Here is a 57,224-nt window from a genome sequence, read left to right on the forward strand (position 1 = left end):
GTCGCACGCGACGGCAACCTACCGCACCACCGAATTACGCAGCCAACGCCGCCTTCACTTGTGCAGACACGGCCGTCATGTCGGCGCGCCCAGCCAACTGGCTCTTGAGCACGCCCATCACCTTGCCCATGTCCTGCGGACCCGCGGCGCCCGTTTGCGCCACGGCGGCCTTGACGGCCTGCTCGACCTCGTCGGCCGAGAGCTGCTGCGGCATGTAGACCTTGAGCACGTCGAGTTCGGCGGCCTCCTTGTCGGCCAGATCGGTGCGCCCGGCCGCCTGGAACTGGCTGATGGAATCCTTGCGTTGTTTGATCAGCTTGTCGACGACGGCAACGATCGCCGCGTCATCGAGAGTGATGCGCTCGTCGACTTCCCTTTGTTTGATTGCCGCGAGCAGCAGCCGGATAGTCCCCAGTTGTTCCGCGGCCTTCGCACGCATGGCCGTCTTCATGTCTTCGGTGATGCGTTCTTTCAGACTCATGAGCAGGGGTTCCGGAATTCGAATACGTTTCAGTGTAGTGCATGCCGCCCCAAAGGAAAGGACGACTGCCGTCAGACAACTACCGCGCGCGACTGCGGCCGATGGGTTGGCGCCGTGGCAAACGGGAGCAGAAAGCACAAAAACCCGCTTGGGGAGACGATCACACACGCGATCACAAGCGGGCCCGCCGGAGACTCGGACTCGCCCCGGCAAAGGCGCGCCTGGGCGCACTCGACCGTTGACGTGTCGGACGCATACTGCCCGGCAATGCTTCGGAAGCGTTTGAAACCGCTCCGAAAACGACCATTGGCGCGCCGTCTCCACGAAGGGGAGAGCTTATCACGGCGCAGAAGCGCCCGTCTACGACAGAGCGTCACCGCCTGCCAGTTCGACCTGGACGCTTTCGGACATTGCCCGCGCGCACGCCACGGCCGACGCCCACGCCCACTGGAAGTTGTAACCCCCGAGCCAACCGGTCACATCAACGACTTCCCCGATGAAATGCAGTCCCGGCTGCGCGCGCGCCTCCAGGGTCGCGGACGACAGCGCCTGCGTATCCACCCCGCCACGCGTGACTTCCGCCTTGCGCCAGCCTTCGGAGCCGCACGGCTTGAGCGTCCAGTTGGAGAACGCCTGCGCGAGCGAGCGCAATGCCTTGTCCGGCAGCTCCTGCACGCGCGCCTGGGGCGAAAGCCCGCTGTTCGCAACCCAGGCGTCGGCCAAGCGCGCCGGCACCCATTGCGCCAGCAAGTTCGCCAAGTGTCGCTTCGACGTCGCCTTCGCTTCGAACAATGCCGCCTCGATGTCCGACGATGGCGCCAGATCCAGCGCAATCGACTGCCCCGGTGTCCAGAAGCTGGAAATCTGCAGAATGGCGGGACCGGACAATCCACGATGGGTGAACAGCAAATCCTCGACGAAACGTCCGGCGTCCCGACCCTTGCCCGTGCTCACCTCGACTTCCAGCGACAGGCCGGATAACCCGGCAAACGGCGCCCAGGTCGATGCGTCGAACATCAGCGGCACCAGCGCCGGACGTGGCTCGACGATCGCCAGCCCGAACTGCCGGGCGATGCGATAGCCCCAGTCCGTTGCCCCGATCTTGGGAATCGACAAGCCGCCGGTGGCGATCACCAGCCGTTTGGCCGCGATATGCCCGGCATCCGTCGTCAAGTGATAGGGATGCGCGCCGCCGGCCGCCGCATGGGCAACCGTATGGACGGTGCACGGCATCCGCCAGTGCACGTGCCCCGTCGCGCACTCCTTTCGCAACATGTCGATGATGTCTTCGGCACTGTTGTCGCAGAACAGCTGTCCGCGATGCTTTTCGTGCCAGGCGATGCGGTGACGCCCCAGCAGATCGAGAAAGTCACGCGGCGTATAGCGCGCCAGCGCGGACCGGCAGAACCGCGGGTTTTCGGACAGATAGTTGGCCGGGCCCGCGTTGATATTGGTGAAGTTGCAGCGACCGCCGCCTGAAATCCGGATCTTTTCCGCCAGGCGCGCCGCATGATCGATGAGCACGACGCGCAGCCCTAGTTGCCCGGCCACCGCCGCGCACATCAGGCCGGCCGCGCCGGCCCCCACGATCGCTACATCGAACTTTTCCATGGCGCGCATTGTAACCGGCAGGGGAGAGGGCCGACTGGTATACTTCCCGGCTATCTCTTTTTATCGACGCCGCGCGCCGTCCCATCCGCCATGCTGGTCCTAGGCATTGAAAGCTCCTGCGACGAAACCGGGCTCGCCCTCTACGACACCGAGGCTGGCCTGCTTTCGCACGCGCTGCATTCGCAGATCGCCATGCATCGCGAATATGGCGGCGTAGTGCCCGAACTCGCGTCGCGCGACCACATTCGCCGTGCGCTGCCCCTGGCGGAAGCCGTGCTCGCGCAGGCCGGCAAGCCGCTCAGCGCGGTCGATGCCATCGCCTATACGCAAGGCCCCGGGCTCGCCGGGGCGCTGCTGGTGGGCGCAAGCGTCGCGAATGCCCTCGCCTTCGCACTTGGGCGTCCGGTCGTTGGCGTGCACCACCTGGAAGGGCATCTGCTCTCCCCGTTGCTCGCGCCGGACGCCCCCGATTTCCCGTTCGTTGCCCTGCTGGTGTCCGGCGGCCACACACAGTTGATGGAAGTCCGCGCCTTTGGCCAGTACGCCATGCTCGGCGAGACGCTGGACGACGCCGCCGGCGAAGCCTTCGACAAGACAGCCAAGCTATTGGGACTCGGCTACCCGGGCGGCCCGGCCGTCTCGCGCCTGGCCGAGTTCGGTACGCCGGGACGTTACGACTTGCCGCGTCCGATGAAGCACTCGGGCAACCTCGATTTCAGCTTCAGCGGGTTGAAGACCGCCGTGCTCACGCAAGTGCGCAACCTCGGCGGCAATGTCTGCGACCAGGAAAAGGCGGATCTCGCGCGAGGCTTCGTCGACGCCATCGTCGACGTGCTCGTCGCCAAGTCGATGGCCGCGCTCAAGCAAACCGGCATGAAGACGCTGGTCGTGGCAGGGGGCGTGGGCGCCAACACCCAGCTTCGCGAAGGACTCAATGAAGCCGCCCGCCGTCGCGGCTATCGCGTGCACTATCCAGACCTGGCCTTTTGCACCGATAACGGCGCCATGATCGCCTTCGCCGGCGCCATGCGACTCAAGCATTGGCCGGACGAAGCGGACAGCGAGTACGCCTACACGGTCCGCCCGCGCTGGGATCTGGCCGACATCGTGCGCAGCGCCTGACCGAACGTTCGGTAACCGCCCAAGAAAAAACCGCTCCAAGGAGCGGTTTTTCGTTTCGTGCGCCGTGCACGGCGCAGCAAGTTCATGCCGCCACGCGCTTGTCGCGTTCGATCACGGCGTAGGCGCTGTGATTGTGGATTGACTCAAAGTTCTCCGCCTGAAGCTCGTAGGCCACAATGCGCGGCTCATCGTTCAGGCGCGTTGCCACGTCGCGCACCAGATCCTCGACGAACTTCGGATTCTCGTACGCCCGTTCGGTCACGTACTTCTCGTCCGGACGCTTGAGCAGCCCCCACAACTCGCAGGACGCCTCCTCCTCAGCCATGCGCACCAGGTCCTCGACGGCGATATCACCCACGATCTCGGCGTCGATCGTGATGTGCGAGCGCTGGTTGTGCGCGCCGTACTGCGAAATCTTCTTCGAGCACGGGCAAAGACTCGTGACCGGCACCAGCACCTTGAGCCACACGCGCGCCTGGCCGTTGCGCACGTCGCCGGTCAGCGTGACCTCGTAGTCCAGCAGGCTTTGCACGCCCGAGACCGGCGCCGTCTTGTTGATGAAGTACGGGAACGTCACTTCGATTCGACCGGCTTCGGCTTCGAGCTTATCGAGCATGCTGTCGAGCATGGCGCGAAAACCCGCCAAGTCGAGCGGCGTGCGATGCGCTTCGAGCAGCGCCACGAAGCGCGACATATGCGTGCCCTTCTGATCCGCAGGCAAATGCACATCGAGATTGAACAGGCCCACGGTGGACTGCGCATCACCATCGGCCAAACGCACCGAGAGCGGATGACGCACGCCGCGCACACCCACGCGCTGAATCGGGATCTGCCGGGTATCGACGGTACTTTGCACGTCCGGCATGACGAAAGCGGGGTTCATCTGATTCATCTAATTCTTCCTTCTTGGTCGGCGAGCCGACTGGGGGGAGGCAATGGACAATCGTATCCGACGCCTGGCCCGCAAGCCGCTGACGATTGTCATCGGAATCGTGCCGGAGAACCCCGGCATGGCATCGGAAAAGGGGAATGCAAAACGAAACGATCCGGCGTACAAGCCGGATCGTTCAGCACTTCAGGACGACCGGACGCTCAGGCGACGAGCTTCGTCGTGACGTTACCAGCGGTCTGCGATGCCTCAAGCGGCCGCAGGTCGAAGCGGGCACGGATCGACTTCGCGATCCCCGCCGCATCAAGCCCCACGGCGGCCAGCAGCAGCGCCGGGTCGCCGTGATCGATGAAACGGTCGGGCAGGCCCAATTGTAGTACAGGCCGAATCTCCCCACCGGCAAGCAGGGATTCCGCCACGGCCGACCCCGCGCCGCCCATGATGCTGCCCTCTTCCACCGTTACCAGATAGTCGTGCGTCTGCGCCAGTCGTGCGATCAACGCCTCGTCGATCGGCTTGACGAAGCGCATGTCAGCCACGGTGGCGTCCAGTGGCTCGGCGGCAGCAAGTGCCGGCGCCACCATGCTGCCGAACGCGAGAATCGCCACGCGCCGCCCAGCCTCGGCCTGACCTTCGCGCCGCACGATGCCCTTGCCGATCGGCAGTGCGCTCATCGCCGACTCGATCGCCGCGCCCGTGCCCGCACCGCGCGGATAACGCACGGCCGACGGGCCGTCGATCTGAACGCCCGTATAGAGCATCTGACGGCACTCGTTCTCATCCGACGGCGCCATCACGACCATATTCGGAATGCAGCGCAAATAGGCGATATCGTAGGCGCCCGCATGCGTTGCCCCGTCGGCGCCGACCAGGCCCGACCGGTCCAGGGCGAACACCACCGGCAGGTTTTGCAGCGCAACGTCATGGATCAACTGATCGTAACCGCGCTGCAGGAACGTCGAGTAGATCGCAACCACCGGCTTGAGGCCTTCGGTCGCCATGCCGCCGGCGAACGTCACGGCATGTTGCTCGGCGATGCCGACGTCGTAATAACGTGTCGGGAAGCGCTTCTCGAACTCCACCATGCCCGAACCCTCGCGCATGGCCGGCGTGATCCCCACGACACGCTTGTCGAGTTCGGCCATGTCGCACAACCAGTCGCCGAACACTTGCGTGTACGTCTTCTTGCTGCTCGTGCTCGGCTTGATCCCCTCGGCCGGATTGAACTTGCCCGGGCCGTGATACAGCACCGGATCGGCCTCGGCCAACTTGTAGCCATACCCCTTGCGCGTGACCACGTGCAGGAATTGCGGCCCCTTCAGGTTCTTGATGTTCTCGAGCGTCGGAATCAGCGAATCGAGGTCGTGGCCGTCGATCGGGCCGATGTAGTTGAAGCCGAACTCTTCGAACATCGTCGCAGGCACGACCATGCCCTTGGCATGCTCCTCGAACTTGCGCGCCAGCTCCAGCACGGGCGGCGCCACGCTCAGCACCTTCTCCACCCCCTTCTTCGCTGCTGCGTAGAAGCGTCCCGACATCAGGCGCGCGAGATAACGATTGAGCGCGCCGACCGGCGGCGAGATCGACATGTCGTTGTCGTTCAGGATGACCAGCAGCGGCACATCGTCGTGTACCCCGGCATTGTTCATTGCCTCGAACGCCATACCGGCCGTCATGGCGCCATCGCCGATCACCGCGATGCCGAAACGATCTTCACCCTTTGTACGCGCTCCAAGCGCCATGCCCAGCGCCGCCGAGATCGACGTGCTCGAATGCGCCGTGCCGAACGTGTCATACGGCGATTCGTCGCGCTTCGGGAAGCCCGAAATGCCGCCGAGCTGGCGCAGCGAGGCCATCGCCTCGCGACGGCCCGTCAGGATCTTGTGCGGATAGCTCTGGTGGCCCACGTCCCAGACAATGCGGTCTTCCGGCGTGTTGAACACGTAGTGCAGCGCAATCGTCAGCTCGACCGTACCGAGATTGGACGACAGGTGCCCTCCCGTGCGCGACACGCTCTCGAGCACGAAGGCACGCAGCTCTTCGGCCAACGGCACAAGTTGGCGACGCTCCAAACGCCGCAACGCGGCCGGGTCATCGATGGTATTTAGCAGTTCGTACATCGTCGTTCCATATGTAGGCGTTCTGATCGGGCAGCCTTCCCTGAGGTGCTGACCCCGACCTCCTGCCGGTGCGTTCTGTGGGGAGATCCGCGCCAGCCCTCCTTGCCCCTTGCCTGTGTCTACTGCCAACCGCCCCGAAGTCCCGCACAATGCCTTGCGGCTCGGGGCCGTCTCGAAACTTGCCTGTCCGGCGACCTGCCGCTCAGTTGATGCGATCGACCACGTAATCGGCCAGGGCCCGCAGCCGCTCCGCGTTGCCAAGCGCCACACTCGCGGCGTGGGCGTCAGCGCGCAGCTTCTCCGCATATCCGCGCGCACCGTCGAGGCCCATCAGCGACACGTAGGTCGGCTTGTCGTTGGCCGCGTCCTTGCCGGCCGTCTTGCCGAGCGTGGCCGAATCGGCTGTCGTGTCGAGAATGTCATCCACGACCTGGAAGGCCAGCCCGACGGCCGCCGCGTAGGCGTCCAGCGCGACGGTTTCATCGTCTGACAACGCACGACCGCAGATGGCGCCCATGCGCAGCGATGCGCGCAACAAGGCGCCCGTCTTCAGCCGATGCATGTTTTCCAGTTGCGACTGGGTCAGCTTGACCCCGACGCTCTCCAGATCGATCGCCTGCCCTCCCGCCATTCCCAGCGCGCCCGAGGCCAGCGCCAGTTCACGCACCAGCGCGAGCGACTGTGCGGCACTCAGGTCGCCCGTGGCTTCGCCGAGCAGCACAAACGCCTGCGTTTGCAACCCGTCGCCGGCGAGCAGGCCGGTCGCTTCATCGTATTGCACATGCACCGTCGGCTTGCCGCGGCGCAGATCGTCATCGTCCATGCATGGCAGATCGTCATGCACCAGCGAATAGGCGTGAATCATCTCCACGGCGCATGCGGCACGATCCAGCGCCGTTTCGCTCGCCTGGGTCACTTCGCCAGCAGCGAAGCACAACAGCGGACGCACACGCTTGCCGCCGCCAAGCACGGCGTAACGCATCGAATCATTGAGTCGCGCCGAGCCGCCGTCGGTGGCCTTGGGCAGCGCAGCGTCGAGCGCTTTTTCCACACGGGTCTGCACTGCCTGCATCCAGGCCTTGATATTCTGATCCGCCATCGTCTTCATCCTGCACCTGCCCGTCAGGCCGTGCGTGTTATTGAGTCGCCCCGCGCCCCCCTGGGACGCGTTCGGTCATTCGTCGTGTGACGCGAGCCGCCTTGCCATATCACCCGGCGCCGCTCAGAGCTCGTCGCGTGCCGCCTCGAGCGGCTTGAGTGTCTCGCCTTCGAGCACCTTGACCTGCTGCTCCACTTTCTCGAGCAGGCCCTGGCAATACTTCACCAGTACCGCGCCACGCCGGTATGCGCCGAGCGACTCCTCGAGTCCCAGCTCACCGCCTTCCATACGCCCCACGAGCTTTTCCAGCTCGGCGAGCGCCGCCTCATAGGTCTCGGGCAGGTCCTGCGGCACATCGGGTGCCGCGTCTTGCGACTTTACAGTCTTGGCCATAAACGCAAAATTCGGGTCGAATGTTCCATTTTACGGCAAAAGCGCATCCGCTCGCAGAGCGTAAATTGCCTCAAAACCTATCACGATGACAATTTTCGGACATTATTTAACGCAAATCATGGACTTAGCGGCCCTCAAGAGCGCAGACAAGGTATAATTGTCGGTTCCCCTAAATCGATTTTTCGATGGTTGGGTTGTTCACTGCTTTCAAGCTAGTCGGGAGTGGGAATGTCCAATCTAAGCAGCGCTTTGCAACTCAAACCGGCCTCGAGCCAACTGCCGGTCTACACGTATTTCGACGAGGCGCTTCTCGCCCGCGAGCGTGAAGTCCTCTTCGAACACGGTCCTCGCTACGTAGGCCATGAGCTGATGGTGCCGGAGGCGGGCGACTATTTTGCGCTGCCCGCCGAGCAGGAAGGCCGCATGCTGGTGCGCAATGGCGCGGGCGAGCATGGCGGCGTCGAACTGCTCTCCAACGTCTGCCGCCATCGCCAGGCCATCATGCTGGGCGGCCGCGGCAATGCACGCAACATTGTATGTCCGCTCCATCGCTGGACTTACGACACGAAGGGTGAACTGCTCGGCGCGCCGCATTTTCCGGAAAAGCCCTGCCTGAACCTCGCCAAGTTCCCGCTGCAACGCTGGAACGGCCTGCTGTTCGAGGCGCAAGGCCGCAACGTACAGGCCGATCTCGCGCGCCTGGGCGTGAAGCATCATCTCGACTTCTCGAACTTCATGTTCGATCACGTCGAAGTGCATGAATGCAACTACAACTGGAAGACGTTCATCGAGGTCTATCTCGAGGACTATCACGTCGTGCCGTTCCATCCCGGGCTGGGCAGCTTCGTCTCGTGCGAAGACCTGCGTTGGGAGTTCGGCGACTGGTATAGCGTCCAGACGGTCGGCGTGCACGAGGGTCTCGCCAAGCCGGGCAGCCCGATCTATCGCCAGTGGCACGACGTGCTGCTGCGTTATCGCGAAGGCGTACCGCCGGACTTCGGTGCGATCTGGATGGTGTACTACCCGCACCTGATGATCGAGTGGTATCCGCATGTGCTGGTGGTGTCGTGGCTGATTCCGCGCGGCCCGCAGAAGACGACGAACATCGTCGAATTCTATTACCCCGAGGAAATTGCGCTGTTCGAACGCGAGTTCATCGAGGCCGAGCGTGCCGCGTATATGGAAACCGCCCGCGAAGACGACGAGATCGCCGAGCGCATGGACGCTGGCCGTCGCGCCCTGTTCGAGCGCGGCGTGTCGGAAATCGGTCCGTATCAAAGCCCGATGGAAGACGGCATGCAGCACTTTCATGAGTTCCTGCGGCGCCAACTGGGCGACTTCTGATCGCTCGCGTGTCGGCATGTCTCACCGATTGAGAAGGTGAATTTGCCGGACCGAGATGCGGCCGGGCGACCGATGTGGCGTCAGTGAGACTGAATTAAATATTTGCCGAAATTTCGGAGAGCGGCGGGCCATCGGCCCGCCGTTTTCGTTAGAATCGTCGCAACGCGCTCGGTGCGACCCTGCGGCAACACCCTAGTCCGCACGCGTCGCCCGCGCTCGGTTCAACGCGCAGTTGCCTGGCCGTTCGCCACGTCGCTCCCACTTAGCCGCCCATCGGCCCCAATCCGCCATGCAATCGCTCTGGATGTTGGTCTCCGCCTTCATGTTCACGTTGATGGGCTTATTCATCAAGCTGGCGGCAAACGAATACAACACCGGCGAAATCATTCTCTACCGCAGTCTTATCGGCGTCATCGTTTTACTGGTGTTGTCACGCGCACGAGGCCAATCGGTGCGCACGCGCCACTTTGGCGCCCATGTCAAACGCAGCACCGCCGGCGTGATCTCGCTCGGGCTTTGGTTCTATTCCCTGACACAATTGCCGCTGTCCACGGCGATGACCCTCAATTACATGTCGCCGATCTGGATCTCCTTGATCGTCATGGCGACGGCCGCCATGCGCGGCAGCCTGCGCACCGACTTCCGCCTGGTCGCCGCGATCTTCGCGGGCTTCGTCGGCGTTGCCCTGCTGCTGCAGCCGACCCTCGACAGCCAGGCGTGGACCGCCGGCGTGGCGGGCGTCATCTCAGGCGTGTTCTCGGCCATCGCGTACATGCAGGTCAAGGACCTGGGTGCGTCAGGTGAACCCGATTGGCGCATCGTCTTCTATTTCTCGCTCGGCGGCGTCTTACTGGGTCTCGGCTGGGTCGCCATCGACGGCATGCACCCGCTGACGTGGCGCAGCGCCGGCCTGATGCTCGGGATCGGCATCGCGGCACTCGTCGCCCAAACGGCCCTCACCCGGGCCTTCAGTTTGGGCAACACCCTGGTCACTGCGAATCTGCAATATTCCGGCGTAATCTTCGCTACACTGATCAGCATGCTTGTCTGGGACGATTGGCCCGCGCTGGCCGGCTGGATCGGCATGCTGCTCATTGTGGCGAGCGGCATGACCGCCCTGCGCCGACCGTCGGCCACGGCCTGATGGCGGGCGGCTCGCGCCGCCCCTTCCCCCACGCCCGTCTGCGGAGACGTCATGATTCACACGCACTTCACCACGCTCATCAGTCCGCAAAATCTTGACGCGCTGATGCAAACCGCCGCCGATGGCGGTGCCCCGGTGGTCATCTTCGATTGCCGATTCGATCTCGCAAACCCGACGGCCGGTGAGTCGGCCTATGTCGACGGCCACCTCTTCGGCGCCTTCTACACTCACCTCGAGCGCGATCTGTCAGGAACGACGACAGGCAAGAACGGTCGCCATCCGCTGCCCGAGCGCGAAACGCTTGCGCGCCAACTGGCCGCCTGCGGATTGTCGAAGGGCCAGCAAGCCGTGGCCTACGACGCGCAAGGCGGTGTGTACGCTGCCCGCCTGTGGTGGTTGCTGCGTTGGCTCGGTCACGAGTCCGTTGCCGTGCTCGACGGTGGACTGCAGGCCTGGGAAGCGGCAGGCCTCACGCTCGATGCCGCCCCACCCGAGGCGCCGCCGCCCGGCGATTTCACCGCGGGCGAGCCGCTCGCCACGACCGCCGACGCGGCAGCCATCGAGCGCAACCTGACCTCGCACGAGCGACTGGTCGTCGATGCCCGGTCACCGGATCGCTATCGCGGCGAGAACGAAACGCTCGACCCGATCGGCGGCCACATTCCCGGCGCGATCAATCGCTTCTTCAAGGACAATCTCGGCCCGGATGGCCGCTTCAAACCCGCCGCCGCGCTGCGCGAAGCATTCACGCAAGTCCTCGGCAAGGACCGCCTGCCCGAGCGTGTCATCTCGCAATGCGGCTCGGGCGTGACGGCTTGCCACAATCTGCTGGCGATGGAGGTCGCGGGGCTGCACGGGGCCAGTCTCTATGCGGGATCGTGGAGCGAATGGTGTGCGGACAAGCGTCGCCCGGTCGCCACCGGGGCGCAACCCTAAGCCACGCCGCGTCTGCGCAGGCATCTGCGTAGACGTGCGCGCCAGATAAGTGAAGAAGGGCGTCCCTTGAGACGCCCTTCTTCATGCTTCACTGCTCACCGTCAGGCGTCGCGCATGGACATCGCATCATCGCGCCAGTCACGAGCCGGTGGCCGAGACGCTCGTTCCCATACGTCCAGCCGCGCCTCCGGCACCTTCAGACGTTCCCCCGCCGCCCCCAATGACACCACCGGCCGACATGGCAAGGGCGCTGCTGGGCGCATCATGGTCATGCCCGTGCGCGTGCTCATGATCGTGGCCGTTGAGCCAAACCACCAGCGCCAATCCCACCGCGATCAGCAGGATCTGCGGCAGCGCGTCGCGCGGTGACGTCCGGCGTTGCATCTGCGGCATCAGGTCCGACACTGCGATATAGATGAAGCTGCTCGCCGCCAGCGCCAGCAAGTACGGGATCAGCCCCTGCAGACGATCGAGCATGAAGTACCCCAGCACACCACCGGCCAGCGCCGTCAGGCTAGAGGCCAGCGTCAGTACCAGCGCCTTGCGGCGCGGGAAGCCGGCATTGAGCAGCACCATGAAGTCGCCAAGTTTGTGCGCCACCTCGTGGACCGTGATCGACACCGTTGCCGCCAGTCCAAGCCGCGGATCGGTGAGGAACGCCGCCGCGATCACGACCCCATCGGCAAAGTTGTGAATCGCGCTTCCGACCAGAATCATCCAGCCGCCCTTGCCGGCTTCATGAGCATCGTGCCCGTGCTCATGGTGATGTCCGTCACCCTCGTGATGATGGCTGTGGCGCAGCAACGCCAGCTTCTCCAGCAGGAAGAAGCCGAGCAGCCCGCCCAGCAGCCAGCTCGTGATGACATGCGCATCGACATGCGACTCCAGGCTCTCCGGCAGCAAATGCAGCAGCGCCGTGCCAAGCAGCACGCCCGCCGAGAAGCTGACCATCTTGTCGATGAGTTTCGAGAGCAGGCCGAGCGACAGCGATGCCGCGCCGGCCAGGCTCAGCACGCCGGAAGCCAGCGTGGCGAGAACGATAAAAAGAAAGATGGTGTCGATGGTGATTCTCCCGCAGGCAAGGCGGCGATTTAACCAGCTTTTACCGTGACAGGCAAACCATCGGTCCGCGAGACGCAACAGCACGCCGCGCGCCCGATGGCCTCAAGGCCCCCGACGACCTGCCCGAGAGGTCTGCCACTCAAGCCACGCCATGTTTGCGCAACCAGTCCAGCGCCAGCGCCCACCCCTCCTTCGCGTCGGCCTCGACATAGCTCGACCGATAATCCGCGAAGAATGCATGCCCCGAATTCGGGAACACTTTCAGCGTTGAGCCTTTCGACGCCGCATTGCCCTGGGCGAGGGCCTCGCGCGCCCGCTCGACGCTGGCCACCGGAATGCCCGGGTCTTTGCCACCGTACAAGCCGAGCAGCGGCCCGTGCAACTTGCCGGCGATATCGATCGGCTGGCTCGGGAATTCGGGACGCCTGTCACCGACGATTCGCCCGTACCAAGCCACCGCCGCCTTCACGTTGGGGTTGTGAGCGTCGTACAGCCAGGCGACACGTCCGCCCCAGCAGAAGCCGGTAATGGCAAGACGCGTCTCGTCCCCCCCATTGGCGAGCGCCCACTTGAGCGTCGCGTCGATGTCGCTCATCACCTGCGCGTCGGGTGTCTTGGCGACGATCTGCGACTGAATCTCGGCAATCGTTCCCAACGACTGGGGATCGCCCGCACGCGCGAACAACTCCGGCGCGAGCGCCAGATACCCGAGTTTGGCGAAGCGTCGGCAGATGTCGGCGATATGCTGATGCACCCCGAAGATCTCCGAGACCACGACGATGGTCGGCAGATGCGTCTTGCCTGCGGGCTTCGCGTAGTAGGCCGGCATTTTGATGCCGGGCACGTCGAGCAGGGTTTCGCCCACGTCCAGCCCTTGCACGTCGGTGGTGATGGTTTCGGCCGCCACCGGCAGCACGGCCAGCGCGAACGCCGAACCGACGGCAGTCTTCAGGAAATTGCGCCGGTTGCGTGGCGCCACTTCGGGCACAAGACTGTCCAGATCTGCCTGCGACATATCGCACTCCAGGGGAAAGCGTCGGTAAAGGCATGCCAGGGAGAGCGCCAACCGAAACGTCGGAATGCGCCACCGCCCCGGGGCCAGACGTTTGGATCTTACTAGAGTGAGGGTGCGCTTGCACTCGGACACCGGCGCGACGGCGATCGGAACCCTCCGAAACCGATATGCACAGCGATAGCAAGCCGGACGACACCTGGTCAGGCCGCAGACTCACGCGGCCTGACCGGCGGCAAAACTTCAGTGCAGCTTCACGCGCGGCACGGTGGAGCGACGCAGGCGATTGGCGACGGTATCGAGCATCATGCGCCAGACACCATGCAGCGCCGCCACGTGCATACGATAGAGCGACGTGTACATCACCCGCGCAAAGAGGCCTTCAATGAACATGCTGCCGCCGATGAGCCCGCCCATTAGATTGCCCACGGCGCTGAACTTGCCGAGCGAGACGAGCGAACCGAAATCGCGATAGGTGAACGTCGGCAGGCTTTTCCCTTTGAGCCGGGCGTCGATCGCCTTGACCAGGAAGCTCGCCTGCTGGTGCGCCGCTTGCGCGCGTGGCGGCACAAAGCCGTGCGACGGCCATTCGCAACTCGCGCAGTCGCCGAAGGCGAAGATATCCGGATCCGATTGGCTTTGCAGCGTCGGCAACACTTCGATCTGGTTCAGACGATTGACGGCAAGCCCCAACGTTCCCAGCACGGGCGGCGCAGTGATGCCTGCGGACCAGACCGTGATATCGGCCGGCAGCACCCGACCGGCGGTGGTCGTGACTTCGTTCTTGCGCACCTCGGCAACCGAATCGCCGCACAGGATGTCGACGTCGAGCTTGCCCAGCAACCCGGCCACCGCCCCCGACACGCGCTCCGGAAGCGCCTTCAGAATGCGCGGACTCGACTCGATGATGGTGATGCGCACGTCCTTGCGCGGATCGAGCTTCAATCCGTAGGAGCGCAAGACTTCTGCCGTGTTGCGCAGCTCCGCCGACAATTCGACCCCCGTCGCGCCAGCCCCCACGATGACGAGATTGACCTTGGGACGCCCTTCGACCCTGGGTGCCGTGGCGAGCACCGCACCGGGCGGCGCGTCGTGGCTGTCCGGTGCGACAGACGCCACCGGCGCGCTCGGCAGCGGTGCTTCCGCTTCATTCTGCGCACGCACGCACGCGGCCATCAGTCGACGACGGAAACGCTCGGCCTGCTCGACGGTATCGAGTGCGATGGTATTTTCCTGAGCGCCTGCCACCCCGAAGAAGTTGGTGGTGCTGCCGATGGCGAGCACGAGCGTGTCATACGCCAGCGTGCGCTCGGGCAGCAGATCGCCCTCGCCTTCGTCGGCCGCCGCAGGCACCGCCGCCAGCCGGATCGTGCGGTTTGCCCGATCCAGGCCGATCATCTCGCCGGACGCGAACTCGAAACGATGCCAACTGGCCTGCGCGACGTAAGAGAGTTGATGCGTTGCGGTGTCCATGACACCGGCCGCGACCTCGTGCAGCAACGGTTTCCAGATGTGCGACAAGGACCGGTCGACCAACGTCACCTGGACGTCCTTGCCGCGCCCGTACTTGTCGCCCAGTCGGGTGACGAGTTCGAGACCGCCGGCGCCACCGCCGACCACAACGATACGATGCACACTCACATTCACTCCCCGAGCTTGGAAAACCGTCCGGCCGGTCGGCATTTGCCACGCCGGCAATAGCGATTACCTTACCGCAGAGTGCGGACTTCGGGTATGCCTGTCACCCTATTCCCGCTATTGAGCGACGCCGTTCCGCCCACGCGTGCCGTCGGCCACGGCGCATTGGCGACGGACTGCCGCCATGGTGCCGACGGCACGACGCACTCACTTTAGGTGCCGGCCCAACGCCGTTCAGTGGGCCTGCTCCCAATTTTCGCCCACTCCGACTTCCGCCACGAGCGGCACGCGCAGTTTCGCCACGCCGCACATCAGTTCCGGCAGACGCTTGCGCACCTCGGCCAGTTCGTGATCGGGCACTTCCAGCACCAGCTCATCGTGCACCTGCATGATCTGACGCGTCTGCATGCCGCTGTCGTCCAACCAGCGCTGCACGGCGATCATCGAGAGCTTGATGAGGTCGGCGGCCGTGCCCTGCATCGGCGCATTGATGGCGGCACGCTCGGCGGCCTGGCGACGCGGTCCGTTGCCGCCATTGATGTCCGGCAGCCACAGGCGCCGTCCGAAGACGGTCTCGACATAGCCGCGCGCCTTCGCGCTCTTGCGCGTCTCGTCCATGTAACGCGCCACGCCAGGGTAGCGCATGAAATAGCGGTCGATGTACTGCTTGGCGGCGTCGCGCTCGATCCCGAGGTTGGCGGCCAGCCCGAACGCGCTCATGCCGTAGATCAGGCCGAAGTTGATGACCTTGGCATAGCGGCGCTGCTCGGTCGACACCTCGATCGGCGTGACGCCAAAGATTTCCGCCGCCGTGGCGCGGTGAATGTCCTCGCCGTTGGCAAATGCGCGCAGCAGGCTTTCGTCGCCCGAGATATGCGCCATGATGCGCAGCTCGATCTGCGAGTAGTCTGCCGAGACCAACTGGCTGCCCTGCGGGGCGATGAACGCCTCGCGAATGCGCCGACCCTCGACCGTGCGCACGGGGATGTTCTGCAGATTCGGATCGTTCGACGCCAGGCGTCCGGTGATCGCCACGGCCTGCGCGTAGTTTGTGTGGACGCGGCCCGTCGCGGCGTTGACCATCCTCGGCAGCTTGTCGGTGTACGTCGACTTGAGCTTGGCAAGGCCACGGTAGTCGAGCAGCACCTTCGGCAACGGATAGTCTTCGGCGAGTTTCTGCAGCACTTCCTCGTCGGTCGACGGGGCGCCGCTTGCCGTCTTCTTGACGATCGGCAGTTGCAGTTGCGTGAAGAAAATGTCGCCGATCTGCTTGGGCGAATTCAGATTGAACTGCTGCCCGGCCAATGCAAACGCCTCGGCTTCGAGCGCGACCAGCTTCTGTCCGATCTCATCGCTTTGTGCGGCCAGGCGGGCGGTATCGATGAGCACACCGTTACGCTCCATGCGTTGCAGCACGCGCGCTGTCGGCATCTCGATGTCGCGGTAGACGAACTCCAGCGTCGCTTCACGCGCCACGTCGGGATAGAGCGCGCGGTGCAGCCGTAGCGTGATGTCGGCGTCCTCGGCGGCGTAGGCAGTCGCGCGCTCGACGGTGACTTCATCGAAGCCGATCTGCTTGGCGCCCTTGCCGCACACGTCTTCGTACTTGATCGTCGTCACGCCGAGATGACGCGACGCGAGGCTGTCCATGTCATGGCTGCGGTGCGATTCGAGCACGTACGACTGGAGCAGCGTGTCGTGCGCGATGCCGCGCAGCACAATGCCGTAGTTCTCCAGCACGTGCGCATCGTACTTGAGGTTCTGGCCGACCTTCTTGTGGTCGGGACTTTCGAGCCAGTGTTTCAGCCGCGCCAGCACCTCGTCACGTGGCAGTTGGTCGACGTCGCCCGGCGCGCGGTGCGCCACCGGGACGTAGGCGGCGCGCCCCGGTTCGCACGAGAACGACAGGCCGACGAGTTGCGCCTGCATCGCATCGAGCGAGGTGGTCTCGGTGTCGAATGCCGTCAGCTCGGCCGACTCGATGATCTTCAGCCATGCGTCGAACTGCGCCCACGTGAGCACGGCTTCGTATTGACGCTCGATCGTATCGGCCGCAGGCGCCGGCGCGGGCTCTCCGGCCTGCGTGGCGACGGCGGCCTGCGCTTCACGCAGCAACGTCTTGAAGCCATGACGCACGAAGAAATCGCGCAGCGTCTCGACGTCTTCGGGCTGCGTCTGCAAGCTCGCGCCGATGGAGGTGACCTGCGGCGCGAGATCGCAGTCGAGCACGACCGTCACGAGCTTGCGTCCCATCGGCAGCCAATCGAGCGCGCGCCGCAGGTTCTCGCCCACCGCCCCCTTCACCGCCTCGGCGTTCGCCACGAGATTGTCGAGATCGCCATACTGGGTGAGCCACTTGACGGCCGTCTTCGGCCCGCATTTTTCCACGCCCGGCACGTTATCGACGGTATCGCCGACAAGCGTGAGGTAATCGACGATGCGCTCGGGCGGCACGCCGAATTTCGCGGTGACGGCCGCGGCGTCGAGCGTTTCGTTAGTCATCGTGTTGACCAGCGTCACGTGGTCGTTCACGAGCTGCGCCAGATCCTTGTCGCCGGTGGAGACAACCACGCGCATGCCGCGCTCGGCCGCCTGCCTTGCGAGGGTGCCGATGACGTCATCCGCTTCCACGCCATCGATCATCAACAGCGGCCAGCCCATGGCACGTACGGCCTCGTGAATCGGCTCGATCTGCGCGCGAAGATCTTCCGGCATCGACGGGCGATTCGCTTTGTATTCGGGGTACCAATCGTCGCGGAACGTCTTGCCCTTGGCGTCGAAAACGCAGGCGCTATACTCTGCATGTACGTCTTTACGCATGCGGCGCAGCATATTGACGATGCCATGAAGCGCGCCCGTCGGTTCGCCGTTGGGACCGCGCAAATCCGGTAGGGCGTGATAGGCTCGATAAAGATAACTCGAACCATCGACCAATAAGAGCGTCTTACCTTCCAGACTTTGCTGTTCCGACATATGACCAAGAGAAGAAAAGAAATACCGAGTCTGCGCATGCTGGCAGACCATGAGCGCGCCACTGCCAAAAAGGCGCGCGCGTCGTGGCAGATGTTCACGATTATGGCAGAGTTCATCGAGGCGACCGAGTACCTGTCCGAGATCCGGCCGGCCGTCAGCATCTACGGCAGCGCGCGCATCAAGCCGAAATCACCGTTCTACAAACTGACGATGACCATCGCCCGCAAATTCTCCGACAACGGCTTTGCGGTGATCTCCGGCGGCGGGCCCGGCATCATGGAAGCCGCCAACAAGGGCGCGCACGGCGGCGCCTCTCCGACGGTTGGTCTGAACATCGAGTTGCCGCACGAACAGAAGGGCAATCAATACCAGGACATCTCACTGCGCTTCCGTCACTTCTTCACGCGCAAGGTCACGTTCGTGAAGAACTCGGATGCCTTCGTCATCATGCCGGGCGGCTTCGGCACGCTCGACGAACTGTCCGAAGTCCTCACGCTGATCCAGACGCAGAAGTCACGCCAAGTGCCAGTGATTCTCGTCGGTACGGAATTCTGGAAGGGACTGCTCGACTGGGTGCGCTCGACGATGCTGCCGATGGGGCTTATCGGCGAGAAGGATCTCGACCTGGTGCAGGTGATGGATGACCCCGACGAGATCCTCAAGGCGGTGTTCGCGTTCTACGACGGGCACATCGAACCCGAGACGGAAAGCACCGAGAAGATGTTCTACCTGTGATCGCCGCTGTCAGCGGCCAGGCGTCATCGCCCAAAATCAGTACGGCGCCGCGAGTCATCGCAGGCGCCGTATTGATTTTGGCTGAAGAAAAATCTGATCTACCAGCGGTTTGCGTCAATCAGCAGCCGGTATCGCGCGGCGTGGTTTCCACGGCCAGACCAAACAGCGGACGCAGGCGCGTGCCGACCATATTGCCGGCGAACGCCGCCGCCAGCCACAGCCAGCCGTGCAGACTGCCCGAGACAATGCCGCTGAAGTAAGCACCGATATTGCAGCCATAGGCCAGACGCGCGCCGTAACCGAGCAGCAATCCACCGATGACGGCCGCGAGCAGCGAGCGCACCGGAATCTTCCACACCGGGGCGAACTTGCCGGCGATCGACGCGGCAGCCAGCGCGCCGAGAATGATGCCGATGTCCATGACCGTGGTGACGTCCTGCGCGATCGGGGCGTTCAGCACATTCGCCTGCTTTGCCCAGTATGGCCACGAGGCCACGTCGATGCCGAGGGCCATGAAGGCCTTGGCGCCCCACAGCGCGAACGCCGACGTGACGCCCCAGGGGCGACCGGCCAGGGCCAGCGTCGCGTAGTTGAGCAGCACCAGTGCCAGCGCGCCCCACACCAGCGGCCACGGGCCACGCAGCAGCGCCGGCGCGCCCTTCGTGCCACCACTTGTCATCGGCACGCCGACGACCCGGCCGTGACGGCGCTTCTCCGCCCACAGCGTCAAGCCCCCAATCGCAGCGAACAGCGCCAGGTTGGCAATGAGCGCCGGCCACAAGCCCCACACCTTGACCAGCGAGACCGGCTTGAGATGCGGCAGCGCTTCCCACCACGGCATATGCGCCGTGGCGACCACCGACCCCACGACAAATGCCGCGAGCGTGACGATCATGCGCGTGCTGCCGCCCCCCACGGTATACAGCGTGCCCGACGCGCAACCGCCACCGAGCTGCATGCCGATACCAAAGAGGAAGGCGCCGAACGCCACCGACACGCCCACCGGCGAAACGAAACCCGCGACCTTGTTGCCGAAGAGGGCGCCGTCGGCCAGCGCGGGGAAGAACAGCACGACGCCCACCGCGAGCATGACCATCTGCGCACGCAGCCCCGCCCCGCGACGGTCGGCGATGAACACGCGCCAGGCCGACGTGAAACCAAACGCCGCATGGTAAAGCGCCACCCCGAGCAATGCGCCGATACCGGCCAGTGCGGCCTGCTTCGGGCCCACGGTGACCTGCACGTAGGCAATGCCGATGGCAATCAACACCACAGCAATGGCGAGCGGACGGGCGTTATGGGAAGACGGCGAAGGCGGGGCCGTTTTGACGGCGACCGAGGCGGCGGATGACGACATGACTTGGGACTCCTGAATGCAGATGGGCGACACACGGCCGCCCATCGAGACAATGCCGCAGGATGCCAGAACATGCGCCCAACGGAAACGACTGTCTGGCGATTTGTTTATAACCAAAAGCAATATGAAAGAAGTCAAAGATGCGCCGTTGAATCGTTCATCACTTCACCGATGGCGCGAGGAAATGCGCGTCCGGGGCACGGCATCCCCTCGCAGGCAAGCAATGACGGCACATCCGACGCGATTTCACGATGCGAAGCGGGGGACGTTTGATAGAATGAATGAATTGGAACCCGTTGCGCCGACCAGGCTTGGCCTTAACGTCGCGGATGCGTTCCCGCCCTCGGAGAATAATGATGACATCGCGCTTTTCCCGTGCCCTGCCCCTGGTGATCGGTGCCGGCCTGCTGTTCGCCGGCCATGCGTTCGCCCAGGACGGCAAGGAAACCTCCGCGCAGGTTGCCAAACGCGAGGCTGACGCCCGCGCCGCCGCTACCAGCAAATCGTCGGTTGACGTGAACCAGGAGCGCAAGCCGAGCTACTACGTCAACGATCAAGGCACCACCGTGACCGAGTTCCGCGACCGCGGCAAACCCACGGAGATCGACGTCCATTCGCGCTTCGGCACCAATTACCAATTGACCACGCCGCCGGACAATGCGCCGCGTACGCGTGACAACACGTCGCAAAACGACCGTTTGCCGTCCGTCGGCCTGAAGTTCTGACGTCTCTGGTAATCTGACTCGCCCCCACGCGTCCGCACATCATCAAGCGGCGCGCCGGCTTCCTGTCTGTCTTGAACCAGCGGCCCGCTGCACGTGCGCGGGCCGTTTGTCTGGGACACCTCCACCCAACGCAAGCATGGCTGTTTTCACTTCCGTCTCGCCCGAGCAGCTCCACGAATGGCTGCAACGCTACGATTTGGGAAATGTTCTCGACTTCCGGGGCATCAGCTCCGGCATCGAGAACACCAACTACTTCCTGACGACCGAGCGCGGCGAGTTCGTGCTGACACTGTTCGAAAAGCTCACGGCCACCCAGTTGCCGTTCTACCTGCATTTGATGGGCCATCTCGCCCATCACAGCGTACCGGTGCCCGATCCGATTCCTGACCGCACCGGCGAGATCCTGGGTGAGCTGAACGGCAAGCCTGCCACCATCGTCACGAAGCTGACGGGACGCTCCGAGCTGGCCCCCGCGCCCGAGCACTGCGCGCATGTCGGGGCGATGCTCGCGCGCATGCATCTGGCCGGCCGCGACTTCACGCTGGAGCAAGCCAATCTGCGCAGCCTGCCATGGTGGCGCGACGCCGCCCCCGAGGTCGCACCGTTCCTGAGCGCCGCCGAGCGTGCGTTACTGGACAGCGAGATGGCACATCAGGCGGCATTCTTCGCGTCGAGTGACTATCGCGCCATGCAGGCGGGCCCGTGCCACTGCGATCTGTTCCGCGACAACGTGTTGTTCGACAAGGCCGAAGACGGTTCGCCGCGTTTGGGCGGCTTCTTCGATTTCTACTTCGCAGGCTGCGACAAATGGCTGTTCGATCTGGCCGTGACGGTCAACGACTGGTGTTGCGACCCGGCGACCGGCGTGCTGGACGACGCGCGCGTGCATGCCATGTTGCGTGCGTACGAGACGGTGCGCCCGCTAACCGACATCGAGGCGTCGCACTGGCGCGACATGTTGCGTGCCGCCGCGCTGCGCTTCTGGCTGTCGCGCCTGTATGATTTCCACCTGCCCCGGGCCGCCGAAATGCTCAAACCGCACGATCCGGGACATTTCGAACGAATCCTGCGCCAACGCATCGAAGCCCTTTCCGTTCCCTGGCTGTAACCCGACGTCCTATCGGAGTCATTCGAATCCTATGCAATTGCTTGAAGTCCCGCCGAAGAGTGGATATGTGTGGCTGCGCCAAGGCATCTGGCTGTTCCGCAAGAACCCGCTCGCCATTCTGACGCTGCTCTTCGCCTATCTGTTCGGGGTGATGGTGCTGTCGATCCTGCCGGTCGTCGGCGCGTTCCTGCCGCTACTGTTCATCCCCGGCCTGTCGGTCGGCTTCATGGCGGCCTGTCGCGACATCATCAAGAACAAGCAGGTGTTGCCCCAGGTACTGCTCGATGGCTTTCGTGGCCACGGCAAAGAGGTCTCGCGCCGACTGCTCATGCTCGGTGGTTACTACATCGTGGCGATGACCATCGTGTTCCTGTTCTCGGCGCTGTTCGACGGCGGCGACCTGGTCAACAAGATGCTCTTCGACGGCCGCATCACCGAAGAGTCGCTCACCAACGGCTCGATGGGTCAGGCGATGCTCGCGGTGGCGGTCGCCTACGTGCCCGTGGCGATGATGTTCTGGTTCGCGCCGGTGCTCGTGGCGTGGCACGACATCCCGCCCGTCAAGGCGCTGTTCTTCAGCTGGACGGCCTGTGTGCGCAACTTCCGCGCGTTCGCCGTCTACGGACTGTGCACGGCGGTCGTTGCCACCGTGTTGCCACTGATCGTGACGCTGGCGATGGTTGCGATGGGCATTCATCAATACGCGATGCTCGTGCTGATGCCTTACTCGATCCTGTTCACGGCCGTGCTGTATTGCTCCTTCTATGCGAGCTATCGCGGCTGCTTCGGCGTCCAGGAGATTGGCGCCATCGATCCGAACGTCGCCCCGCCAGAGGCGTAGGCGGTAACGTCGGCGGGAATGTCGGCGGGAATGTCGACATCCACGTCGGGGGCGAAAAACAAAGGGCACCTGAGGGTGCCCTTTCTCATGGGTGACGACGGAACCGCGCCGTTATTCGATCGGCTGGAGCTTCGCGACGGCCAGCGCCAGCCATTTCTCGCCGTGCCGGCCGAATTTCACATGGGCGCGGGCTTCGACACCCGCCCCCTCCAGGCCGATGATCTTGCCTTCGCCGAACTTGGTGTGGAACACGCCCTGCCCCACCTTGAAACCCGTTTCCGACGCGCGCGAACGGTCGGCCAGCGCCTGCTCCGACTTGGTGGCCACCCATTCTTCCGGCTTGGGCGCCCCCGTCTTCCCACGCCCAAACCAATCACGCCCCCAAGCCGGCTCGGCCTGACCGAGCCGCGCGCCCGGCTGCGCACGCGGTGTCAGGAACTTCAGCACCGTCTCCGGGATTTCGTCGAAGAAGCGTGAGCGCACGTTATAGCGTGTCTGACCGTGCAGCATGCGGCTTTGCGTGAACGACAGATACAGACGCTCCTTCGCACGCGTAATGGCCACGTACATCAGCCGCCGCTCCTCTTCGAGACCGTCGAGTTCGAGCGCACTGTTCTCGTGCGGGAACAACCCCTCTTCGAGACCAGTGACGAAGACGGCTGTAAATTCGAGGCCCTTGGCCGCGTGGACCGTCATCAGTTGCACCGCGTCCTGCCCCGCCTCGGCCTGGTTGTCCCCCGCTTCAAGCGACGCGTGCGACAGGAAGCCAGCCAGCGGCGTCATCTCCACGGGCGTGTCCGCGTCGACCACGCCGTCGGGCGAGGCGAGCCGATCGGGCGCCCCCGGCAGCGCAGGACGCATGGCAATCAGACGCGCCGGAGCGTCAAGTCCATAGCCCTCCTCGGCAACGAACGCCGTGGCCGCGTGCACCAATTCCTGCAGGTTCTCGATGCGATCCTGGCCTTCCTTCTCGGTCTGGTAGTGCGCGACCAGCCCGCTGGCGTCGATCACACGGGCGACAACCTCCGGCAGCGTGAGGCGCTCGGTATCGTGACGCATCTGCTCGACGAGCCGAATGAATGCCGTCAGGTTCGTGCCCGCCTTGCCGGTCATATAGGGCACGGCGGCATACATCGAGCAGTTGTAAAGTCGCGCCGCGTCGGCCAGTTGCTCCAGCGAACGCGCGCCAATCCCCCGCGTCGGGAAGTTCACGACCCGCGCGAACGCCGTATCGTCGTTCGGATTCTCGATCAGGCGCAGGTACGCCAGCGCATGCTTGACTTCCTGACGCTCGAAAAAGCGCAAACCGCCGTACACCCGGTAGGCGATGCCCGCGCCCACGAGCGCATGCTCCATCACCCGCGACTGGGCATTGCTGCGATAGAGAATGGCCACGTCCTGGCGCGAGAGGCCCTGCGCGACAAGCGCCTTGATCTCCTCGACGAGCCAGCTCGCCTCCTGCAGGTCGGTCGCCGCCTCGTAGACACGAATCGGTTCGCCGTGCCCCGCATCGGTACGCAAATTCTTGCCCAGACGCCGCGCATTGTTGGAAATCAACGCGTTGGCCGCGTCGAGGATATTCCCATGCGAGCGGTAGTTCTGCTCCAGCTTGATCAGGTGCCGAACGCGGAATTCACGCTCGAAGTCGGCCATATTGCCGACGTTGGCGCCACGAAACGCGTAGATGCTCTGGTCGTCGTCACCCACGGCGAACACGGCGGCGTTCGATCCCGCAAGCATCTTGAGCCACGCGTACTGAAGCTTGTTCGTATCCTGGAACTCGTCGACGAGAATGTGCCGGAAGCGCGACTGGTAGTGCACGCGCAGCGGTTCGTTGTGCTTGAGCAGCTCGAAACAGCGCAGCAGCAGTTCAGCGAAATCGACCACGCCTTCGCGCTGGCACTGCGCCTGATAGGCGGCGTACAGCTCGACGAACTTCTGGTTGAAGGCATCGTTGGCCTCCACCTCGTGCGGGCGCAGGCCCTGCTCCTTGGCGTTGTTGATGAAATACTGCAGATTTTTCGGCGGGTACTTCTCGTCGTCGACGTTCGACGCCTTCAACAGGCGCTTGATGGCGGAGAGCTGGTCGGCCTGATCGAGGATCTGGAAGCTCTGCGGCAACCCGGCGTCGCGAAAGTGCGCGCGCAGCATGCGGTTGCACAACCCATGGAAGGTGCCGATCCACATCGCGCGCGTGCTGATCGGCAGCATCGCACCCAGGCGGGCCTGCATTTCCTTGGCGGCCTTGTTGGTAAAGGTCACGGCGAGAATCCCGGCCGGCCCCACGTGGCCCTGCTGGATCAGCCAGGCGATACGCGTGGTCAGCACGCGCGTCTTGCCGGAACCCGCCCCTGCCAGAATGAGGGCCGGCTCGTCCGGAAGGGTCACGGCGGCCAGTTGTTCGGGGTTCAGATTGGCGAGCAGATCGGGCATGTCGGGAAGGAATTTCGAGGGAAGCTCGATTATAAATCCTGCCGCGGCGCGGAAATGGCACCGAATCTTTTATAATTCAGGGTTTCACGCATTACACGGTCCATCCAATCCATGAGCGATAGCGACAACACGCTTGCCAAGAGCTTCGAGCCGCAGGACGTCGAAGCCCACTGGGGCCCCGAATGGGAGCGCCGCGGCTACGCCCGGCCGACATTCGACGACGCCCGCGAAGATTTCAGCATCCAGTTGCCCCCGCCGAACGTGACCGGCACGCTGCACATGGGTCATGCGTTCAACCAGACGATCATGGATGGCCTCACCCGCTATCACCGCATGAAAGGCGCCAACACCCTCTGGGTGCCGGGCACCGACCACGCGGGCATCGCCACGCAGATCGTCGTCGAGCGCCAGCTCGACGCCCAGAAAATCTCGCGCCACGACCTCGGCCGCGAGAAGTTCGTCGAGCGCGTCTGGGCGTGGAAGGAAGAATCGGGCAGCACCATCACGCGCCAGGTACGGCGTCTCGGCGCATCCATCGACTGGAGTCGTGAATACTTCACGATGGACGAGAAGATGTCGCGCGCCGTGCGCGACGTCTTCGTCACGCTCCACGAGCAAGGGCTGATCTATCGCGGCAAGCGTCTCGTGAACTGGGAATCGACCCTGCTCACGGCCGTGTCGGACCTGGAAGTGGTGAGCGAGGAGGAAGAAGGTTCGCTTTGGCACATCCGCTACCCGCTCGCCGACGGCTCGGGGTCGCTCACGGTGGCCACCACGCGTCCGGAAACGATGCTCGGCGACACCGCGCTGATGGTCCATCCGGAAGACGAGCGCTACAAGCACCTGATCGGCAAGACGGCCAGGCTGCCGCTGTGCGATCGTGAAATCCCGATCATCGCCGACGATTACGTCGATCTCGAATTCGGCACGGGTGTGGTGAAGGTCACGCCGGCGCACGACTTCAACGACTACGCCGTCGGCCAGCGCCACAACCTGCCGCAGATCAACATTCTCACGCTCGACGCGAAGATCAACGAGAACGCCCCGGAAAAGTACCGCGGGCTGGATCGTTTCGACGCACGCAAGCAAATCGTGGCCGACCTCGACGCGCTCGGCTTGCTCGAATCGGTCAAGCCGCACAAGCTGATGGTGCCGCGCAGCGACCGCACGGGCACGATTATCGAGCCGATGCTCACCGACCAGTGGTTCGTCGCGATGAGCAAACCGGCCCCCGAAGGCACGTTCCATCCGGGCAAGTCGATCACCGAAACCGCGCTCGACGTGGTCCGCAGCGGCGAGATCAAGTTCGTGCCCGAGAACTGGACGACCACCTACAACCAGTGGCTCGAAAACATCCAGGACTGGTGCATCTCGCGTCAGCTCTGGTGGGGCCACCAGATTCCGGCGTGGTACGACGATGCGGGCAACGTGTACGTCGCCCGCACGCAAGAGGAAGCCGCCGAGAAGGCCCGCGCGGCGGGCTACACCGGCGCGCTCAAGCGCGACGAAGACGTGCTCGACACGTGGTTCTCGTCGGCACTGGTACCCTTCTCGTCGCTCGGCTGGCCGCAAGACACGCCCGAACTCAAGCATTTCCTGCCGTCGTCGGTGCTCGTGACCGGTTTCGACATCATCTTCTTCTGGGTGGCGCGCATGGTCATGATGACCACGCACTTCACCGGCCGCGTGCCATTCAAGACCGTCTACGTGCACGGCCTGGTGCGCGATGCGGAAGGTCAGAAGATGTCCAAGTCGAAGGGCAACACGCTCGATCCGATCGACATCGTCGACGGCGTGTCGCTCGACGCCCTGCTCGCCAAACGCACGACGGGTCTCATGAACCCGAAGCAGGCGGCGAGCATCGAGAAGAAGACGCGCAAGGAATTCCCGGACGGCATCGCGCCGTTCGGCACCGACGCGCTGCGCTTCACGTTCGCCTCGATGGCCACCCTCGGCCGGAACATCAACTTCGATCTGGCGCGCTGCGAAGGCTATCGCAACTTCTGCAACAAGCTGTGGAACGCCACGCGCTTCGTGCTGATGAACTGTGAAGGCCAGGACTGCGGCCTGGCGCCGTGCGTGGGCGATTGCGGCCCCGACGGCCAGCTCGACTTCTCGCGCGCCGACCGCTGGATCGTGTCGCTGTTGCAGCGCGTGGAAGCCGATGTCGAGAAGGGCTTCGCGGACTACCGTTTCGACAACATCGCCAGCGCGATCTACAAGTTCGTCTGGGATGAGTACTGCGACTGGTACGTCGAACTGGCCAAGTGGCAGATTCAGAACGGCACCCCGGCGCAACAGCGCGCGACCCGCCGCACGCTGCTGCGCGTGCTGGAAACGGTGCTGCGCCTGGCCCACCCGATCATTCCGTTCATCACCGAAGCGCTGTGGCAGAAGGTGGCACCGCTGGCGGGCCGCTATCCGGCGGACAAGGCGGCGGGCGAAGCCAGTCTCATGGTACAGCCCTACCCGGTGGCCGACGCGAGCAAGATCGACGAGGGCGACGAAGCCTGGATGCAGCAGTTGAAGACCGCCGTCGACGCCTGCCGTAACCTGCGCGGCGAAATGAACCTGTCGCCGGCGCAGCGTGTGCCGCTGCTGGTCGCGGGCGATGTGGACTTCCTGCGCTCGATTGCGCCCTATCTGCAGACGCTGGCCAAGCTCTCCGAAGTGCAGGTGCTGGTGGACGAAGCCACGCTTGACGCGCAAGCGGCCGGTGCGCCGCTCGCTGTCGTGGGTGCGAACAAGCTGGCGCTGAAGGTGGAAGTGGACGTCGCCGCGGAGCGCGAGCGTCTTGGCAAGGAAGTGAAGCGCCTGGAAGGCGAGATCGCAAAGTGCCACGGCAAGCTTTCCAACGAAAGCTTCGTGGCGCGCGCGCCCGCCAACGTCGTGGAACTCGAGAAGCAACGATTGGTCGACTTTGAAGCGGTTCTCGGCAAACTGCAGGCTCAGCTCGCCCGCCTGCCCGCCTGAGACACGCTCATACCATCAGGGAGATACCAATGAAAGCCGTTGTGACCAAAGCCGTGTTCCCCGTTGCGGGCCTCGGCACCCGATTCCTCCCGGCGACCAAGGCGAGCCCGAAGGAAATGCTGCCCATTGTAGACAAGCCGCTGATTCAGTACGCGGTGGAAGAAGCGGCGGCCGCCGGGATTACAGAAATGATCTTCGTGACGGGTCGCAACAAGCGCGCGATCGAAGACCACTTCGACACGGCATTCGAACTCGAGGCGGAACTCGAAGCCAAGAACAAGCAGGCGCTGCTCGACGTGGTGCATTCGATCAAGCCGCCGCACATCGACTGCTTCTACGTGCGCCAGCCCAAGGCGCTGGGATTGGGACATGCGGTGCTGTGCGCCGAGAAACTCGTGGGCGATGAACCGTTCGCGGTCATCCTCGCCGATGACTTGCTCGACGGCGACCCGCCGGTGCTCAAGCAGATGGTCGACCTGTACAACCAGTATCACAACTCGATCATCGGCGTGGAAGAGATCCCCATCGAGCAAAGCCGCTCGTACGGGATCGTCGAGGGCAACGAGTGGGGCGAGAAGGACATCGTCAAGCTCACGAGCATCGTCGAGAAGCCGGCGCCGGAAGATGCGCCGTCGAATCTGGGCGTGGTCGGCCGTTATGTGCTGCGCCCGCGTATTTTCGACTGCATTCGCGAGATCGATCCGGGCTCGGGTGGTGAGATCCAGTTGACCGACGCGATCCAGAAGCTGATGCTCGATGAAGTCGTGCTGGCGTATCGCTACAAGGGCAAACGTTTCGATTGCGGCAGCAAGCTCGGCTACCTGAAAGCAACGGTGGAGTTTGCGTTGCGCCATCCGGAACTCAAGGACGCCTTCCGTGAGTACCTGCGCGAGACGCACGGCGATCTGGTGTAGCGGCCAGCCATCGCGTCAACGAAAAAGCCGACGGCAAGTCATCGCCCGTCGGCTTTTTCTTGCCCGTTGCGCCGAGCCACTCGCTGCGGCACGCGGGGTCCGCAAGATGACGCCGCGCGATCAGCGGCGGCGCATCAGGAAGTGGAATGTCTTGCCCTCTTCGCGCGACTCGATGAGTTCGTTGCCGGTCTGCTTGGCAAACGCGCTGAAGTCGCGCGCCGAGCCCGGATCGGTGGCGATGATGTGCAGCACTTCTCCACTCTGCATGTCGGCGAGCGCCTTCTTGGCGCGCAGGATCGGCAGCGGGCAGTTCAGACCGCTCGCGTCGACTTCTTTCTGGAATTCCATGCTCATGTCCCTTTTTTCCGTCTCGTTCGAATCGTGTGCCGGGCTTGCCCCGCAGACTCGGATTCTACCGTAGTCATCGCGCCGCCTCGTCAGCCCGAAATCGACAGCCGGGCCGAGTCGACATATTCGACCGGCAGATTGCGCCGCCGCAGCCACTCGGCCACCGCGTGCCCGGTGCCAGCGCGCCACGGACGCACCCGCTCGGGGGCGACCAGCCGGAATTCGGCGAGCTCCTCGGACAGACGGATGTCCCCATCGCAGACCGCGTGATAGGCGATGATCAGCTCATTCTTGCGCATGAATTCGTAGACGCCGAGCAGCGAGATCGCGTCGGCATCCAGGTTGGTCTCTTCCTTGATTTCGCGCCGGATACCGTCTTCAGGCGTCTCGTCGCGCTCGAGAAAACCCGTGATGAGCGCGAACATGCCTTCGGTCCAGGCGGCATTGCGCGCCAGCAGGATCTGACCGCGATACTCCACGAGACCGGCCACGACCGGCAGCGGGTTGTCCCAGTGGACGAAACCGCAAGCCGCGTCTGGACAGGCACGGCGAATACGCCCGGCGACCTCACGCGAGTCGAGCGGCGAGGCACAGCGGGGACAGAAAATGAGTTCGTTCATGATCGTTCTTCAGCGAATGCGAATATCTTAAATGAACTCATGACGCGCTGCACATTTGGCAGATTCCGAGACACCCGCGGTCAATACCCACGGGGTGCGGGGCGTATAATCAACGATTGCCCTTCCATTCTCGTCTTCGGCCACGTGTCAGACCTCCCGCCCCATACTGCCCCAACGCCGGCCTCACCGCCTCCGTCACCTTCGTCGTCAGTGCCGCCCGCGTCGCTTTCGCTATCGGCGCGCCTGGCCAAGCGGGGCATGCATCGCTCTCGTCGCCTCTGGCACAACTACGGCGTGTTCTGGCTCGGCGCTGTGCTCGTGGGCCTGGTCTCGGTGGTGTACGCCAAGCTGATCGACTTCGGTTTCGAGTTGTTCCAGCGCATGCTGTCGTACGGCATCTGGGTGCCGCTGATCGTGACGCCGCTTGGTGCCGCGCTGGCGATCTGGCTGACGCAGAAGTTCTTCCGCGGCTCGGAGGGCAGCGGGATTCCGCAAGTCATCGCAACGCTTCAGGAATCGCGACTGTCGTCGTCGCTGTTGTCCATGCGCATCATGATCGGCAAGATCGCGATCTCGTTTCTCGGCATTCTTTGCGGCTTCACCATCGGTCGCGAGGGCCCGACGGTACAGATCGGTGCGTCGCTCATGTATGCAATGCGGCGCGGGTATCGGCGCAGCAGTGTACACATTGAACGTCAATTGACGCTCGCCGGCGCCGCGGCCGGTCTCGCGGCAGCGTTCAACACGCCGCTCGCGGGGGTCGTGTTCGCCATCGAGGAGCTGAGCCGGAGCTTCGTCGCGCGCAGCAGCGGCACGCTCATCACGGCCATCATCTTTTCCGGCGTCGTGGCACTCGGCCTGCAGGGCAACTACCTGTACTTCGGACAGATCAAGGCGATCAGCGACTTTCACTGGACGCTGATCCCGGTGGTCGTTGCCGCCAGCCTGCTGAGCGGCGTGGCTGGCGGATTGTTCGGCTGGCTGATGCTCAACGTCCCGCGCTGGATGCCCGCGCCGCTGGTCAGCGTGCGCCGTACACATCCGGTGCGATTCGCGTTTCTGTGTGGCCTGGCCATCGCCCTGATCGGACTCGCCTCGGGGGGCACGACCTTCGGCAGCGGCTATGCGGAGGCACGCGGCCTGCTGGAGTCGCATGTGGCACTCTCGCCGCTTTACGCGCTGCTGAAGTTCGCGGCGTTGTGCGTGTCCTACATGTCGGGAATTCCGGGCGGCATTTTCGCGCCGTCGCTCGCCATCGGGGCCGGGCTGGGCAACGTGTTGGCCCAGCTCACATCGGTGGTCCCGCTACCGGCAATTGCCGCGCTGTGCATGGTCGGGTATCTGGCCGCGGTCACGCAATCGCCGATTACGTCGTTCGTGATCGTCATGGAGATGATCGACGGCCACCAGATGGTGATTCCGCTCATGGCGGTGGCCCTGCTCTCGACCCAGGTGTCGAAAACCATCGCACCGTCCTTCTATCACGCACTGGCACATCGTTTTCTCAAGCCCGCGGCACACGCGCCGCAACAGACCTGAATCATCGCGCGACCGGAACGGAAACCCGGCCCGGTCGCGGCTCACCTCACACGGCCGTGCTCAACGTCCGGATATCCGCCGCCAGACGCTCGACGGTTTCCGGGCGGGTGTCCCACGCGCACATCAAGCGGCAACCGCCCGCACCGATGAACGTGTAGAAGCGCCAGCCCTTGGCACGCAGCGCTTCAATCACATGCATCGGTAGTTCCGCAAACACGGCATTGGCTTGCGTCTCGAACATGATCGAGACGCCCGGCACATCGCGAATGCGTTGGGCGAGCAACTGCGCCATTGCATTGGCATGACGTGCATTGCGCAGCCACGTGTCGTTCTCCAGCATGCCGAGCCACGGCGCTGAAATGAAGCGCATCTTCGAGGCCAGTTGCCCGGCCTGCTTGACCCGATATGCGAAATCTTCCGCCAGCGCGCGGTTGAAGAACACCACCGCCTCGCCCACCGGCAGCCCATTCTTCGTGCCGCCGAAGCACAGCACGTCCACGCCGGCTCGCCAGGTCACGTCGCCCGGATGACAGCCCAGCGTGGCAACCGCATTCGCAAAGCGCGCGCCATCCATGTGCACGCGCAAGTCGCGCCGCTTGGCCACCGCCGAGATCGCCTGGATCTCGTCGGCCGAGTAGACCGTGCCGACTTCAGTGGCCTGCGTGAGCGTGACAACCCTGGGCTTCGGGAAATGGATGTCGGAGCGCCGGTTGATGACGGCCTCGATCGCGTCCGGTGTGAGCTTGCCGTTGTTCTCGCATCCACGCGCGGTGAGCAGTTTCGCACCGTTGGAGAAGAATTCGGGGCCGCCACACTCGTCGGTCTCGACGTGCGCCAGTTCGTGGCAGATGACGGAGTGATACGACTGTGACAGCGAGGCCAGCGCCAGCGAATTCGCTGCCGTGCCGTTGAAGACGAAGAAGACCTCGCAGTCCGTATCGAACAGATGACGAATGCCGTCGCACACGCGCTGCGTCCACGTATCGTCGCCGTAGGCCACCTCATGACCGCTGGCATTCGCCTCAATCAGATAACGCAGCGCTTCGGGGCAAATCCCGGCGTAGTTGTCCGATGCGAAGTGTTGCGGCGTCTGGACCGCGCCGCCCTCAGCAGCCGTCAGGGACGTCAGGGCGCAAGCGTGGGCACTCGAAGCGGACGGGACTTGCGACATGACAACCTCATCAATGCAGTCGGGATCCGGCGAGACCCCTTGAACCTTCGATCTACCGATAGCGCCCCCGGGGACGCCCACCGGCGCCTTCAGATCGACTCAGGACGCGGATCCGACCAGAGCGCACCGGCGGTGGCCCAGTTCTCGGGTTTGACATCGGTAATGATGATGTCGACGGACTCCGGCGTGCAACCGATCGTATTCACGGCGGCTTCCGTCACCGCCTTGACGAATGCGCGCTTTTGCTCGACCGAGCGCCCCTCGAACATCTCCACGTGAAACGTTGGCATTGCAGTCTCTCTCCTGGTGTCGTTATCAAGATCGGCGGCGCCGCGGCCTCGCCATCCATCAAGGCGCGCGGACCTGCCATTCGTCGCCGATGTCGCGCCGGCGCGGCGCTCAATCGCGAAACGAGGCATCTATTCTATCCAGTTTGCGCAGCAGTGCAGGCCACTCGAGCGCACCTTCGATGGCACCGCCATCTTCAAGTTGAAGGGCCGTCTTGTCCTGCACGGCCGGACTTGGCAGATGGGGCGTCGTGCCGCCCGCCAGCGCCTGCAACTGGATCTCGCACGCCTTGACGAGCGTGGCCATCAGCACGAAGGCTTCGGCGACCGAGCGCCCGGTGGTGAGCGTGCCGTGATGACGCAGCAGCATGGCCGGATGTGCCCCAAGCGACGCCACGAGCCGCTCACCCTCGGACGGTGAAAACGCGAGTCCCTCGTAATCGTGATAGCCAATACGCTCGTGAAAACGCAACGCGTGCTGCGAGATCGGCAGCAGTCCATGCGGCTGAATCGACACCGCGATGCCCGCCGTGTTGTGCAGATGCATGACACAGACGGCATCTGGACGCGCCGCATGCACCGCGCCATGCAGCGCAAACCCGGTCACATTCACCGGATGTTCGCTCTCGCCGACGATCTCGCCGGCCATCGTGATCTTCACGAGGTTCGACGCCGTCACTTCATCGAACGTCAGGCCAAACGGGTTGATGAGGAAATGCCCCGGCTCGCCCGGCACCATCGCCGACACATGGGTGTATATGAGATCGTCCCAGCCATACAGCGCAACTAGCCGGTAACAGGCCGCCAGGTCAACGCGCATCTGGCGCTCAGCGTCGCTGATGGCCGTGGCGGCCTTTCTGCCCGCCTGCAGGGTAAAAGACATAGCAAGTTCCAGGAGATGAAGGGGGCGCAGTGGCAGACCATGCCACGCCGCCCAGACGCGTCAGGGTGCGCGTTCGAGCGAACGCTGCCAGTCCCACACGAAGCCGATCGCGCCAAGCACCAACGCGCCGCTCGCACACAGCAGCGCCGCCGTGAAGTTGCCGGTCGCCGCGACAAGCGGCGCGGCCACCAGTGGTCCGACGACCTGCCCGATGCCGTAGGATGCCGTCACCAGGCCGATCAGGCCATTGGCATTGTCCCCACGCAGGCGTCGGCACTCACGCACGGCATAGACGGTAATCGCCGTGAAGGGCAGGCCGACCAGCACGCTACCCACGGCAAACCCCACCGCGTTCGGCAGCACGATGCCGATCCCGACGCCCACCCCTTGCGTGACATAGCATGCCGCGAGCAACAGACGATTGTCCCAGGCCTGCGGCGCCCGCGCCCCGATGATCGCGCCGGGCATCACCATGAGGCCGAGCAGTGGAAAGAACAGATCTGGCCACGGCGAGCCAGGCAGCGCCTGACGCGCAATCACCGGGAGAAAGGTGGCCGTGATGATGTAGCCGAATCCAGCAAACCCATAGAGCACGGTAACGGGAATCACCGACTCGCCGCTGCCATGATCGACGGCGCGCGAGGCAGTCTGCGCGGGTGCGGCGTGCGAGGGCGCTGCTGCGCCGGCCGTCTTCGAGGGGTCAGGGCCATCCGGCACGAAGGTGCGCCAGATCAACGCCAGCAGCACCAACGCCAGCAATCCGCACAGCAGCCACCCGCCGCGCGCGGGCCACGCGAGCGAGTCGTTCAGACTCGCAAGCAGCCCCGTCACCACAATGCCGGCGCCGGGCCCCGCGAAGATCACGCCTCCCAGGCTCGGCATGTGCAATTCACTGAGCTTTCGGAAGGCCCAGCCGGCCGAGAACACCATCGCCCAGGCACTCATGACCCCTGCCAGCGTGCGCACGACAGCCCACACGGCGAACGAATCGAGCAGGCCCATGATGAGCGTCAGCACGACCGTGGCCGCCAGCGCAAAGCGCACGATGCGCGTTGGGGTAAAGCGCAACCACATGCACGACAGCGCGCCGACGAAGTAGCCCGCGTAGTTGAGCGACGCGAGCCAACTGCCGTGTTGAATGTCGGTGAGGTGCTCATGGAGCATCAGCGGCAGCATCGGCGTGAACGCGAAGCGGCCAATGCCCATGGCAATGGCGAGGGCGAGCATGCAGGACAGGGCAATGCGCCACGCCGCGCGCTCAGGGGACGGTTGGCGCGACGAGACGGCTCTGTCGGATTCAGCGAGGGCGACTGGCATAACGGTAGCGGAGGAGAAAACGCGCGTCGGCACGCACGCTCTACCGAATACTTTACAGGCAAACCATCAGGAAAACGGGGGGCCCCCAATGGCATCAGGGACAATGTGAGACATTTTCGGTCCGCGCCCGCCTGGATTCCCTCTCTCGCGAAACACTAAAGCCTCCCGCTTTCGGATCCTTTCGAATACCGAAACTGTACTGCTGCGGCATCAGGCCACATCAAGCGCTTCGACACGGTTCAACGACGTGAGTCCCGATGCGCAACGTCACACATGAAGCGCTTGTCGACCGACGCCGGTCACCCGCCGTCATGAAAAAACCCCAAGGGTCGGATCGCTATCCAACGCTTGGGGTTCCGTCCATGCACAGCGAGCTGCGACCTATGCTGTCGCGCTCACCGTATCGTTACATCTTCAGCTTGCCGGCCACCCACCCCTGCACGCCGGCGAGCGCCTGCGGCAATTGCGACGGGTCAGTGCCGCCCGCCTGTGCCATGTCGGGACGTCCACCGCCCTTGCCGCCGACCTGTTGCGCGACGAAATTGACCAACTCACCCGCCTTGACCTTGCTGGTCGCGTCGGCCGTCACGCCGGCGATCAGGCTGACCTTGCCGCCCTCGACCGCCGCGAGGACGATCGCGGCGCTGCCCAGCTTGTCCTTGAGCTTGTCCATCGTCTCGCGCAGCATCTTGACGTCGGCGCCTTCGAGTTGCGCGGCCAGCACTTTCAGACCGCTCACATCGACGGCCTTCTCGAGCAACTCGTCGCCCTGGCTCGACGCCAGCTTCGACTTGAGCGCCGCCAGTTCCTTCTCCAGCGACTTGACCTGCTCCTGCACCTGCGCGATGCGCGGCGTCAGTTCGGACGGCTGGGTCTTGAGTGCGGCCGCCGCCTCGTTGATCTGATCGTCGAGCTTCTGCACGAAATGCACCGAGTTGTCGCCGGTGATCGCTTCCACCCGACGGATACCGGCGGCGACGCCCCCTTCCATCACGATCTTGAACAGGCCGATGTCGCCCGTGCGCGTCACGTGCGTGCCGCCGCACAATTCGCGCGACGTGCCGATGTCGAGCACGCGCACTTCGTCGCCGTACTTCTCACCGAACAGCGCCATCGCGCCGCCCTTCACGGCATCGTCGAACGACATCACGGCAGCCTGCGTGGGCGCGTTGGCCAGGACTTCGGCGTTGACGATGTCTTCCACGCGACGAATGTCCTCGGCGGTCATCGCGGCATTGTGGGCAAAGTCGAAGCGGGTCTTGTCGGCGTCGACGAGCGAGCCCTTCTGCTGCACGTGGCCGCCCAGCACCTCGCGCAGCGCCTTGTGCATCAGATGCGTTGCCGAGTGGTTGCGAACGGTGCGAGCGCGACGTACGGCATCGACCTGCGCCGTGACGGCCGCGCCCACGCTCAGCTCGCCCGATTCCAGCTTGCCGTAGTGACCGAAGACGTCGGCCTGGATCTTTTGCGTATCCGACACACCGAAACGGGCGCCGCCCGCCGTGATCAGACCCTGGTCGCCCACCTGGCCGCCGGACTCGGCGTAGAACGGCGTGGTATCGAGCACCACGATGCCCTGCTGGCCGGCGGTGAGCTTGTTCACGCTCGTGCCGTCGACATAGAGCGCCGTCACTTTCGCGCCGTCGAGCACGAGCTTGTCGTAGCCCTGGAAACGCGTCTTGTCGCCGACGTATTCAAGGGCCGTGGCCATCTTGAACTTGCCGGCGGCACGCGCCTGCTCACGCTGACGTGCCATCGCGGCATCGAAACCCGCTTCGTCGACGGAGATGCTGCGCTCGCGGCAGACGTCGGCCGTGAGGTCGAGCGGAAAGCCGTAGGTGTCATGCAGCTTGAAGGCGAGTTCGCCGTCGAGCGTGGTCACGCCGCGCTTGGCCAGATCGGCCAGGGCGCCGTCGAGAATCTCCATGCCGTTCTCGATGGTCTCGCCGAAGCGCTCTTCTTCCTGCTTGAGCACGTCGGTCACGCGCTGCTGCGCCTGCACCAGTTCCGGGTAGGCCGCGCCCATTTCCGCGACCAGGTCCGGCACGAGCTTGTAGAAGAACGGCGTCTTGCAGCCGAGCTTGTAGCCGTGACGGATCGCGCGGCGGATGATCCGGCGCAGCACGTAGCCGCGGCCTTCGTTGCCCGGAATCACGCCGTCGACGATCAGGAACGCGCAAGCACGGATGTGATCGGCGATCACCTTGAGCGAGTTCGCGGCGAGATCGGTCACGCCGGTCTCGCGACCGGCGGCCTTGATCAGGTGCTGGAACAGGTCGATCTCGTAGTTGCTGTGCACGTGTTGCAACACGGCCGCGATACGCTCCAGCCCCATGCCGGTATCCACGCACGGCTTGGGCAGCGGCGTCATGTTGCCCTGCTCGTCACGGTTGAACTGCATGAACACGAGGTTCCAAACTTCGATGTAGCGGTCGCCGTCTTCGTCCGGCGATCCCGGCGGGCCGCCCCATACGTCCGAACCGTGGTCGAAGAAGATTTCCGAGCATGGGCCGCACGGACCGGTGTCGGCCATCTGCCAGAAGTTGTCCGACGCGTAGCGCGCACCCTTGTTGTCGCCGATGCGGATGATGCGCTCGGCCGGCACGCCGACTTCCTTCGCCCAGATGTCGTAGGCTTCGTCGTCTTCCTGATAAACGGTGACCCAGAGCTTGTCCTTCGGCAGTTTGTAGACTTCCGTGAGCAGCTCCCACGCGTATTGAATCGCTTCGCGCTTGAAGTAGTCGCCGAACGAGAAATTGCCCAGCATTTCGAAGAACGTGTGATGGCGGGCCGTGTAGCCGACGTTCTCGAGGTCATTGTGCTTGCCGCCTGCGCGCACGCTGCGCTGGGCCGTGGTCGCGCGCTTGTAGGGGCGCGTCTCGAGACCGAGGAAGACGTCCTTGAATTGCACCATGCCGGAGTTCGTGAACAGCAGCGTGGGGTCATTGGACGGCACGAGGCTCGACGAGCGCACGATGGTGTGCCCCTTCGACTCGAAGAAGTTGAGGAATTTTTCCCGAATGTCAGCGACTTTCATAGCGTGCGAAGGAGCGTAGGGACCGGGCCAGCGAGGCTGGGCGGGTATTTTGCAAACTTTTGATTATACGGGAAATCGGCCCCACCACCGCGCCGCACCGACAACCGCAGTGCGAAACGGCGCTGGTCAGCCGCGCATCGCACGCCGTAGACTCCCCTGTCAAAGTTCCGCAATGCAAAACGATGTTCCGCATATGGGTCGGGGCAGCGATCAGACGATGAAATCGAGGAGAGTGTGGACGATGGGTGCGCTGAGTCATATTCGGGTGCTGGATCTTTCGCGCGTGCTGGCCGGCCCGTGGGCCACGCAGAACCTGGCCGATCTGGGCGCAGACGTGATCAAGGTCGAGCGTCCCGGCGTCGGGGATGACACTCGCCGATGGGGCCCACCGTACCAGCGTGATGCCGACGGTCGCGAGACGGCCGAGGCCGCCTACTACCTCGCCGCGAACCGCAACAAACGCTCGCTCACGCTCGATATCGCCTCTGCGGAAGGACAGGCGATCGTCAAGGCACTGGCGGCGCAGAGCGACGTGGTCGTCGAGAATTACAAGGTCGGCCAGTTGGCGAAATACGGGCTGGATTACGCGTCGTTGCGCGAGATCAAGCCCGATCTCGTCTATTGCTCAGTGACGGGCTTCGGCCAGGACGGCCCTTACGCGTCGCGCGCCGGCTACGACTTCATCGTGCAGGGCATCGGGGGCTTCATGAGCATTACGGGCGAGCGTGACGGCCTGCCCGGCGGTGGCCCACAGAAGGCCGGCGTCGCGATTGCCGATCTGATGACCGGGATGTACGCGACCATCGCCATCATGGCGGCCCTCACGCACCGCGACCGCACGGGGGTGGGACAATACATCGACATGGCGCTGCTCGACACACAGGTGGCGATGCTGGCGAACATGAACACGAACTATCTCGCGAGCGGCGAGGCACCGGTGCGCTGGGGCAACGCGCATCCGAACATCGTGCCTTACCAGACGTTCCAGACGGCAGACGATGGCTGGATCATCGTGGCGGTGGGCAACGACGGGCAGTTCCGCAAGTTCGTCGAAGCCGGCGAAGCGCCCGCGCTCGCCGACGACGCGCGTTTTGCGACCAACCCATCGCGCGTACGTCACCGCGATACGCTCGTGCCGATTCTCGCGCAAATGGTGCGCAAGTTCGGCAAGGACACCTGGATCGACAAACTCGAAGCCGCCGGTGTGCCGTGCGGCCCGATCAACACGCTGCCGGAAGTGTTCGCACATCCGCAGGTCATCGCGCGCGAGATGGCGCTGGAGTTGCCGCATCCCTCGGGCGGTGTGGCCCGCCTCGTCGCCAGCCCGATGAAGATGAGCGAGACGCCACCCGTTGCCCGTAGCGCCCCGCCTACGCTGGGCCAGCACAGCGACGAAATTCTGCGTGAGCGCCTGGGTTTCGACGATTCCAAGATCGCGCAGTTGCGCGGCGACAGCATCGTCTGACGCCCGCGAGAAAAGGGCCTGACGCGAAGCCAATCGCGACAGGCCCTGCCTTTACCGGCGCGACCCACCTCACGCGCCGATTCCCCGTACGGGCATCGCCCGCCTGCCCGTCTATTCGTATGGCTCACCCTCGGCGAGCAGCGCCGGGGTGCCGATCACCGCATTCAAGCCATCGAAGTCGAGCATGCGTTCACGCCATGCCGCCGTAGTGCCTTGCGCGTGCAGATTAGCGTAGTACCCCTGCAACGTGCTGGCGACAGCACGCGCCGTCCCGCCCGGGAAGATCACGATACGGAAGCCGATGTCGGCGAGCGCCTGTGCGCTTTGTACCGGGGTCTTGCCGCCTTCGACCATGTTGGCTAGCAATTGAGCCGCCGCCCGCCCCGATGGTTTCGATCTGGATCATCGGCGAGCGCACCACCATGCCGAACTCGATGGATGTCTGTGCGCAGAGCGATGCCTCGCCGCCCGCCACGAGCGAGACGTCGAACGACGTGCCGCCCATATCGCCGGTGACAACGTTGGCGAAGCCCGCCGCGCGCGCAATCGCCGCGCACGCGATCACACCGGCCGCCGGCCCGGAGAGCGCGGTGCGTACCGGGACATCGCTGGCGGTCTGCCGCGACATGACGCCGCCGTTGCTCTGCGCGACGAGCAGTTCGCCGCCGAACCCTTGTGCCTTCAGGTCACGCTCGAGCCGCGTGAGATAACTGCCTACCACCGGTTGCAGCGCCGCGTTGAGCGTGGCGGTCGAGCAGCGCTCGAACTCGCGAATCTCGGGCAACACTTCCGTCGCCGCCGTCACATAGCCGTTAGGCCAGAGGGCACGAACCGCCGCGACCGCCCGCTGTTCGTTGGCGGGGTTGGCATACGCATTGATGAAGAACACGCACACGGCCCCCGTGGTGAGCCCCGTTGAGCACGGCCGACAGGAGAATGACCGGGTCGAACATCGCATCAGGCCTTGAGCGGGAAGATCGGCGCCACCTGACGATAGGAGTCCGGCAGAATCACGTTGATGTCGCCGCGCGTGACCTGTGTGAGCAGCGGCCGTGCGCCCGTGTTCTGCCCGTTGACGAACTTCGTCGGGCCGTAGGGCATGATGTGGTCCTTGAACGAACTCGATGCGAGCGCGGTCGTAATCGCCGCGCGATCGACGGATTTGGCGCGCTCGATGGCATCGGCCAGCAGCATCATCGCCGTGTAGGTCATGAAGACCTCGTAGCTGAAGAGCGCTCCCTTGGCTTGCGTGCGCCCTTTGAGCGTCGCCACGCGCGGGTCTTTCGGATTGAACCAATGGTTGCAGTCGATGATGCCGTCGGCGATGTCCGGAAACTCATTGAGGAGCCGGTCCAGTTGGTCGTCGACGTGCCGAAGATTCCCGACCATCCGCCGTCCACTCGCTCATAAGCGGTCGCGAAGCAGACATCGGTACGCTTGGACAGGAAATAGTCGATCACGCCGTAGAGCGTTTGCCGTGTGCCGCCGAGAACACGGAGCCGATGGCGACGACCGTCGTCAAGCCCTGCCCCGCGATGCCACCGAAGGCATATTGAAGGTTCATGCCGAACGGGCCGAACGTCTTTGTCCAGGTGAGCGCGTTATTGAAGCGCTGGCCCGTCAGGAAGACGAGCCACGAGTTCGTGGGCGACGCACCGATGAAGATCGGATCGACCATCGAGATCGCCACCACGGCGCCTGTGTACTGAGTTCGATCAACGACGGCAACTCTCTGGCCGGCAGGCTTTCGTCGCGCTGCAAGGCGGTTGGGGCGAATTCGCGCTTGGCCGTGTTCTATCGGGAAATTCCCGAGCCGCGAGCCTCTTCCAGAATCCATTTCGAAAATGCCTGAACCGGCCTCTCACTCAATTCAATCGGCTCGGGAAGCACAAGGCAAAAGTTCTTGGTGAGCCCCTTGCCGTCTGGCCAGGGGGCGACCAATCGGCCTTGCTCAAGCTCGGCGTCGATGTAAAGACGCGGCACCCATGCCACCCCCAAACCGGCTAGCGCGGCTTCTATCAGCATGACGTGGAGATCGTAAGGCGCGCCAACCGCCGGATTGGCAAGTACGATGCCTGACGCCTGCGCATACCTCTGCCAGGCATCCGGATTCTGCCTCCTGTGAAGCAGTGGCGACGCATCGAGCGATGTGTTTGCACCGGCATCGGCGAGGAGCGCCGGACTACAAACCGGCACAAGGATCTCTTACATCAGGCGATGCAGATGCATCCCCGCCCATGCGGGATGCGCAAAATGGATGGCCGCGTCGAAACCGCTCCCGGCAAGAAGGAAGGGTCCATCCGTTCGGCAATATGTACGGTAATGTTCGGATACTCGCGCTGAAACCGCTTCAACCGGGGAATGAGCCAACGGGTAGCGAAGGTGGGACTGGCCGCAATATCGATGCTCGCCCCCTCGATAGGTTGTCCCATCAGATACAGGCTGTCCCGCTCCAGCCGATCCAGAATCTCCCGAACCTGCACCGCGTACCGCGTGCCGTGAGGTGCGAGGCGCACTCGATTTCCCACTCGCTCGAACAGCGTAACCCCCAAGAACGCCTCCAACCGGCCAATCTGACGACTGACTGCGCCCTCGGTGCGTGCCAACCCCTCGGCGGCGCGGGCGAAGCTGCCGTGTCGAGCCGCCGCTTCGAATGCCAGAAGCGCTGAGTTGCTGGGAATTTTACGTGGCATGGGGGTCTCGTCGATTCAAACGCGCTCGGTTCAGCTTGATAAAACATCACTGAAGTCCGACTTTAATTCCTTATAAATACCGAAAACGTCAGATTACCATTACGTTAATACACTAATGATGCGTATTTCGCAGCAAGGTGCTCATCCGGCACAGAGGACAATCTGATGATCTACACGGTGGAATGCAGCTTCGCCGACTCCCACAGCGAAGCCGAATGGAACGACTTCTACAGCCTTGAAAAGCTGCCCGCCCTGATCTCGGTCACCGGCTTTCACACATCGCAACGCTTCCGGTCGATGAGCGACGGTTGCCCCGTCTATCTCGCCATCCACACGATTGACGGCCTGGAAGTGCTGGCGGGAGAGGAATATCGTCAGAAAGGCGGTGGCAATTTTGCGAGGTGGCAGCAACACATCACCGACTGGCACCGAAATCTGTACAGCGATATCGGTCTTGCGCCAGCGGTCGGTGCCGATGAAATCCTCGTGCTTGGTTCAAGTGGCCCCGATCCGCTGATTCGGATGGGCCTCGCGCCGCTGGCCATGCACGCCGTTGCGTTGGAGAAGTTTCCGGAGCACCGCTGGCTCGCCGTTCTGTCGCGGGCAAACGCTCCGCTTGTCGAGAGCATCGCCGATGGCCTTCATCTATACGCACCGATGACAGAGCAACTGACAAGCCCCCGCGCTCTTTCGACAGCGTCGACGAAATAGGTCTGCAATGCCGAATGTCACATTCCATATCGAGACGGGCAGCATGCCTTCCGGGGAGAGCCTTGCCGGGCTTTCCCGCGACTGTGTCGAGCGCGGGCCGCACCATCCTCATCGATGGCGGGGCTGGCGGTATCAAACAATGGGGCGGCCGTCTGAAAGACAATCTGCTGCTCGCCGGTATCGAACCATCCTCGGTCGACACGATCCTGCTCACACATGCCCATCCCGACCATGTCGGGGGACTCGAGAATGCCGCCGGACAGATTGCCTTCCCGAACGCGGAGTTGGTCGCTCATCGGCGTGAGGTCGGATTTTGGCAGGATGAGGGAAATCTCAGTCGTGCGAGCGAGCGGGCACGCGGCAACTTCCGGATAGCCCGTCAGGTGTTCGATGGCTACAGCGACAGGCTGCGGACTTTCGATGATGGGGAGGTGCTTCCCGGCATCCGCGCGATGTCATTGCCGGGGCACACGGATGGACACACGGGATACCTCGTCGAATCCCGGGATCAAAGCTTGCTGGTTTGGGGGGATGTCGTGCATTTTCCTCACATCCAGATTGAACGCCCCGACGTATCGATTGCATTCGATCAAGACCCCACACGGGCAGCCACCACACGATCGAGGCTTCTGGATATGGTCAGTTCGGAGGGACTTCTGATCGCGGGCATGCATTTGGGCGAACTCGGCTTCGCGAGAATCAAGCGGACGCGGAGCGAATACGACCTGCTTTACGTGACCGAAGCCTAAAGCGATGGTGGCGAGAGGCTGCGCTCCGCCTCGAGTGTGAGAAAGTCATTTGAAAAAGCTACCGCGCGCATATAGTCGGAAGGGATCTAACGTACGCGCGGATTGAGCAACCTGGCAAAGACGAGCCCGTCTCGGTGCCTTGCCCGTTGTTCGAGTTTCCAGAATCTCGCTTATGCACCTATCGACGGGGGGCAGTTCAGTCCCGGGGCGGTTCAGGTGCCGCAGGAGTTCCTGCCGTGTCGCGACGCCGTAGGAGAACCATGTCTTCCTTTTCATCATTGGCTTCGTGATTCCAGTACTACATCTCGACACGCGGACGCCGCGTGTCCATGAACCAGATAACGCTCGCCGTTTCCCGCGATACGTTCCGAAGCCGATGCGCAAGCGCGCTGTTGAATTGGAAACTGTCACCCTCCTGAATCTCAACGGTGTGGTTATCGACCATCAATTCGAGCTTCCCGGTCAAGACCATTCCGCCCTTCTCACCGGCTCCCATCAGCACCTCTGAAGAACTGGTTCCGGGATCGAAGTGGATCAGCATGAATTGCAGATCATGCTGGCCTTCCGGCGTCAGCAACTCCTTGCGCAGACCAGACGCCTGCACTAAGAACTTCGGTCTCGACGCGCTGCGCCGGACGAAGTTCCCTTCGCGGCGAGCTTTGGAATTTTCTTCGCTATCCGAAGCACCTTCGCTGAACAAATCCGTCAGCGGCACATCAAGCGCCGTACGTAGGCGCTCCAACGTCTTGACTGAAGGGCTGCTGATGCCCCGCTCGATCTGGCTGATCATTCCCGCTGATACGGATGACTTCGTCGCGAGTTCGTTCACACTGAGCCCCTTTTTCGTGCGCACTTCGCGAAGCCGCCGACTGACGACCGCCTGATCGTTCTCGGGCTGCCTGACTGTCTCCAAGTGCGGCACCTCAATTTCTACCTTAATAGCATTCACGATTCGTCCGCAGATCGCCCTTCGAAATCCATTAGCACACTCTTCTCACGTCGGGCTGCCTCGAAAGCCTGGCGCCCAAGGTCCTTGCCCACGCCCGAGCCCTTGAAGCCGCCAGTCGGAATGATGAGATCCCTGCTACGGCCATAACGGTTGATCCAGACGGTTCCCGCTTCGATTCTGCGCATCGCGCGCAGCGCCTGCCCGAAGTCACTGGTATGCACCCCTGCCGCGAGACCGTACGAAGGATGGTCCGCAAGGGCAAGACCTTCTTCCTCGTCTTCGAAGGTCTGCACGGTCAACACCGGGCCAAACACTTCCTCCCGCACGACTGGCATCCCAGCATCGACACGGCGAACGACCGTCGGACGATAGAAATGACTACCGATGTCGCCGTCGAAAGATGATCCGCCACACAGGATTTCCGCCCCGGCTTCTCGCGACGCCTGCACCTTCGCATCGATCTGACGCAACTGGGCCGCGCTGATGATCGGCGAGAAGCGCGTCCCGGCGTCCCACGTCAAGCCTACCTCGAGCTGCGACACGGCTCTCACAACGCCTTCGACCAGTTCGTCGGCCAGGTGGCGATGGCAGATCAGCCTCGTTCCAGAGACGCACGCCTGCCCGCCGTTCGCCGTGAAGCCGCGGCTCACCATCTCGATGACGCGCTTGATATCCGGCACACGGGCAAATACGAGTTGCGGGCTTTTTCCGCCCAGCTCCAGCGTGACCGGCTTGATGGACGCAGCCGCCAGATTCAGAATCGCTTTTCCGGTTCGCGTCGACCCGGTGAAGGTGATCTTCGCGATGCCCGGATGCGAAACCAGCGCCGCGCCCGCCTCCGTGCCAAAACCGTTGACCACGCTGAAGATTCCGGGCGGCACGCCCGCGTCGACCGCGAGTTGCGCCAGACGCAAGGTCGAGAATGGCGTGAGCTCGGACGGCTTAAGCACGATTGCGTTACCGGCTGCGAGCGCCGGCCCGCATTTCCACGAAGCCATCGACAGCGGAAAATTCCACGGCGTGATCGCACCGACGACGCCGAGCGGCTCGCGTACGGTCATGCCCAAGGTCGTGGCTTGGGTACATGCAACCTCGCCACCGGACTTGTCCGCCAGTTCAGCGAAGAACCGGATGGCCTCAGCAGTGAACGGAACGTCCGAGGAGATGACCTCCGAGATCGGGCGGGTCGATCCGATGGCTTCGAGCATTGGCAAGTCGGGGTCGGCATCGATGAGGTCGGCCCAGCGGCGTAACACGCGCGCCCGCTCGCGAGGCGCACATGTTGACCAGCCACTGGCGCGCAACGCCCGCTGCGCGCTCTGGACGGCCAGATCGATCGTTTGCGCCGAACCAGCCGACGTATGGCCCAACGTCACACCGTCCGAAGGGCGCAAAACATCAATATCCGCTTCTTCAGGAAAGCTGCGCAACGTCTCGATGAAATGACCTCGCGCAAACGCGGAGGGATCGGGAAAATTAATCATATCAGGGCGTGCCGGTCACTTCTTGACCATGCCGTAACGGCCGAGAATGGCATCCAGCGTGCCATCCGCCCGCATCGCATCCAGTGCGGCATTGATCTTGTTGAGCAGTTCCGTGTTTCCCTTCTTGACGCCGAAGGCAACGCCAAACGCTTTCATCGGCGTGTACCCGCTTACGACGTGCATCCCCTTGAGTGCGCCTGCGGCCTCCTGGGCCTTCAGGATCGGATAATCTGTCATGCCAAGCGCGATGCGATGCAGCGATACGTCACGCGCCATATCGGCGGGGTTATCGTAGATCTTGACCTCCTTGGCGTAGTGATTCTTCATCACCGCCTCCGAATAATCCGTACCCGCCATGATGCCGACGACGTCGTTGGAAAAGTCCTTGGCTGACTGGTACTCCTTCTTGTTGTCGTCGCTCACGAAGATTCCCTCGCCGAAGGCTGTCACGACCTGCGAGAAATCGATGACCTCGGCGCGCTTCGGTGTCGGCGTCATTCCCGCCACGATCATATCGATCTTGCCTGTGATAACCGACTGAATCAGGGCGGGGAACGGCACCGCCTGAAATTCCAGCGTCAGCCCCTCGCGCTTCGCGATCTCCGCTGCGATGTCGGGCATATACCCGGCGATCTTGCCGGTCTTCGTATCGAGGTAAGTCGTCGGCGCGCTCGACGGTGGCGAACCCGCGACCAGTTGAGCGGCTGACGCCGTCCCGACCGATGCGATAGCAAGCGTCACAGCAATGAGAGCTCGTCGAGTGAACTTCGCGGAGCAAACAGGGAGGTTTCGCGCAGCCGAGGGCTTGTTAGTAGTCATGATGAGCCTTGCACCTTTGACATGAAGTTGGCCGCCAGTCAGGCAAAGATACTCGACGGGCAGCGAGAGAGATTCGCAATGAAATCTCAGTATAGTGAATAGCTCGGGCGTTGCAATAAAAATATATTGAGCAGCAGCGATATCCCCTGCGTGGCGCACGATTACCCCAATGCACCGCGCGAGGTCATTTTTTATCCGTATGGTGCATGATGCACGCATGAGGGCAAACCTGCCCCTCGCGGAAACACCAATCGAACTTTTATTTTTGACACGCGGCCACGTTCACTATACTGCACAGAACGCCTCATCGGTCAGGCGACCTTTTAGCTAGGGAACACTATTGTGCGATGGTCGAACGCAGTCGAATTCTTCCCCTTCCTGCTGCAAGGGGCATGGGTAACGATCCAAATTAGCTTGCTGGCGCTGCTGTTGAGCATGCCCTTAGGTCTCCTCCTCGCCAGCGGAAAGCTGTCGAAACATAGAGCGATCTCGCTGCCGACGTCTTGGGTAATCAACGTAGTGCGGGGCGTTCCGATGATCGTCCTGCTGTTCTATATCTACTTCGTGTTTCCCGACATCGGCATTAGCCTCGGGTCATTCCAGGCGGCGGTAATCGGGCTGGGCTTTGCCTACTCAACGTACGTGGCCGAGATTTTCCGTTCAGGGATTCTGTCCGTGGACAGCGGGCAACTGGAAGCGGCCCGCTCGATAGGGATGGGCAAGTTTCAGGCTTTTCGGCGCGTGGTTCTTCCGCAAGCCTTCAAGGTCGCGTTGCCACCACTGTCCAGCACGGTCGTGATGCTCATCAAGGATTCCGCGATCGCCTCGACCATCGCGGTGACCGAGATGACGAGGCAGGGACAGTTACTTGCGGCCTCCACCTTCGACAACAGCACGGTCTATACGATGGTGGCATGCTTTTATCTCGCGATGACCCTGCCGTTGATGCAGTTGACCAAGTACATGGAAGCCAGGTTCGGCAAACACCAGGGGAACTGACATGATCGAGATCACCAACGTCCACAAGCGGTTTGGCTCAGAAGAAGTGCTCAAGGGCATTTCCATGCGCATTGCCGAGGGGGAGGTCGTCTGCCTGATCGGTCCTTCGGGATCGGGCAAGTCGACCATCCTGCGCTGCATTAACGGGCTGGAAACCTATGACAGCGGCCAGATAAGAATTCTTGGCGAAGTCGTCGATGCCCAGAAAAGCTCGATCAACAAGCTGCGCCGCAAGATCGGTATGGTGTTTCAGCGCTTCAATCTGTTTCCGCATCGAACGGTGCTGGAGAACGTGATGGAGGGGCCAGTCCAGGTCAACAAAATCGCGAAGGCCGAAGCGATGGCCCGCGCGTCCGCGCTGCTCGAACAAGTCGGCTTGAAGGAAAAGCTTCGGAACTACCCCGCCCAGCTATCGGGGGGGCAGCAGCAGCGCGTGGCGATTGCCCGTTCGCTCGCCATGGATCCGCGCGCCATTCTCTTCGATGAGCCCACGTCAGCGCTGGATCCCGAGCGCGTAGGCGAAGTGCTGCAGGTCATGCGCAGTCTGGCCAACAAGGGCATGACGATGGTCGTAGTCACGCACGAGATGCAGTTCGCCAAAGAGGTCGCAGATCGCGTGTGCTTCCTATACGACGGAAAGATACTTGAAGAGGGACCGCCGAGCCAGGTCCTCGGCAATCCGCGCGAAGAGCGAACTCGCGAATTTCTGAAACGCGTCCTCCACACGAGCGAGCAATGAGTACCCTTTTACCAGAAGGTTACACGCTAAGAGCAATGGGCCCGCTCGATCTGCGGCAATGTCTGGACATCACGAGGCGCATCCAGTGGGCGCATCGAGGGGAAGACTGGGCGCAGGCGTTCAGAGTGACTCGCGGCGTGGTTATTCAGTCGCAGGGGCGAGTGATCGGAACCGCTGTCGCATGTATCAAGGGAATGTTCTCGAGCATAGGCCTGATCGCGATAGATCCCGATTTCCAGAGACGCGGACTCGGACGCCACCTCACCAAAGCGGTGCTCGACCTCGCGACGCAGAATGTGTCGCTGGTGGCCACGGCAGAGGGCCGTGGGCTCTACGAGAGCCTCGGCTTCAAAGAAAACGGAACCATACTGCAACTCATGCTATCTCCGGGGGACTCTGCCAGTCGGCCCGTCGAGCCTCGATCAAGCCTTCGTGTAGCGCGCACAGAGGACTCAGACGACATCCACAGACTCTATCGACTTGCCACCGGCGCCTACAGTCAATCGCTACTGGATGATCTGCTCGCGGTAGCTGACGCGGTATGGGTCGTTCCCGGCCGGGACCAGGAGATCACTGGCTTTTGTATCGTACGGCCGTTTGGGCGCGGCGCCGTCGTCGGCCCCATTGTCGGGCAAACCGTCGAGGTGGCCGTCGATCTGATACGAGCGTCCATGCACCACTTTCCCCAGACCACATTGCGCGTTGACGTCAACAACAATGCAGCATTTTCCGATGCACTGTTAGCACTTGGATTTCGCACCGCAGGCTCCGGCACCAGGATGTTTCTCGGCGCGCCGCCGCTGCGGGATCATGCTGTTTGTCAGTTCTCTCTCATTAGCCAGGCGCTTCTCTAACTTATCAGCCAAGAAGAATCATGACCTCTCTGATTAAATTTGATCTCGCAAATTTGGGCGAAGGTACGCCGGGCAAACCGGTCTCAGGTCGGGAAGTAGACGGTGATCCGCTGTTCACCAACTGGCCTATGGACGACGCCGGCGGCGGCGTACGGGCAGGTGTCTGGGAAGTCACGCCAGGCGCCTATCGCTCGATCAAGGGCACCACCTGGGAATTTTGCTCGATTCTTAGCGGCGTCAGCGAAATCACGGAAGACGGCGAGGAGCCTGTCGTTATGCGTGCAGGCGATGCGTTCGTGATGAAGCCTGGTTTTGTCGGAACATGGCGATGCATCGAGACGACCCGTAAGCTGTGGGTCGTCCGCGAGAACGCCGCATGACTTTCCTTTTCAAGTCGGAAGCGCGCCGAGGCGAAGTGTGGCGTAGACGGCTGACAGCGGAATTCCCTGGCCTCGAGTTTCGAGTGTGGCCCGATACGGGCGACCCGCTCGATGTCAAATATCTCGCCTGCTGGATCCCGCCCGAGAACCTCGGCAAAACGTTTCCCAATCTGGAATTGGTCATCTCCGTCGGAGCGGGAGTCGATCAGATAGACCTCGGTTCGCTGCCTGCTTCGGTCACGGTAGTGCGCATGACCGAACCGGGCCTGGCGGCCGGCATGAGCGAGTTCGGCACGCTGGCCGTGCTCGCGGCCCATCGCGATTTGCCGGCCTATCTCTCGCAGCAGCGGGATCGCGCCTGGACCCAGTTGCCCGCCGTTGCTGCGAAGGACCGAACCGTCGGGGTGATGGGATTAGGCGTGTTGGGAACCGGACTGATCGAAAGCTTGAGGCCGTTTGGATTCAAACTGAATGGCTGGAGCCGGTCGCGCAAGCGTGTCGAAGGTGTGACGACCTTCGCCGGCAACGATGAACTCGGCGCCTTCCTGTCGAGCACCGACATTCTCGTCTGTCTGTTGCCGCTGACCGGCGAAACCCGCGGCATCCTGAACGCAGCGACGTTCGAGGCCCTGCCGGTCGGCGCAAGTCTGATCAACATTGGGCGTGGTGGCCACCTCGTCGAGCAGGATTTGCTCGACGGGCTGGCGTCGGAACATCTGCGCTGCGCGATTCTCGACGTGGCGAGCGTCGAACCGCTGCCCGCCGACCACGCGTTCTGGACGCATCCGCGAATCGTGTTAACGCCGCATATCGCCAGTGTCACGAATGCTGAAGGCGGCGCGGAGTTTGTAGTGGAGAGTCTGCGAAGACATTTCGCCGGTCAAACATTGACCGGTGTAGTCGATGTGCTGCGCGGATATTGACGAAGCTGGCGTGCTCAACGCTGAGAAAGTAAACGATGGAACGTTGCGATGCTTAGACTCGAAGAGATATACGATACGCAGGACTTCTCCGGTGCCGCTGATGTCGTCATCATCGGTGGTGGCATCATCGGGACGTCGACCGCCTACGAACTGGCGCGACGCGGGGTATCGGTGGCGCTGATTGAAAAAGGCGTGATAGGCGGCGAGCAATCAGGACGGAACTGGGGGTGGGTCCGCCAGCAGAACCGCGACCTGTTTGAGTTGCCGCTTGCCATGCGCAGCTTGCGGCGCTGGGGAGAGTTGAAGGACGAGATCCAGATCGATCTTGGCTTTCGCCGCGAAGGGATTCTGTATGCCAGCAACGACCCGAATAGCATTGCCAAGTGGGAAGCGTGGGGCAAGCAGGCGCGCCAGTTGGGCTTCGTGAGTCATGTGCTAAGCGCGGCAGAGATCCGCGAGCGCACACCTGCCGGCGGCCCAGAGTACGCCGGTGGCGTCTGGTCGCCCGATGACGGTCGGGCCGAGCCATCGCGTGCGGCGCCAGCGCTGGCCGAAGGTGCTAAGCGCCTGGGCGCGCAGCTTTATCAGAACTGCGCCGCTCGCGGTCTGGAGCTCAGCGGAGGCCGAATCAGCGGCGTCTGGACTGAACGCGGTTTGATCAAGGCTGGCGCGGTCGTTTGCGCCGGCGGTGCGTGGAGTGCGCGCTTCTGCATGCGCCACGGCGTCCAACTGCCAGCCGTCAATGTTATCGGTACGGCCATGCGAACCTCGGTGGCGCCGAACGTCGTCAACGGTTGCTTCAATGGTCCGGACTTCGCGCTACGCCGTCGGCTCGACGGTTCGTACACGCTGGCGATTCCGGGTTACGGCCGAATCGATCTGGCGCCGCTCGGCCTCAAGAACGCGCTGAAATACTATCGTAACTATCGCAACGACCTTGGGAAGAAGCTCAACTATCGCCTATCGAAACCTTGGTTCGAAGGTCCAGAGGCGTCGGCTTCATGGGAGTTCGACGAGATATCGCCGTTCGAACGTTGCCGCGTGCTCGATCCAAAGCCAGACTTAAGCTTCGTGAAAACTGCGCTCGAGAATCTCAAGCGTGCAGTGCCTGAATTCGCCGATGTTCGCATTGTGCATGCATGGGCAGGCGCCATCGATACGACGCCCGATCTTATCCCCGTCATTTCCGAGGTCGGCACGATTCCCGGCTTTTACATCGCAAGCGGCTTCAGCGGTCATGGCTTCGCGCTGGGACCGGCTGCCGGCGAATTGCTGGCCGACATGGTCACGGGAGCAAATCCGATGATGAACATCGCCCCATATCGTCTGGGCCGCTTCTCTGACGGTTCGGCGTTGAAGGTGCCGGAGATGATGTAAGGGGATGCAAGGCGACGCTCGTCGCTAATGTATGTCTGCGTGCGATCGAAGGACCGTTGTGCATTTCGGTAGACATTTCTGCGGCAGGACGAACCAGTATCGAGATAGCGGGTAGCAACGCCGCTAGTACTCAAAGACCGAATCCATACCGCTGTCCACTGCGAGACTGGGCGACCGCTGTAGATTGGTCAAGTGAGTCCCGGTCCGGGTTCGTGCTCATACGTGGCGAAATTAGTCCGCCCCAGATTCAGACGCCGGGGATCATAGCTGGGATGACGACCGGAAAGCGATACAGCATCGTGGGTCGACCGAAGTCTTCAGCCTAGCGATTGGTGTCAAAGGGCCAAGATGGGGCAGCACCTTGGCCAGATTCCTGCCTTCATCAACCGCCACCTCAATTTCGCGTGCCTATGTGGGGGCCTGCGCCTTCGTCCGAAACGTTTTTTGCTATACTCTTGCCCTCGCGTCGGACTTGAGCGCGTCAACGCGTTCCTACCTGCAAAATCGAAGCCTTCGTCGCCTCCTTGCTGTAGCAAAATTGTGGCAGTGAAGACGTGAAACGGCAGGTTGCGGAGTGATCTGGCGTGATACGTTAGGGGTATCACGATCAGCCGGAAAGCCCCGTGGAATAAGGCGACGCCCTTGATTTCAAAGGGCATCGCGCTACTGGATAGAATCCAGTCCCTCCCTGTAGTTCAATGGATAGAACGAGTGCCTCCTAAGCGCTAGATACAGGTTCGATTCCTGTCGGGGGGACCAATACAGGACTTGGCACCGCCCAAGAACGACAGAAGTACCCCATGCATGGTCTGACGGGGCATTTTTGTTATCGCGCTCGCTGCAATGATCATGCAGACATTTCCGGCGTAGCCGTTCTCGCCTGCAGGCAGAATTCGTTCGGGACTTTGACCCGCTTGCAGCAGACCTTGCGCCCGACAATTGACGCGAAACGTCAATGTTCATGCGGGCGTTGCGTCACCTGGCAAATCACCGAAGACACCTCGCGGCAACGCTCCCCTCATCACGCCACGCCAGCCCGGACAACGTCAAATATTCTGCCGTCTGGCAAATGAATCTGCCCCGTTGGCAAACGTCCCGTCGAAATGCGATGGCTCGCGACTTCTATCATGTCGAGCGTGCCGGCCATCCCCTGCATGTCGTAGGCGTTATTACGTTGACGCGACCGCAGCACGCCACTGGCGTGACCGGCTGGCAGCGCCCGCGCAGCACGGGCTTTGCGTCGGCCATGCAGGATTGAACACCTTCAACGGCGAAGCCCATCGCGAGCCATCCGTCAGCCGCGAGGGCTTTACCGATACGCCCCCGTCACCCGCACTGCGTCGGTGATGACTAGCCCCCCCGCTGTCGACGCGGCGACCAGAGCGCTGCTTGCCATGGCCACCGACTTTCAAGGCGGGACGCACTAACCGTCCCGCGCGGCAGCGCCGAAAGCGCGCCGGAGCAACACGTCAGCCCGTCAGGCCACCCAGCGCTCGCCCACCTGCGCCGTCTTGACCCACGCCATGAACGCAGCGGCTTCGGGCGTGTCTGCCGGCGCTGACCAACTCGCGTAGTCAGACTCGACAAACGGCCGGTACGGACCGTGCTTGACCTCGAAGATCACGCCCCCCGGATCCAGCGAAAGCACCGTGTGGAAGACGCCTTGCGCCGTCTCCGTCACGCTCGTGTCCTCGCCTAGCAACTTGCGATCCGTGACAACGCCCGCCTCGTCGAACGTCAGCACGACAAAGCGCCCGCGCAGCGCCGTGAGCAATTCCCACGTCTGACGATGCAAATGCGGGCGAATATACGTCGCCGGTTCCATCGCGATGGCCAGACGCTGAATCGGATCGTCCAGTGACGCGTGCAGGTTCTGGTTCATGCGTGCGCGTGGTGACTGCCCGGCTTGCTGGGTCAGCGCGTCGAGCGCGGCAAAGGTCAACGTTTTCATAAGGGAAGTGTGGGGAATCTTGAGGATGAAGCCTTCGGGCATCGCAGCAACGGCCACGAGTGTAGCAAAACGATGAGCGCTATCCGTCCATAAAAAAACCCGCCTCACGGCGGGTTTTTCACTTCGCACTTCACTGCACCCAAAGGGCGCAACGCCGTGCTTAGTACATCTTTTTCTTCAGGGTCTGGCTGCGCAGGCGCTTACGCAGGCGGGCCACGGCGGCAGCCTTCTTGCGCTTGCGCTCAGCCGTCGGCTTTTCGTAAGCCGCACGTGCCTTGACTTCCTTGATCAGGCCCGTGCCATCGATGGCGCGGCGGAAACGACGCAGTGCGACTTCAACGGGCTCACCGTCTTTAATCAGGATCTTGGTCATGCAATAACTCGTATAGTGAATTGGCTCGCGAGAGCCGCAAATTTAACTTACCGGGCAAACACACCCTTCCCCGCCCTGCAGGAGACATCTCCTGCCAGGCACGACGAACGGATTTGCCACGGACTGCACTACACCACATCCGGCGGGACCGCGAATCACCTCCTCTGCGATCTCCCGATTGGCTTTCAACGCCCGGCTCGCTTACCGCGAACCCTGCATCGCGCCTTCCAGACTGGCTGAACGGTTGATTGATGGCAAAGCGGCACGCTCATCGTTCGTCAATGAGAACCGCCTCCCTCGATGCCCAGATTTTGGACAAGCTGGGGATTATACACACAAATCGCGGAAAATGTACATGATTGGATTGTCAGCGATCGACAGCCGCGACTGCCGGCACTTTCACGGCCCTGGGCTTTGCCGTCCTGACGGACTTCACACCCATCGCCGCCTTTGCAGGTTTGAGAGACTTGGCCGCCTTCGCCGCCGTCGCCAATTCGAGGTCGATCGTGCGCTTGAGCCCTTCGATGATGGGCGCGGCCAGATCGTCGGCAAAATGATCGAACCAACGCTTGGCCTGCAGGAGCTTCTTTCCGCCAAGACGCCGCTTGTGATCCGCATCGTCGGCAAGCACCTTGGCCGAGAGTCGCGCGCGCCCCTTGGGCAGACGTTCGAGAACGGTAACGATGATGAACCCGCGATAAGGCGTCTTTTGCTCGGCAGACATATTACCCCCCCTGATGTACCCGCCTCGCGACGGGCATGGACCGGATCGAAGCCACGATCTGAGTGACGTGGATGAATCTGATCGTACCACGACGCAATCTGCGTGCGCGCAGGCAGGCGATCGATGCGGGAAGTTCGCGCGGGCGACGGCGGCGACGGGCCTCGCCCCGCCGTCCATTCACGACACGCCCGCCCCTCGCTCAGGAGGCAACGTGCACCGAACCCTCCGGAAACAGTTTGCGCATGAATAAAGAATCTCCGCTACCGGTGACAAGGAGCCGGTGAGTCGCGCGTGTCGCCGCAATGTAAAAGAGGCGGGCCTCCTGCTCCAGATCGGCGTCATCCAGCGACATCGCCCCGACGCCGGGCACGGCCACGAACGAATACTCCAGGCCTTTGCTGGCGTGCATGGTCAATACGGTGACCGCGTCCGCACTGGGGGAAAACCGCTTGCGATCTCGCTGTTGCCACTGGTAGGGGATTCGCGCCTTCGCCAGCGCGTCAACGCACGCCTGGCCGACACTCCATGTCCGATAGACGATCGCCATGTCCTGCCAGGCCGTGCCCTGGTGATGCGCCTGGCCCATTTGTTTTGAAATGGCTTCGGCCTCATCCGCAATCGACGGAAGTTTGATCAGCATGGGTTGCGGCCCCTCTCGCCCACAGCTGATCGGACGAATCAACGGCACCCCATCGTCGTCAGTGGCCTTCGCGTCCAGAATGTCCTCGGCCACGTTCGCGGCAAGCGCCAGTATCTGCCGCGTATTCCGATAGTTGATCTTGAGAATTGTCGTGCGTCCCTGCGCCTGCACGCCAACGCTCTTGAAGCTGAATCCCTGCCGCTCCGAACGATTGAAGATCGATTGTGCATCGTCATACAGCACGAGCAAATGACGGCATTCCGGCGAGACCATTTGCACGACTAGCTTGAACCATGACGGCTCGAAGTCGTGGCCCTCGTCGATCAGCACGGCGGCGTATTGCGCCGCAGGAATACTGCCTCGATCAACGGCTTTGATCACGCACTGAACGAGTTCCGCAAAAAACCGTTCACCCACCCCTTTCGGGCGCGTGACGTGATAGGCATTCAATTGATCCGAACACCAACCGTGAAAATGTCGGACGATGACCTTGGCCGACAAGCCCTTGGCCTCCATTACCGATTGGATCTTTCGGGAAAGTGGCTCGCTGAAACAGAGCACCAACACGGGCTTGTCCGATTGCGTCGCCAGGTATTCGGCGCGATAAGCGAGGATCATCGTCTTTCCCGAACCCGCCACGCCGTGAATGACACGGTGGCCATCGCCCAAGCTACGTGCCAGCTGCTCCTGCTGCACGTCCATGACGGCCATGATGTCGGGCAATTCGATCTGATCCGACAGCAGGTCGAGCTGAGTCGCCTGCACGCGCACTTCCGGGAAAAGAATCCATCGAAATCGATCGATCTGCGGTAGCGTCAGCTTTCCGCGGAACTGGAACTTGAACATCTGCCACAACCGGGTCTGAAACGCTTCCGCGTCGACAGCCTCGGTCATTTCGTCGGCGCAAATGACTCTCGAAGGCTCGAGCGCATGGCCCAAACCGCCATCCGTGAACTGCTTGCGCGTCATGTTCGGCAACACGACGCCGAACGTCCAGGGCAGTCGCAATTTCCCCGCGTAGGGATGCCCCGCAGGATTCACCAGTTGAGGATCCCGCTCAAGCGCATTGACGATGTCGAGCGTATATCGACGCGCCTGCTCAAGCGGACTGATGACGGTTTTGGGGCCGTTGCTGCCCAAAATTTGCCAGTCGCCGCGATCGGCACGCAGGACGGTCGATATCTTCCAGTCCTTGACTTCGAGGATGAGCAACCCACGCTGAGGGTGAAGCACCACAAAGTCCGGATACGACTGCATCGTGGCGACGGGAACGTCATACCAG

At 62.8% G+C, this 57,224-nt stretch carries 48 protein-coding genes, 1 tRNA gene and 5 pseudogenes (1 of these 54 cut by a window edge); 23 read left to right on the top strand and 31 right to left on the bottom strand.

The window, feature by feature from the left end:
• Positions 1–34: 34 nt before the first annotated feature.
• A complete protein-coding gene (locus PTE31013_RS11670; RefSeq protein ID WP_150612947.1) occupies positions 35–481 on the bottom strand; it encodes a GatB/YqeY domain-containing protein in 447 nt (148 codons plus the stop codon).
• A gap of 360 nt (positions 482–841) precedes the next feature.
• Entirely contained in the window at positions 842–2,092 is a 1,251-nt protein-coding gene (locus PTE31013_RS11675; RefSeq protein ID WP_150612948.1) for a BaiN/RdsA family NAD(P)/FAD-dependent oxidoreductase, read from the bottom strand.
• Between the two features lie 90 nt (positions 2,093–2,182).
• Here PTE31013_RS11675 and tsaD point away from each other — a divergent pair, with 90 nt between their 5' ends.
• On the top strand, positions 2,183–3,214 hold the full coding sequence (gene tsaD / locus PTE31013_RS11680) for a tRNA (adenosine(37)-N6)-threonylcarbamoyltransferase complex transferase subunit TsaD (protein ID WP_150612949.1): 1,032 nt from the start codon (positions 2,183–2,185) through the stop codon (positions 3,212–3,214).
• A gap of 82 nt (positions 3,215–3,296) precedes the next feature.
• Here tsaD and folE2 read toward each other — a convergent pair whose 3' ends face one another.
• Positions 3,297–4,106 (bottom strand): GTP cyclohydrolase FolE2, encoded by an 810-nt coding sequence (gene folE2, locus PTE31013_RS11685; protein WP_150612950.1) that lies wholly within the window; start codon positions 4,104–4,106, stop codon positions 3,297–3,299.
• 43 nt (positions 4,107–4,149) lie between these two features.
• Between folE2 and PTE31013_RS11690 the strand changes: the two genes are divergently transcribed.
• Positions 4,150–4,329 (top strand): hypothetical protein, encoded by a 180-nt coding sequence (locus PTE31013_RS11690; RefSeq protein WP_150612951.1) that lies wholly within the window; start codon positions 4,150–4,152, stop codon positions 4,327–4,329.
• Here the strand turns inward: PTE31013_RS11690 and dxs are convergent.
• From dxs to PTE31013_RS11705, 3 genes are all read right to left on the bottom strand, one after another.
• Positions 4,307–6,223 carry a 1-deoxy-D-xylulose-5-phosphate synthase gene (dxs, locus tag PTE31013_RS11695; RefSeq protein ID WP_150612952.1) on the bottom strand — a complete coding sequence of 639 codons (1,917 nt, stop codon included), beginning with the start codon at positions 6,221–6,223 and terminating at the stop codon, positions 4,307–4,309. The genes PTE31013_RS11690 and dxs overlap by 23 nt on opposite strands.
• Before the next feature lie 202 nt (positions 6,224–6,425).
• Positions 6,426–7,331: a polyprenyl synthetase family protein gene (locus tag PTE31013_RS11700; RefSeq protein WP_150612953.1), complete on the bottom strand. Its 906-nt coding sequence runs from the start codon at positions 7,329–7,331 to the stop codon at positions 6,426–6,428.
• A 114-nt stretch (positions 7,332–7,445) separates the two neighbouring features.
• Entirely contained in the window at positions 7,446–7,715 is a 270-nt protein-coding gene (locus tag PTE31013_RS11705; RefSeq protein ID WP_150612954.1) for an exodeoxyribonuclease VII small subunit, read from the bottom strand.
• 228 nt (positions 7,716–7,943) lie between these two features.
• Between PTE31013_RS11705 and PTE31013_RS11710 the strand changes: the two genes are divergently transcribed.
• The 3 genes from PTE31013_RS11710 to PTE31013_RS11720 all read left to right on the top strand — a co-directional run bounded on the left by PTE31013_RS11710 (position 7,944) and on the right by PTE31013_RS11720 (position 11,139).
• Positions 7,944–9,059 (top strand): aromatic ring-hydroxylating oxygenase subunit alpha, encoded by a 1,116-nt coding sequence (locus PTE31013_RS11710; RefSeq protein ID WP_150612955.1) that lies wholly within the window; start codon positions 7,944–7,946, stop codon positions 9,057–9,059.
• A gap of 289 nt (positions 9,060–9,348) precedes the next feature.
• Positions 9,349–10,203, top strand: coding sequence for a DMT family transporter (locus PTE31013_RS11715; RefSeq protein WP_150612956.1), 855 nt, complete (start codon positions 9,349–9,351; stop codon positions 10,201–10,203).
• 51 nt (positions 10,204–10,254) lie between these two features.
• Positions 10,255–11,139 (top strand): sulfurtransferase, encoded by an 885-nt coding sequence (locus PTE31013_RS11720; RefSeq protein ID WP_150612957.1) that lies wholly within the window; start codon positions 10,255–10,257, stop codon positions 11,137–11,139.
• Between the two features lie 138 nt (positions 11,140–11,277).
• On the opposite strand, the gene PTE31013_RS11725 is transcribed toward PTE31013_RS11720, so the two are convergent.
• From PTE31013_RS11725 to polA, 4 genes are all read right to left on the bottom strand, one after another.
• Positions 11,278–12,207, bottom strand: a complete 930-nt coding sequence (locus PTE31013_RS11725; RefSeq protein WP_425495559.1) for a ZIP family metal transporter — start codon at positions 12,205–12,207, stop codon at positions 11,278–11,280.
• Between the two features lie 133 nt (positions 12,208–12,340).
• A complete protein-coding gene (locus PTE31013_RS11730) occupies positions 12,341–13,216 on the bottom strand; it encodes a dienelactone hydrolase family protein (RefSeq protein WP_150612958.1) in 876 nt (291 codons plus the stop codon).
• 240 nt (positions 13,217–13,456) lie between these two features.
• Positions 13,457–14,848, bottom strand: coding sequence for an NAD(P)/FAD-dependent oxidoreductase (locus tag PTE31013_RS11735; protein WP_174978528.1), 1,392 nt, complete (start codon positions 14,846–14,848; stop codon positions 13,457–13,459).
• Between the two features lie 237 nt (positions 14,849–15,085).
• A complete protein-coding gene (gene polA, locus PTE31013_RS11740; RefSeq protein WP_150612960.1) occupies positions 15,086–17,824 on the bottom strand; it encodes a DNA polymerase I in 2,739 nt (912 codons plus the stop codon).
• Here polA and PTE31013_RS11745 point away from each other — a divergent pair, their 5' ends adjacent.
• Positions 17,825–18,559 (top strand): LOG family protein, encoded by a 735-nt coding sequence (locus PTE31013_RS11745; RefSeq protein WP_150612961.1) that lies wholly within the window; start codon positions 17,825–17,827, stop codon positions 18,557–18,559.
• A 118-nt stretch (positions 18,560–18,677) separates the two neighbouring features.
• Here the strand turns inward: PTE31013_RS11745 and PTE31013_RS11750 are convergent, their stop codons facing one another.
• On the bottom strand, positions 18,678–19,916 hold the full coding sequence (locus tag PTE31013_RS11750; protein ID WP_150612962.1) for a YeeE/YedE family protein: 1,239 nt from the start codon (positions 19,914–19,916) through the stop codon (positions 18,678–18,680).
• Positions 19,917–20,269: 353 nt separating this feature from the next.
• On the opposite strand from PTE31013_RS11750, the gene PTE31013_RS11755 reads away from it, so the two are divergent.
• From PTE31013_RS11755 to PTE31013_RS11765, 3 genes are all read left to right on the top strand, one after another.
• Complete coding sequence (locus tag PTE31013_RS11755) at positions 20,270–20,641, top strand: hypothetical protein (protein ID WP_150612963.1); 372 nt, start codon at positions 20,270–20,272, stop codon at positions 20,639–20,641.
• A gap of 136 nt (positions 20,642–20,777) precedes the next feature.
• Positions 20,778–21,749 carry a homoserine kinase gene (locus PTE31013_RS11760; protein WP_150612964.1) on the top strand — a complete coding sequence of 324 codons (972 nt, stop codon included), beginning with the start codon at positions 20,778–20,780 and terminating at the stop codon, positions 21,747–21,749.
• Positions 21,750–21,780: 31 nt separating this feature from the next.
• A complete protein-coding gene (locus PTE31013_RS11765) occupies positions 21,781–22,590 on the top strand; it encodes a BPSS1780 family membrane protein (RefSeq protein WP_150612965.1) in 810 nt (269 codons plus the stop codon).
• Positions 22,591–22,701: 111 nt separating this feature from the next.
• On the opposite strand, the gene PTE31013_RS11770 is transcribed toward PTE31013_RS11765, so the two are convergent.
• A complete protein-coding gene (locus tag PTE31013_RS11770; RefSeq protein ID WP_150612966.1) occupies positions 22,702–25,023 on the bottom strand; it encodes a UvrD-helicase domain-containing protein in 2,322 nt (773 codons plus the stop codon).
• A 111-nt stretch (positions 25,024–25,134) separates the two neighbouring features.
• Between PTE31013_RS11770 and PTE31013_RS11775 the strand changes: the two genes are divergently transcribed.
• The gene (locus PTE31013_RS11775; RefSeq protein WP_150612967.1) at positions 25,135–27,996 is read left to right on the top strand and encodes a valine--tRNA ligase; all 2,862 of its coding nucleotides are present in this window, start codon (positions 25,135–25,137) and stop codon (positions 27,994–27,996) included.
• A 29-nt stretch (positions 27,997–28,025) separates the two neighbouring features.
• Entirely contained in the window at positions 28,026–28,910 is an 885-nt protein-coding gene (gene galU / locus PTE31013_RS11780) for a UTP--glucose-1-phosphate uridylyltransferase GalU (RefSeq protein WP_150612968.1), read from the top strand.
• Positions 28,911–29,030: 120 nt separating this feature from the next.
• On the opposite strand, the gene PTE31013_RS11785 is transcribed toward galU, so the two are convergent.
• Complete coding sequence (locus PTE31013_RS11785) at positions 29,031–29,258, bottom strand: sulfurtransferase TusA family protein (RefSeq protein ID WP_017231876.1); 228 nt, start codon at positions 29,256–29,258, stop codon at positions 29,031–29,033.
• A gap of 89 nt (positions 29,259–29,347) precedes the next feature.
• On the bottom strand, positions 29,348–29,878 hold the full coding sequence (locus PTE31013_RS11790; RefSeq protein ID WP_150612969.1) for an NUDIX domain-containing protein: 531 nt from the start codon (positions 29,876–29,878) through the stop codon (positions 29,348–29,350).
• A 258-nt stretch (positions 29,879–30,136) separates the two neighbouring features.
• On the opposite strand from PTE31013_RS11790, the pseudogene PTE31013_RS11795 reads away from it, so the two are divergent.
• Positions 30,137–31,414: pseudogene (locus tag PTE31013_RS11795) on the top strand (chloride channel protein); the annotation flags it as partial.
• A 49-nt stretch (positions 31,415–31,463) separates the two neighbouring features.
• Here PTE31013_RS11795 and PTE31013_RS11800 read toward each other — a convergent pair.
• The 5 genes from PTE31013_RS11800 to alaS all read right to left on the bottom strand — a co-directional run bounded on the left by PTE31013_RS11800 (position 31,464) and on the right by alaS (position 38,112).
• Complete coding sequence (locus tag PTE31013_RS11800) at positions 31,464–32,588, bottom strand: threonine aldolase family protein (protein ID WP_246174295.1); 1,125 nt, start codon at positions 32,586–32,588, stop codon at positions 31,464–31,466.
• Between the two features lie 89 nt (positions 32,589–32,677).
• Positions 32,678–33,007: a 4-oxalocrotonate tautomerase gene (locus tag PTE31013_RS25250; protein WP_281351807.1), complete on the bottom strand. Its 330-nt coding sequence runs from the start codon at positions 33,005–33,007 to the stop codon at positions 32,678–32,680.
• Positions 32,988–33,758 (bottom strand): class II aldolase/adducin family protein, encoded by a 771-nt coding sequence (locus PTE31013_RS11810; protein ID WP_150612972.1) that lies wholly within the window; start codon positions 33,756–33,758, stop codon positions 32,988–32,990. Before PTE31013_RS11810 ends, PTE31013_RS25250 begins: the two co-directional genes overlap by 20 nt.
• 60 nt (positions 33,759–33,818) lie before the next feature.
• Positions 33,819–35,075, bottom strand: a complete 1,257-nt coding sequence (locus PTE31013_RS11815) for a YbfB/YjiJ family MFS transporter (RefSeq protein WP_150612973.1) — start codon at positions 35,073–35,075, stop codon at positions 33,819–33,821.
• A 406-nt stretch (positions 35,076–35,481) separates the two neighbouring features.
• Positions 35,482–38,112, bottom strand: coding sequence for an alanine--tRNA ligase (alaS, locus tag PTE31013_RS11820; RefSeq protein ID WP_150612974.1), 2,631 nt, complete (start codon positions 38,110–38,112; stop codon positions 35,482–35,484).
• A gap of 241 nt (positions 38,113–38,353) precedes the next feature.
• Between alaS and PTE31013_RS11825 the strand changes: the two genes are divergently transcribed.
• The gene (locus tag PTE31013_RS11825; protein ID WP_150612975.1) at positions 38,354–39,577 is read left to right on the top strand and encodes a CaiB/BaiF CoA transferase family protein; all 1,224 of its coding nucleotides are present in this window, start codon (positions 38,354–38,356) and stop codon (positions 39,575–39,577) included.
• Positions 39,578–39,688: 111 nt separating this feature from the next.
• Here PTE31013_RS11825 and PTE31013_RS25095 read toward each other — a convergent pair.
• From PTE31013_RS25095 to PTE31013_RS11850, 5 genes and pseudogenes are all read right to left on the bottom strand, one after another.
• Positions 39,689–39,955 (bottom strand): annotated as a pseudogene (locus PTE31013_RS25095) (carboxyvinyl-carboxyphosphonate phosphorylmutase); the annotation flags it as partial.
• Positions 39,936–40,475: pseudogene (locus tag PTE31013_RS11835) on the bottom strand (hydantoinase/oxoprolinase family protein); the annotation flags it as partial. The pseudogenes PTE31013_RS11835 and PTE31013_RS25095, both read right to left, overlap by 20 nt.
• A gap of 59 nt (positions 40,476–40,534) precedes the next feature.
• Positions 40,535–40,927 (bottom strand): annotated as a pseudogene (locus PTE31013_RS11840) (ABC transporter substrate-binding protein); the annotation flags it as partial.
• A gap of 106 nt (positions 40,928–41,033) precedes the next feature.
• Positions 41,034–41,255, bottom strand: a complete 222-nt coding sequence (locus PTE31013_RS24815) for a hypothetical protein (RefSeq protein WP_174978529.1) — start codon at positions 41,253–41,255, stop codon at positions 41,034–41,036.
• Positions 41,256–41,371: 116 nt separating this feature from the next.
• Positions 41,372–42,270 (bottom strand): annotated as a pseudogene (locus tag PTE31013_RS11850) (LysR substrate-binding domain-containing protein).
• Positions 42,271–42,435: 165 nt separating this feature from the next.
• Here PTE31013_RS11850 and PTE31013_RS11855 point away from each other — a divergent pair.
• Both PTE31013_RS11855 and PTE31013_RS11860 read left to right on the top strand, forming a co-directional pair.
• Positions 42,436–42,981 carry a sugar ABC transporter gene (locus PTE31013_RS11855; RefSeq protein WP_150612977.1) on the top strand — a complete coding sequence of 182 codons (546 nt, stop codon included), beginning with the start codon at positions 42,436–42,438 and terminating at the stop codon, positions 42,979–42,981.
• A 62-nt stretch (positions 42,982–43,043) separates the two neighbouring features.
• The gene (locus PTE31013_RS11860; protein ID WP_246174296.1) at positions 43,044–43,730 is read left to right on the top strand and encodes an MBL fold metallo-hydrolase; all 687 of its coding nucleotides are present in this window, start codon (positions 43,044–43,046) and stop codon (positions 43,728–43,730) included.
• A gap of 298 nt (positions 43,731–44,028) precedes the next feature.
• On the opposite strand, the gene PTE31013_RS11865 is transcribed toward PTE31013_RS11860, so the two are convergent.
• From PTE31013_RS11865 to PTE31013_RS11875, 3 genes are read right to left on the bottom strand one after another with little or no spacing between them, the layout of a single operon-like run.
• On the bottom strand, positions 44,029–44,679 hold the full coding sequence (locus PTE31013_RS11865; protein ID WP_150612979.1) for a helix-turn-helix domain-containing protein: 651 nt from the start codon (positions 44,677–44,679) through the stop codon (positions 44,029–44,031).
• A complete protein-coding gene (locus PTE31013_RS11870; protein WP_150612980.1) occupies positions 44,676–46,163 on the bottom strand; it encodes an aldehyde dehydrogenase family protein in 1,488 nt (495 codons plus the stop codon). Before PTE31013_RS11870 ends, PTE31013_RS11865 begins: the two co-directional genes overlap by 4 nt.
• A gap of 15 nt (positions 46,164–46,178) precedes the next feature.
• Positions 46,179–47,141 (bottom strand): substrate-binding periplasmic protein, encoded by a 963-nt coding sequence (locus tag PTE31013_RS11875; RefSeq protein ID WP_246174298.1) that lies wholly within the window; start codon positions 47,139–47,141, stop codon positions 46,179–46,181.
• A 183-nt stretch (positions 47,142–47,324) separates the two neighbouring features.
• Between PTE31013_RS11875 and PTE31013_RS11880 the strand changes: the two genes are divergently transcribed.
• The 8 genes from PTE31013_RS11880 (at position 47,325) to PTE31013_RS24820 (ending at position 53,512) form a co-directional block, all read left to right on the top strand.
• Positions 47,325–47,981 (top strand): amino acid ABC transporter permease, encoded by a 657-nt coding sequence (locus PTE31013_RS11880; RefSeq protein WP_150612981.1) that lies wholly within the window; start codon positions 47,325–47,327, stop codon positions 47,979–47,981.
• A 1-nt stretch (position 47,982) separates the two neighbouring features.
• On the top strand, positions 47,983–48,720 hold the full coding sequence (locus PTE31013_RS11885; protein WP_150612982.1) for an amino acid ABC transporter ATP-binding protein: 738 nt from the start codon (positions 47,983–47,985) through the stop codon (positions 48,718–48,720).
• Complete coding sequence (locus PTE31013_RS11890) at positions 48,717–49,574, top strand: GNAT family N-acetyltransferase (RefSeq protein ID WP_150612983.1); 858 nt, start codon at positions 48,717–48,719, stop codon at positions 49,572–49,574. Before PTE31013_RS11885 ends, PTE31013_RS11890 begins: the two co-directional genes overlap by 4 nt.
• Before the next feature lie 20 nt (positions 49,575–49,594).
• Positions 49,595–49,954, top strand: a complete 360-nt coding sequence (locus tag PTE31013_RS11895; RefSeq protein WP_150612984.1) for a cupin domain-containing protein — start codon at positions 49,595–49,597, stop codon at positions 49,952–49,954.
• On the top strand, positions 49,951–50,877 hold the full coding sequence (locus PTE31013_RS11900; RefSeq protein ID WP_150612985.1) for a 2-hydroxyacid dehydrogenase: 927 nt from the start codon (positions 49,951–49,953) through the stop codon (positions 50,875–50,877). Before PTE31013_RS11895 ends, PTE31013_RS11900 begins: the two co-directional genes overlap by 4 nt.
• Before the next feature lie 48 nt (positions 50,878–50,925).
• Entirely contained in the window at positions 50,926–52,254 is a 1,329-nt protein-coding gene (locus PTE31013_RS11905) for an NAD(P)/FAD-dependent oxidoreductase (protein ID WP_150612986.1), read from the top strand.
• Positions 52,255–52,938: 684 nt separating this feature from the next.
• Positions 52,939–53,013, top strand: a tRNA-Arg gene (locus tag PTE31013_RS11910).
• Positions 53,014–53,362: 349 nt separating this feature from the next.
• Positions 53,363–53,512 (top strand): hypothetical protein, encoded by a 150-nt coding sequence (locus tag PTE31013_RS24820; RefSeq protein ID WP_174978530.1) that lies wholly within the window; start codon positions 53,363–53,365, stop codon positions 53,510–53,512.
• A 219-nt stretch (positions 53,513–53,731) separates the two neighbouring features.
• On the opposite strand, the gene PTE31013_RS11915 is transcribed toward PTE31013_RS24820, so the two are convergent.
• The 4 genes from PTE31013_RS11915 to PTE31013_RS11930 all read right to left on the bottom strand — a co-directional run.
• The gene (locus PTE31013_RS11915; protein WP_150612987.1) at positions 53,732–54,205 is read right to left on the bottom strand and encodes a WbuC family cupin fold metalloprotein; all 474 of its coding nucleotides are present in this window, start codon (positions 54,203–54,205) and stop codon (positions 53,732–53,734) included.
• A gap of 160 nt (positions 54,206–54,365) precedes the next feature.
• Complete coding sequence (rpsU, locus tag PTE31013_RS11920) at positions 54,366–54,578, bottom strand: 30S ribosomal protein S21 (protein WP_017231887.1); 213 nt, start codon at positions 54,576–54,578, stop codon at positions 54,366–54,368.
• 367 nt (positions 54,579–54,945) lie between these two features.
• Positions 54,946–55,302: a hypothetical protein gene (locus PTE31013_RS11925; protein WP_017231888.1), complete on the bottom strand. Its 357-nt coding sequence runs from the start codon at positions 55,300–55,302 to the stop codon at positions 54,946–54,948.
• Between the two features lie 199 nt (positions 55,303–55,501).
• Positions 55,502–57,224: the 3' portion of a DEAD/DEAH box helicase gene (locus tag PTE31013_RS11930; protein ID WP_174978531.1), read on the bottom strand. It continues 107 nt past the right edge of the window; 1,723 of the gene's 1,830 nt are visible here — the last part of the coding sequence; its start codon lies off the right edge, out of view; the stop codon is at positions 55,502–55,504.

It is taken from the genome of Pandoraea terrigena (assembly GCF_902459705.1).
Classification (GTDB): Bacteria; Pseudomonadota; Gammaproteobacteria; order Burkholderiales; family Burkholderiaceae; genus Pandoraea; species Pandoraea terrigena.

What these genes read in the sequence shown, in the direction of transcription:
- PTE31013_RS11800 (WP_246174295.1), bottom strand. Translation starts at nt 32,588, where the DNA reads ATGTCGCAAGTCCCGTCCGCTTCGAGTGCCCACGCTTGCGCCCTGACG.
- PTE31013_RS11885 (WP_150612982.1), top strand. Translation starts at nt 47,983, where the DNA reads ATGATCGAGATCACCAACGTCCACAAGCGGTTTGGCTCAGAAGAAGTG.
- PTE31013_RS11700 (WP_150612953.1), bottom strand. Translation starts at nt 7,331, where the DNA reads ATGAAGACGATGGCGGATCAGAATATCAAGGCCTGGATGCAGGCAGTG.
- PTE31013_RS11675 (WP_150612948.1), bottom strand. Translation starts at nt 2,092, where the DNA reads ATGGAAAAGTTCGATGTAGCGATCGTGGGGGCCGGCGCGGCCGGCCTG.
- PTE31013_RS11900 (WP_150612985.1), top strand. Translation starts at nt 49,951, where the DNA reads ATGACTTTCCTTTTCAAGTCGGAAGCGCGCCGAGGCGAAGTGTGGCGT.
- PTE31013_RS11760 (WP_150612964.1), top strand. Translation starts at nt 20,778, where the DNA reads ATGGCTGTTTTCACTTCCGTCTCGCCCGAGCAGCTCCACGAATGGCTG.
- PTE31013_RS11670 (WP_150612947.1), bottom strand. Translation starts at nt 481, where the DNA reads ATGAGTCTGAAAGAACGCATCACCGAAGACATGAAGACGGCCATGCGT.
- PTE31013_RS11815 (WP_150612973.1), bottom strand. Translation starts at nt 35,075, where the DNA reads ATGCCAGTCGCCCTCGCTGAATCCGACAGAGCCGTCTCGTCGCGCCAA.
- folE2 (WP_150612950.1), bottom strand. Translation starts at nt 4,106, where the DNA reads ATGAATCAGATGAACCCCGCTTTCGTCATGCCGGACGTGCAAAGTACC.
- PTE31013_RS11745 (WP_150612961.1), top strand. Translation starts at nt 17,825, where the DNA reads ATGACCAAGAGAAGAAAAGAAATACCGAGTCTGCGCATGCTGGCAGAC.
- PTE31013_RS11755 (WP_150612963.1), top strand. Translation starts at nt 20,270, where the DNA reads ATGATGACATCGCGCTTTTCCCGTGCCCTGCCCCTGGTGATCGGTGCC.
- polA (WP_150612960.1), bottom strand. Translation starts at nt 17,824, where the DNA reads ATGTCGGAACAGCAAAGTCTGGAAGGTAAGACGCTCTTATTGGTCGAT.
- PTE31013_RS11720 (WP_150612957.1), top strand. Translation starts at nt 10,255, where the DNA reads ATGATTCACACGCACTTCACCACGCTCATCAGTCCGCAAAATCTTGAC.
- PTE31013_RS11790 (WP_150612969.1), bottom strand. Translation starts at nt 29,878, where the DNA reads ATGAACGAACTCATTTTCTGTCCCCGCTGTGCCTCGCCGCTCGACTCG.
- PTE31013_RS11705 (WP_150612954.1), bottom strand. Translation starts at nt 7,715, where the DNA reads ATGGCCAAGACTGTAAAGTCGCAAGACGCGGCACCCGATGTGCCGCAG.
- PTE31013_RS11730 (WP_150612958.1), bottom strand. Translation starts at nt 13,216, where the DNA reads ATGTCGCAGGCAGATCTGGACAGTCTTGTGCCCGAAGTGGCGCCACGC.
- PTE31013_RS24820 (WP_174978530.1), top strand. Translation starts at nt 53,363, where the DNA reads ATGGCTCGCGACTTCTATCATGTCGAGCGTGCCGGCCATCCCCTGCAT.
- PTE31013_RS11810 (WP_150612972.1), bottom strand. Translation starts at nt 33,758, where the DNA reads ATGTCTTTTACCCTGCAGGCGGGCAGAAAGGCCGCCACGGCCATCAGC.
- PTE31013_RS11765 (WP_150612965.1), top strand. Translation starts at nt 21,781, where the DNA reads ATGCAATTGCTTGAAGTCCCGCCGAAGAGTGGATATGTGTGGCTGCGC.
- PTE31013_RS11710 (WP_150612955.1), top strand. Translation starts at nt 7,944, where the DNA reads ATGTCCAATCTAAGCAGCGCTTTGCAACTCAAACCGGCCTCGAGCCAA.
- galU (WP_150612968.1), top strand. Translation starts at nt 28,026, where the DNA reads ATGAAAGCCGTTGTGACCAAAGCCGTGTTCCCCGTTGCGGGCCTCGGC.
- PTE31013_RS11715 (WP_150612956.1), top strand. Translation starts at nt 9,349, where the DNA reads ATGCAATCGCTCTGGATGTTGGTCTCCGCCTTCATGTTCACGTTGATG.
- PTE31013_RS24815 (WP_174978529.1), bottom strand. Translation starts at nt 41,255, where the DNA reads ATGGTCGATCCGATCTTCATCGGTGCGTCGCCCACGAACTCGTGGCTC.
- PTE31013_RS11855 (WP_150612977.1), top strand. Translation starts at nt 42,436, where the DNA reads ATGATCTACACGGTGGAATGCAGCTTCGCCGACTCCCACAGCGAAGCC.
- PTE31013_RS11785 (WP_017231876.1), bottom strand. Translation starts at nt 29,258, where the DNA reads ATGGAATTCCAGAAAGAAGTCGACGCGAGCGGTCTGAACTGCCCGCTG.
- rpsU (WP_017231887.1), bottom strand. Translation starts at nt 54,578, where the DNA reads ATGACCAAGATCCTGATTAAAGACGGTGAGCCCGTTGAAGTCGCACTG.
- PTE31013_RS11870 (WP_150612980.1), bottom strand. Translation starts at nt 46,163, where the DNA reads ATGATTAATTTTCCCGATCCCTCCGCGTTTGCGCGAGGTCATTTCATC.
- PTE31013_RS11775 (WP_150612967.1), top strand. Translation starts at nt 25,135, where the DNA reads ATGAGCGATAGCGACAACACGCTTGCCAAGAGCTTCGAGCCGCAGGAC.
- tsaD (WP_150612949.1), top strand. Translation starts at nt 2,183, where the DNA reads ATGCTGGTCCTAGGCATTGAAAGCTCCTGCGACGAAACCGGGCTCGCC.
- PTE31013_RS11915 (WP_150612987.1), bottom strand. Translation starts at nt 54,205, where the DNA reads ATGAAAACGTTGACCTTTGCCGCGCTCGACGCGCTGACCCAGCAAGCC.
- alaS (WP_150612974.1), bottom strand. Translation starts at nt 38,112, where the DNA reads ATGAAAGTCGCTGACATTCGGGAAAAATTCCTCAACTTCTTCGAGTCG.
- PTE31013_RS11750 (WP_150612962.1), bottom strand. Translation starts at nt 19,916, where the DNA reads ATGTCGTCATCCGCCGCCTCGGTCGCCGTCAAAACGGCCCCGCCTTCG.
- PTE31013_RS11825 (WP_150612975.1), top strand. Translation starts at nt 38,354, where the DNA reads ATGGGTGCGCTGAGTCATATTCGGGTGCTGGATCTTTCGCGCGTGCTG.
- dxs (WP_150612952.1), bottom strand. Translation starts at nt 6,223, where the DNA reads ATGTACGAACTGCTAAATACCATCGATGACCCGGCCGCGTTGCGGCGT.
- PTE31013_RS11770 (WP_150612966.1), bottom strand. Translation starts at nt 25,023, where the DNA reads ATGCCCGATCTGCTCGCCAATCTGAACCCCGAACAACTGGCCGCCGTG.
- PTE31013_RS11895 (WP_150612984.1), top strand. Translation starts at nt 49,595, where the DNA reads ATGACCTCTCTGATTAAATTTGATCTCGCAAATTTGGGCGAAGGTACG.
- PTE31013_RS25250 (WP_281351807.1), bottom strand. Translation starts at nt 33,007, where the DNA reads ATGCCTCGTTTCGCGATTGAGCGCCGCGCCGGCGCGACATCGGCGACG.
- PTE31013_RS11890 (WP_150612983.1), top strand. Translation starts at nt 48,717, where the DNA reads ATGAGTACCCTTTTACCAGAAGGTTACACGCTAAGAGCAATGGGCCCG.
- PTE31013_RS11925 (WP_017231888.1), bottom strand. Translation starts at nt 55,302, where the DNA reads ATGTCTGCCGAGCAAAAGACGCCTTATCGCGGGTTCATCATCGTTACC.
- PTE31013_RS11690 (WP_150612951.1), top strand. Translation starts at nt 4,150, where the DNA reads ATGGACAATCGTATCCGACGCCTGGCCCGCAAGCCGCTGACGATTGTC.
- PTE31013_RS11905 (WP_150612986.1), top strand. Translation starts at nt 50,926, where the DNA reads ATGCTTAGACTCGAAGAGATATACGATACGCAGGACTTCTCCGGTGCC.